The 57,671-nt window shown below is 41.0% G+C and carries 63 protein-coding genes and 2 tRNA genes (2 of these 65 running past the window's edge); 32 read left to right on the top strand and 33 right to left on the bottom strand.

Annotation, left to right across the window (positions count from 1 at the left end):
• The 5 genes from hemJ to tyrS form a co-directional block, all read left to right on the top strand.
• Positions 1-265 carry the 3' portion of a protoporphyrinogen oxidase HemJ gene (gene hemJ, locus NSE_RS01450; protein WP_041917491.1) on the top strand. Its footprint begins 167 nt before the window's first position, so only the last 265 of its 432 coding nucleotides appear in the window; its start codon lies beyond the left edge, outside the window; it ends in the stop codon at positions 263-265.
• Entirely contained in the window at positions 265-843 is a 579-nt protein-coding gene (locus NSE_RS01445) for a thiamine phosphate synthase (protein WP_041917490.1), read from the top strand. The genes hemJ and NSE_RS01445 overlap by 1 nt, the downstream gene beginning before the upstream one ends.
• Before the next feature lie 53 nt (positions 844-896).
• Positions 897-3,377 (top strand): endopeptidase La, encoded by a 2,481-nt coding sequence (gene lon / locus NSE_RS01440; RefSeq protein WP_011451742.1) that lies wholly within the window; start codon positions 897-899, stop codon positions 3,375-3,377.
• A 233-nt stretch (positions 3,378-3,610) separates the two neighbouring features.
• Positions 3,611-4,072 carry a bacterioferritin gene (gene bfr, locus NSE_RS01435; protein ID WP_011451741.1) on the top strand — a complete coding sequence of 154 codons (462 nt, stop codon included), beginning with the start codon at positions 3,611-3,613 and terminating at the stop codon, positions 4,070-4,072.
• A gap of 19 nt (positions 4,073-4,091) precedes the next feature.
• Positions 4,092-5,267: a tyrosine--tRNA ligase gene (gene tyrS / locus NSE_RS01430; protein ID WP_011451740.1), complete on the top strand. Its 1,176-nt coding sequence runs from the start codon at positions 4,092-4,094 to the stop codon at positions 5,265-5,267.
• Positions 5,268-5,618: 351 nt separating this feature from the next.
• On the opposite strand, the gene hpf is transcribed toward tyrS, so the two are convergent.
• The 3 genes from hpf to NSE_RS01415 all read right to left on the bottom strand — a co-directional run bounded on the left by hpf (position 5,619) and on the right by NSE_RS01415 (position 8,504).
• Positions 5,619-6,179 (bottom strand): ribosome hibernation-promoting factor, HPF/YfiA family, encoded by a 561-nt coding sequence (hpf, locus tag NSE_RS01425; RefSeq protein ID WP_011451738.1) that lies wholly within the window; start codon positions 6,177-6,179, stop codon positions 5,619-5,621.
• A gap of 333 nt (positions 6,180-6,512) precedes the next feature.
• Positions 6,513-7,631 (bottom strand): cell division protein FtsZ, encoded by a 1,119-nt coding sequence (gene ftsZ, locus NSE_RS01420; protein WP_011451737.1) that lies wholly within the window; start codon positions 7,629-7,631, stop codon positions 6,513-6,515.
• A gap of 6 nt (positions 7,632-7,637) precedes the next feature.
• Positions 7,638-8,504 (bottom strand): RNA polymerase factor sigma-32, encoded by an 867-nt coding sequence (locus tag NSE_RS01415; protein WP_011451736.1) that lies wholly within the window; start codon positions 8,502-8,504, stop codon positions 7,638-7,640.
• A 502-nt stretch (positions 8,505-9,006) separates the two neighbouring features.
• Between NSE_RS01415 and NSE_RS01410 the strand changes: the two genes are divergently transcribed.
• The 3 genes from NSE_RS01410 to map all read left to right on the top strand — a co-directional run bounded on the left by NSE_RS01410 (position 9,007) and on the right by map (position 11,003).
• Positions 9,007-9,504, top strand: coding sequence for a disulfide bond formation protein B (locus tag NSE_RS01410; protein ID WP_011451735.1), 498 nt, complete (start codon positions 9,007-9,009; stop codon positions 9,502-9,504).
• On the top strand, positions 9,482-10,009 hold the full coding sequence (locus tag NSE_RS01405) for a demethoxyubiquinone hydroxylase family protein (RefSeq protein ID WP_011451734.1): 528 nt from the start codon (positions 9,482-9,484) through the stop codon (positions 10,007-10,009). Before NSE_RS01410 ends, NSE_RS01405 begins: the two co-directional genes overlap by 23 nt.
• 205 nt (positions 10,010-10,214) lie before the next feature.
• Entirely contained in the window at positions 10,215-11,003 is a 789-nt protein-coding gene (gene map, locus NSE_RS01400) for a type I methionyl aminopeptidase (protein WP_011451732.1), read from the top strand.
• A 149-nt stretch (positions 11,004-11,152) separates the two neighbouring features.
• On the opposite strand, the gene rpe is transcribed toward map, so the two are convergent.
• The 9 genes from rpe to NSE_RS01355 all read right to left on the bottom strand — a co-directional run bounded on the left by rpe (position 11,153) and on the right by NSE_RS01355 (position 20,512).
• Positions 11,153-11,806 carry a ribulose-phosphate 3-epimerase gene (gene rpe / locus NSE_RS01395; RefSeq protein WP_041917489.1) on the bottom strand — a complete coding sequence of 218 codons (654 nt, stop codon included), beginning with the start codon at positions 11,804-11,806 and terminating at the stop codon, positions 11,153-11,155.
• Positions 11,807-12,104: 298 nt separating this feature from the next.
• Positions 12,105-14,528 (bottom strand): DNA mismatch repair protein MutS, encoded by a 2,424-nt coding sequence (gene mutS / locus NSE_RS01390; protein ID WP_227028970.1) that lies wholly within the window; start codon positions 14,526-14,528, stop codon positions 12,105-12,107.
• Between the two features lie 212 nt (positions 14,529-14,740).
• Entirely contained in the window at positions 14,741-14,935 is a 195-nt protein-coding gene (locus NSE_RS01385) for a hypothetical protein (protein WP_011451729.1), read from the bottom strand.
• Between the two features lie 98 nt (positions 14,936-15,033).
• Positions 15,034-16,557, bottom strand: coding sequence for a cysteine--tRNA ligase (gene cysS / locus NSE_RS01380; RefSeq protein WP_011451728.1), 1,524 nt, complete (start codon positions 16,555-16,557; stop codon positions 15,034-15,036).
• Positions 16,558-16,675: 118 nt separating this feature from the next.
• Positions 16,676-17,128 (bottom strand): hypothetical protein, encoded by a 453-nt coding sequence (locus NSE_RS01375; protein WP_011451726.1) that lies wholly within the window; start codon positions 17,126-17,128, stop codon positions 16,676-16,678.
• Positions 17,129-17,149: 21 nt separating this feature from the next.
• Positions 17,150-17,569, bottom strand: coding sequence for a ferredoxin family protein (locus NSE_RS01370; RefSeq protein ID WP_011451725.1), 420 nt, complete (start codon positions 17,567-17,569; stop codon positions 17,150-17,152).
• Positions 17,570-17,756: 187 nt separating this feature from the next.
• Positions 17,757-19,157: a hypothetical protein gene (locus tag NSE_RS01365; RefSeq protein ID WP_011451723.1), complete on the bottom strand. Its 1,401-nt coding sequence runs from the start codon at positions 19,155-19,157 to the stop codon at positions 17,757-17,759.
• A gap of 112 nt (positions 19,158-19,269) precedes the next feature.
• A complete protein-coding gene (locus NSE_RS01360) occupies positions 19,270-20,028 on the bottom strand; it encodes a transporter associated domain-containing protein (RefSeq protein WP_011451722.1) in 759 nt (252 codons plus the stop codon).
• Between the two features lie 410 nt (positions 20,029-20,438).
• Positions 20,439-20,512: transfer RNA gene (locus tag NSE_RS01355), tRNA-Arg, on the bottom strand.
• Positions 20,513-20,581: 69 nt separating this feature from the next.
• On the opposite strand from NSE_RS01355, the gene NSE_RS01350 reads away from it, so the two are divergent.
• The gene (locus NSE_RS01350) at positions 20,582-21,394 is read left to right on the top strand and encodes a pyruvate, water dikinase regulatory protein (RefSeq protein WP_011451720.1); all 813 of its coding nucleotides are present in this window, start codon (positions 20,582-20,584) and stop codon (positions 21,392-21,394) included.
• Positions 21,395-21,512: 118 nt separating this feature from the next.
• Here the strand turns inward: NSE_RS01350 and NSE_RS01345 are convergent, their stop codons facing one another.
• The 6 genes from NSE_RS01345 to NSE_RS01320 all read right to left on the bottom strand — a co-directional run bounded on the left by NSE_RS01345 (position 21,513) and on the right by NSE_RS01320 (position 25,689).
• On the bottom strand, positions 21,513-21,992 hold the full coding sequence (locus NSE_RS01345; protein ID WP_011451719.1) for a type II toxin-antitoxin system RatA family toxin: 480 nt from the start codon (positions 21,990-21,992) through the stop codon (positions 21,513-21,515).
• A 168-nt stretch (positions 21,993-22,160) separates the two neighbouring features.
• Positions 22,161-23,051 (bottom strand): lipoyl synthase, encoded by an 891-nt coding sequence (gene lipA / locus NSE_RS01340; protein ID WP_011451718.1) that lies wholly within the window; start codon positions 23,049-23,051, stop codon positions 22,161-22,163.
• The gene (rpmB, locus tag NSE_RS01335) at positions 23,026-23,334 is read right to left on the bottom strand and encodes a 50S ribosomal protein L28 (protein WP_011451717.1); all 309 of its coding nucleotides are present in this window, start codon (positions 23,332-23,334) and stop codon (positions 23,026-23,028) included. The genes lipA and rpmB overlap by 26 nt, the downstream gene beginning before the upstream one ends.
• Before the next feature lie 69 nt (positions 23,335-23,403).
• A complete protein-coding gene (locus tag NSE_RS01330) occupies positions 23,404-24,138 on the bottom strand; it encodes a pyridoxine 5'-phosphate synthase (RefSeq protein ID WP_011451716.1) in 735 nt (244 codons plus the stop codon).
• A gap of 15 nt (positions 24,139-24,153) precedes the next feature.
• On the bottom strand, positions 24,154-24,456 hold the full coding sequence (gene yajC / locus NSE_RS01325; protein WP_011451715.1) for a preprotein translocase subunit YajC: 303 nt from the start codon (positions 24,454-24,456) through the stop codon (positions 24,154-24,156).
• Positions 24,457-24,756: 300 nt separating this feature from the next.
• On the bottom strand, positions 24,757-25,689 hold the full coding sequence (locus NSE_RS01320; protein ID WP_011451714.1) for an aminomethyltransferase: 933 nt from the start codon (positions 25,687-25,689) through the stop codon (positions 24,757-24,759).
• A gap of 422 nt (positions 25,690-26,111) precedes the next feature.
• Between NSE_RS01320 and NSE_RS01315 the strand changes: the two genes are divergently transcribed.
• Positions 26,112-28,034: a ComEC/Rec2 family competence protein gene (locus NSE_RS01315; RefSeq protein ID WP_227028969.1), complete on the top strand. Its 1,923-nt coding sequence runs from the start codon at positions 26,112-26,114 to the stop codon at positions 28,032-28,034.
• 64 nt (positions 28,035-28,098) lie between these two features.
• Here the strand turns inward: NSE_RS01315 and NSE_RS04155 are convergent, their stop codons facing one another.
• Positions 28,099-28,227, bottom strand: coding sequence for a hypothetical protein (locus NSE_RS04155; RefSeq protein ID WP_011451712.1), 129 nt, complete (start codon positions 28,225-28,227; stop codon positions 28,099-28,101).
• Positions 28,228-28,481: 254 nt separating this feature from the next.
• Here NSE_RS04155 and NSE_RS01310 point away from each other — a divergent pair, with 254 nt between their 5' ends.
• From NSE_RS01310 to gshA, 9 genes are all read left to right on the top strand, one after another.
• Positions 28,482-29,156, top strand: a complete 675-nt coding sequence (locus tag NSE_RS01310; protein WP_011451711.1) for an ABC transporter ATP-binding protein — start codon at positions 28,482-28,484, stop codon at positions 29,154-29,156.
• A 66-nt stretch (positions 29,157-29,222) separates the two neighbouring features.
• On the top strand, positions 29,223-29,534 hold the full coding sequence (locus tag NSE_RS01305) for a hypothetical protein (protein ID WP_011451710.1): 312 nt from the start codon (positions 29,223-29,225) through the stop codon (positions 29,532-29,534).
• 26 nt (positions 29,535-29,560) lie between these two features.
• On the top strand, positions 29,561-31,783 hold the full coding sequence (locus NSE_RS01300) for an AAA family ATPase (protein WP_011451709.1): 2,223 nt from the start codon (positions 29,561-29,563) through the stop codon (positions 31,781-31,783).
• A 99-nt stretch (positions 31,784-31,882) separates the two neighbouring features.
• The gene (locus NSE_RS01295; protein WP_011451708.1) at positions 31,883-33,745 is read left to right on the top strand and encodes a sigma-70 family RNA polymerase sigma factor; all 1,863 of its coding nucleotides are present in this window, start codon (positions 31,883-31,885) and stop codon (positions 33,743-33,745) included.
• A 5-nt stretch (positions 33,746-33,750) separates the two neighbouring features.
• Positions 33,751-33,918, top strand: coding sequence for an HIG1 domain-containing protein (locus tag NSE_RS04165; RefSeq protein WP_157858666.1), 168 nt, complete (start codon positions 33,751-33,753; stop codon positions 33,916-33,918).
• Positions 33,919-34,292: 374 nt separating this feature from the next.
• Positions 34,293-34,562: a glutaredoxin 3 gene (grxC, locus tag NSE_RS01290; RefSeq protein ID WP_011451707.1), complete on the top strand. Its 270-nt coding sequence runs from the start codon at positions 34,293-34,295 to the stop codon at positions 34,560-34,562.
• Between the two features lie 2 nt (positions 34,563-34,564).
• Positions 34,565-35,326 carry an NAD kinase gene (locus NSE_RS01285; protein ID WP_011451706.1) on the top strand — a complete coding sequence of 254 codons (762 nt, stop codon included), beginning with the start codon at positions 34,565-34,567 and terminating at the stop codon, positions 35,324-35,326.
• Positions 35,326-35,928 carry a dephospho-CoA kinase gene (coaE, locus tag NSE_RS01280; protein WP_011451705.1) on the top strand — a complete coding sequence of 201 codons (603 nt, stop codon included), beginning with the start codon at positions 35,326-35,328 and terminating at the stop codon, positions 35,926-35,928. The genes NSE_RS01285 and coaE overlap by 1 nt, the downstream gene beginning before the upstream one ends.
• A gap of 182 nt (positions 35,929-36,110) precedes the next feature.
• Positions 36,111-37,286 (top strand): glutamate--cysteine ligase, encoded by a 1,176-nt coding sequence (gene gshA, locus NSE_RS01275; protein WP_011451704.1) that lies wholly within the window; start codon positions 36,111-36,113, stop codon positions 37,284-37,286.
• A 106-nt stretch (positions 37,287-37,392) separates the two neighbouring features.
• Here the strand turns inward: gshA and pth are convergent, their stop codons facing one another.
• From pth to NSE_RS01260, 3 genes are read right to left on the bottom strand one after another with little or no spacing between them, the layout of a single operon-like run.
• The gene (gene pth, locus NSE_RS01270; protein ID WP_011451703.1) at positions 37,393-37,977 is read right to left on the bottom strand and encodes an aminoacyl-tRNA hydrolase; all 585 of its coding nucleotides are present in this window, start codon (positions 37,975-37,977) and stop codon (positions 37,393-37,395) included.
• Entirely contained in the window at positions 37,977-38,561 is a 585-nt protein-coding gene (locus tag NSE_RS01265; RefSeq protein WP_011451702.1) for a 50S ribosomal protein L25, read from the bottom strand. The genes pth and NSE_RS01265 overlap by 1 nt, the downstream gene beginning before the upstream one ends.
• Positions 38,545-40,179 carry an ABC transporter permease gene (locus NSE_RS01260; protein ID WP_011451701.1) on the bottom strand — a complete coding sequence of 545 codons (1,635 nt, stop codon included), beginning with the start codon at positions 40,177-40,179 and terminating at the stop codon, positions 38,545-38,547. The genes NSE_RS01265 and NSE_RS01260 overlap by 17 nt, the downstream gene beginning before the upstream one ends.
• Before the next feature lie 355 nt (positions 40,180-40,534).
• Here NSE_RS01260 and NSE_RS01255 point away from each other — a divergent pair, with 355 nt between their 5' ends.
• The 13 genes from NSE_RS01255 (at position 40,535) to NSE_RS01195 (ending at position 51,426) form a co-directional block, all read left to right on the top strand.
• A complete protein-coding gene (locus tag NSE_RS01255) occupies positions 40,535-42,103 on the top strand; it encodes an aminotransferase class V-fold PLP-dependent enzyme (protein ID WP_041917487.1) in 1,569 nt (522 codons plus the stop codon).
• A 37-nt stretch (positions 42,104-42,140) separates the two neighbouring features.
• Positions 42,141-43,355: an IscS subfamily cysteine desulfurase gene (locus NSE_RS01250; protein ID WP_041917486.1), complete on the top strand. Its 1,215-nt coding sequence runs from the start codon at positions 42,141-42,143 to the stop codon at positions 43,353-43,355.
• 55 nt (positions 43,356-43,410) lie between these two features.
• A complete protein-coding gene (gene iscU, locus NSE_RS01245) occupies positions 43,411-43,839 on the top strand; it encodes a Fe-S cluster assembly scaffold IscU (RefSeq protein ID WP_011451698.1) in 429 nt (142 codons plus the stop codon).
• Between the two features lie 27 nt (positions 43,840-43,866).
• A complete protein-coding gene (locus NSE_RS01240; protein ID WP_011451697.1) occupies positions 43,867-44,232 on the top strand; it encodes a HesB/IscA family protein in 366 nt (121 codons plus the stop codon).
• A 109-nt stretch (positions 44,233-44,341) separates the two neighbouring features.
• A complete protein-coding gene (hscB, locus tag NSE_RS01235; protein WP_011451695.1) occupies positions 44,342-44,821 on the top strand; it encodes a Fe-S protein assembly co-chaperone HscB in 480 nt (159 codons plus the stop codon).
• On the top strand, positions 44,799-46,580 hold the full coding sequence (locus NSE_RS01230) for an Hsp70 family protein (protein ID WP_011451694.1): 1,782 nt from the start codon (positions 44,799-44,801) through the stop codon (positions 46,578-46,580). Before hscB ends, NSE_RS01230 begins: the two co-directional genes overlap by 23 nt.
• A 1-nt stretch (position 46,581) precedes the next feature.
• Complete coding sequence (locus NSE_RS01225) at positions 46,582-46,917, top strand: ferredoxin family 2Fe-2S iron-sulfur cluster binding protein (RefSeq protein WP_011451693.1); 336 nt, start codon at positions 46,582-46,584, stop codon at positions 46,915-46,917.
• An 18-nt stretch (positions 46,918-46,935) separates the two neighbouring features.
• On the top strand, positions 46,936-47,880 hold the full coding sequence (locus NSE_RS01220) for a hypothetical protein (protein ID WP_011451692.1): 945 nt from the start codon (positions 46,936-46,938) through the stop codon (positions 47,878-47,880).
• Positions 47,881-47,946: 66 nt separating this feature from the next.
• Positions 47,947-48,019 (top strand) — tRNA-Lys (locus tag NSE_RS01215).
• A gap of 87 nt (positions 48,020-48,106) precedes the next feature.
• A complete protein-coding gene (thrS, locus tag NSE_RS01210; protein WP_410517876.1) occupies positions 48,107-50,008 on the top strand; it encodes a threonine--tRNA ligase in 1,902 nt (633 codons plus the stop codon).
• A gap of 42 nt (positions 50,009-50,050) precedes the next feature.
• Positions 50,051-50,620: a translation initiation factor IF-3 gene (gene infC, locus NSE_RS01205; RefSeq protein ID WP_011451690.1), complete on the top strand. Its 570-nt coding sequence runs from the start codon at positions 50,051-50,053 to the stop codon at positions 50,618-50,620.
• The gene (locus tag NSE_RS01200) at positions 50,607-51,116 is read left to right on the top strand and encodes a phosphatidylglycerophosphatase A family protein (RefSeq protein WP_011451689.1); all 510 of its coding nucleotides are present in this window, start codon (positions 50,607-50,609) and stop codon (positions 51,114-51,116) included. Before infC ends, NSE_RS01200 begins: the two co-directional genes overlap by 14 nt.
• Positions 51,103-51,426, top strand: coding sequence for a MerR family transcriptional regulator (locus NSE_RS01195; RefSeq protein ID WP_041917485.1), 324 nt, complete (start codon positions 51,103-51,105; stop codon positions 51,424-51,426). Before NSE_RS01200 ends, NSE_RS01195 begins: the two co-directional genes overlap by 14 nt.
• 18 nt (positions 51,427-51,444) lie before the next feature.
• On the opposite strand, the gene rplQ is transcribed toward NSE_RS01195, so the two are convergent.
• The 11 genes in view from rplQ to rpsH are tightly spaced (at most 37 nt apart) and all read right to left on the bottom strand, a layout consistent with a single transcriptional unit that may run on beyond the window.
• Entirely contained in the window at positions 51,445-51,798 is a 354-nt protein-coding gene (gene rplQ / locus NSE_RS01190) for a 50S ribosomal protein L17 (protein ID WP_011451687.1), read from the bottom strand.
• 18 nt (positions 51,799-51,816) lie between these two features.
• Positions 51,817-52,818: a DNA-directed RNA polymerase subunit alpha gene (locus NSE_RS01185; protein ID WP_011451686.1), complete on the bottom strand. Its 1,002-nt coding sequence runs from the start codon at positions 52,816-52,818 to the stop codon at positions 51,817-51,819.
• Between the two features lie 37 nt (positions 52,819-52,855).
• Complete coding sequence (gene rpsK / locus NSE_RS01180; protein ID WP_011451685.1) at positions 52,856-53,218, bottom strand: 30S ribosomal protein S11; 363 nt, start codon at positions 53,216-53,218, stop codon at positions 52,856-52,858.
• 12 nt (positions 53,219-53,230) lie between these two features.
• Positions 53,231-53,602, bottom strand: coding sequence for a 30S ribosomal protein S13 (gene rpsM, locus NSE_RS01175; protein ID WP_011451684.1), 372 nt, complete (start codon positions 53,600-53,602; stop codon positions 53,231-53,233).
• Between the two features lie 13 nt (positions 53,603-53,615).
• Entirely contained in the window at positions 53,616-54,245 is a 630-nt protein-coding gene (locus tag NSE_RS01170) for an adenylate kinase family protein (protein ID WP_011451683.1), read from the bottom strand.
• Entirely contained in the window at positions 54,242-55,552 is a 1,311-nt protein-coding gene (secY, locus tag NSE_RS01165) for a preprotein translocase subunit SecY (RefSeq protein WP_011451682.1), read from the bottom strand. The genes NSE_RS01170 and secY overlap by 4 nt, the downstream gene beginning before the upstream one ends.
• A complete protein-coding gene (gene rplO, locus NSE_RS01160) occupies positions 55,549-55,998 on the bottom strand; it encodes a 50S ribosomal protein L15 (RefSeq protein ID WP_011451681.1) in 450 nt (149 codons plus the stop codon). Before rplO ends, secY begins: the two co-directional genes overlap by 4 nt.
• Complete coding sequence (rpsE, locus tag NSE_RS01155; RefSeq protein ID WP_011451680.1) at positions 55,995-56,513, bottom strand: 30S ribosomal protein S5; 519 nt, start codon at positions 56,511-56,513, stop codon at positions 55,995-55,997. Before rpsE ends, rplO begins: the two co-directional genes overlap by 4 nt.
• Positions 56,514-56,529: 16 nt before the next feature.
• Complete coding sequence (locus tag NSE_RS01150; RefSeq protein WP_011451679.1) at positions 56,530-56,883, bottom strand: 50S ribosomal protein L18; 354 nt, start codon at positions 56,881-56,883, stop codon at positions 56,530-56,532.
• Positions 56,884-56,902: 19 nt separating this feature from the next.
• Positions 56,903-57,433 (bottom strand): 50S ribosomal protein L6, encoded by a 531-nt coding sequence (gene rplF, locus NSE_RS01145; RefSeq protein WP_011451678.1) that lies wholly within the window; start codon positions 57,431-57,433, stop codon positions 56,903-56,905.
• A gap of 2 nt (positions 57,434-57,435) precedes the next feature.
• On the bottom strand, positions 57,436-57,671 hold the 3' portion of the coding sequence (rpsH, locus tag NSE_RS01140; protein WP_011451677.1) for a 30S ribosomal protein S8. It continues 160 nt past the right edge of the window; the window shows 236 of its 396 coding nt (coding positions 161-396); its start codon lies off the right edge, out of view; the stop codon is at positions 57,436-57,438.

Raw genomic sequence — 57,671 nt, 5'->3', positions numbered from 1 at the left:
TATTATGACACCTGCTATGGTGGTAAGTATTGTCCTTGGGTTGCTGTTAGCAATCGATACAGGTCACATTCTGAGTACATGGCTACATCTAAAGTTACTTTTCGTGGCTGCATTGGTGTCTTTACACATATTCTTTTGGCGATGTTCTGTTGCCTTTGGTAGAGGGTGTAATAGGTACTCGAGCACGTTTTTTAAGTTTGCAAACGAGGGAGTCACAATTGCCTTTATCGCAATTGTGATACTGGCCGTGACAAAACCTTTTTGATGTTCTTCAAGCGCCGCGCACACCTTTTTAGATGGTTGTTCGTGATCGATGTAGTACCTTCCCTGTCTGAAATTGTATTTGTCTTGAAACAACTGCCTCTGGGAAGTCTCGTTGTGCTGCGGTGTTACGAGCATTTACAAAGGAAAAACTTGGCACACTGGCTTTCAAGAATGTGTAGGAAGTTGCGTTTGATTTTTCTCGTTGCTGGCGACCCTTTTATTGCACTTGTAACGCGTGCCTCAGGACTACACGTGAGGGAGTCAACTTTCAGTAAGATGAGAAAGTGGCGGTACTTCAAAAAGCGGTGGTTTATAAGTTGTGCGTCGCACAGTGTAAAACAAAACCTCAAAATACAAGCAGCTGGTTTTGATGCAGCACTTTTCTCACCAGTTTTTCGTAGCAAGAAAACTAACTTTAAGGCAATGGGAGCAACAAAATTCCTTAAATACCAAGCTTTCACAAGAAAAATCGGTGTTTTTGCATTAGGAGGCACAACAAGAGCAAATATATGGAAACTGAGAGAAGCTAGGCAAAAAGTTGGTATTGCGGGAATTAATTTGTATAATGACCGTCTGTGAGCTTGAATACAAAATTCTAGCACCCATATATCACGTAAGGAAATGCATTTTTTATGTCAGAAGAAGAGCTGAATAATCGTGACACAGAGTCAAAGCAAGAACATGATGAAAACAATTCTAACTTTGAAGCAGGGTCAGCACACATGAATTTACCGGTTCTACCTCTTAGGGAGGTTATCTTTTTTCCCGGTGATTACCTTCCAATATTTATAGGAAGGAAAGGATCTATACAGGCAATGGATAAGGCACTGGCGGAAACATCTGAAAATACTGGAAGGATGCTCTTGATTGCACAGAAGAACCCAAAAAAGGAAATTCCAGAAGGTAAGGATTTGTACGAGGTGGGTGTCATAGCAAAAATTGCTGAACCAAAGATCAATCTCCAAGATGGCGGTGTCAAGCTCATGGTAATTGTTGAGTGTCGTGCACGCGCTGTGAATTTCAGAAAAAGCGAGGGAGTACTTGAAGCCGACGTCCTTCCAATAGAGGAGGAGGAAAGCGACAACGTGGACATAGAGGCATATCGAAGGGCAGTCGTTCAGAATTTCGAAAAGTGCGTTAAGTTGAGCGAGACAATTCCAGATGAAATCATTGGACTCCTCTCTCAAATAGATTCCACTAGCAGAATAGCGGACTTGGTAACTGCAAGTATAAACCTGAAGCTTAGTGTAAAACAAGAAATACTCGAAACTGTAGACCTCTTAGAAAGGATAAAAAAAGTCCATGCCCTCCTGGAGAAAGAGCTTGGAGTATTGCAGGTAAAACAGCAGATTAAGGAAAAGACAGAGAGTCAAATTAAGAAATCGCATAAGGTATACCTACTTAATGAACAACTGAAAGCAATTACCAAGGAACTATACGACAAAGAAGGTGAAGAATATGATGAACTTGTCGATCTAGAGAAAAAAATAGGAAATGGTAAGCTCTCTGCAGAAGCAAAAGAAAAAGTTTCGAAAGAACTAAAAAAGCTCAAGAACATGGTGCCCATGTCTGCTGAAGCAACTGTGGTTCGTAATTACGTAGACTGGATCATTTCCCTTCCTTGGAAAAAGAAGGGTAAGATGATTACGGATATTGCAGCATCAGAACGAATTCTAAAAGCGAGCCATTACGGCATAGAAAAGGTCAAAGAGCGCATTATTGAATACTTGGCTGTGCAAAACCGTACGAAATCGTTTAAGGGCTCCATACTGTGTTTACTTGGTCCTCCAGGCGTTGGAAAGACCTCGCTTGCTAGCGCGATAGCGGAAGCTACTGGCAGACCGTTTGTTAGGATGTCACTCGGCGGAATAAAGGATGAATCTGAAATTAAAGGTCATAGAAGGACTTACATAGGTGCAATGCCAGGAAAGATAATCCAGCATATGAAAAAGGCAAAATTATCTAATCCTGTCTTCCTTCTTGATGAAATAGATAAAATGTCTTCGGATTTCAGAAGCGATCCTGCTTTTGCACTTCTAGAAGTGCTAGATCCAGAACAGAACGCACACTTTGTAGATCACTACTTGGAAGTTGAATACGATTTGAGTGATGTCATGTTCGTTGCAACTGCAAACAGCTTAAATATGATTCCCGCATTGTTAGATCGCTTGGAAATAATACGTCTGGAGGCCTATTCAGAAGAAGAAAAATTACAGATCGCGGAGCACTATCTCATCGGGAAACTGCAAAGGGAACACGGTTTGAAAAAAAGCGAGTGGAGCATTTCCAAGGAAGCACTGAAATTACTCATACGTCGTTATACTCGTGAAAGCGGAGTACGAAATTTGAAGAGAGAGCTTGCAAACCTGATGAGGAAAGCTGTCAAGAAGTTAGGTGTGCAATCTGGTCTTAAATCTATAGAGGTTTCAGTTAAAAATCTGAAGAAGTATGCCGGCGTAGAAAAATATACTTTCGGTACTGCAGAACCGGAAAATTTAGTAGGTATGACTACGGGTCTTGCTTACACACAAACCGGAGGGGATTTAATCATGATAGAGGCAGTCTTACTCCCAGGAAAAGGCGAGATTCGTTCTACGGGAAAGCTTGGAGAAGTAATGCAAGAATCTGTCCAAGCGGCTTATAGCTTCGTCTGCTCAAATTGTAACAAGTTTGGTTTCACATCGAAGTTCTTTAAAAGCAAGGATGTGCACCTTCATGTACCCGAGGGTGCAACTTCAAAGGATGGTCCGTCTGCAGGGGTTGCGATATGCACTTCTATCGTCTCGGTGATGACTGGAATTCCAGTACGCTCAAACGTTGCAATGACTGGAGAAGTGAGTCTCAGAGGAAAAGTAATGGAAATTGGTGGTCTGAAGGAAAAACTTCTAGCGGCTGTGCGTGGTGGTATAAAAATTGTCCTGATACCAGCAAGCAATGAAAAGGATTTGGAAAACATTCCAAAATCGGTGAAAAACGCTGTGAGGATCATTCCTGTCTCCACCGTATCAGAGGCACTAACGTTCACTCTTGCCGAGCAACCAACGCCACTTGCGGTTGACGTCTGGCCAGATATCCCGTTGTCTTCGACACAACAGTCAGAACAAAGGGTATAACCTCCAGATCAGGTTTCTTTTGTGCTAGTTAAGTTCTCCGAAACTAGTCCTTGCTTGTTTTGAACGGTTGTTTCTGCACCAATTATGTATTAACAAGCAAACTGTAGATGGGAATGCGGTAGCATCTTGAGTGTAAATATATCTTTTTTATCCTACCTTCAAAGTCCTACTGGACTAGAAAGGTTTAGACTTTTCTACTACAATTGCGCGTAGTATCATCATTTAGATGCCCAATGACAACTTTTTCTTCGGTAGAAAGGCTAAATGAAGCCTTAGAGCGTGAATTGTTAGCAATAAATCAGTATTTTATTCACTCAAAGGTTCTGAAGGATATGGGCCTCCTTAATTTATCCGAGGCTTTGAGGAGTCGTTCTATTGGAGAGATGCATCATGCCGATGCGCTACTTGAGAGAATATTTTCCTGTAAAGGAAATCCGAAAGTTTGTTATAAAGAAATGGGCACATGTCCAAGAAGTGTAGAAAAAATTTTTGAAAAAGACCGCGACCTCGAACTGGAAGCCATTTCTTCATACAGGAAGTCGATCGCGCAATTCGAGCAAAACGAGGATTTCGTGAGTTCGGCACTAATGAGATCTCTTCTACAAGACGAAGAAAAACACTTGGAGTGGTTGGAGCAGCAATTATCTTTAATTCAAAGCCTGGGAATCCAGCAGTACCTGGTGAAGCACGGTTGAAGGCTGAGTTCTCTTGGTCATGCTGAAAATAATTGAGGAGAGAGGTTATTTTTTCCAGTGTACGGACAGAGAGGCATTAGAGCATCGTCTACATTCAGGTGAAAAGCTTGTCTTCTATTTAGGTTTTGATTGCACAGCATCTGCTATACATCTGGGACATCTAGTACCGCTGATGCTGATGCGCTTGGTAAAGAGCTATGGACACGAAGTAATAATACTACTCGGCGGTGGTACTACTCTCATAGGAGATCCATCTGGAAAAGACAAATCCCGCAAAATACTTTCCAGGGAAGAAATAAATAGGAATGTTGATACCATCAGCAAAATCGTGAAGCGGGTTGTAGGAGATGTGCGGTTTGTTAACAATGTTGACTGGCTAGAAGACATTAGATACATAGATTTTCTCCGAAACGTGGGACGTCACTTTTCTATAAACAGAATGCTCACCTTTGATAGTGTGAAAAGTCGTTTAGATCGTGAGTCTCATCTTAGTTTTTTAGAATTCAGTTACATGATACTTCAAGCTTACGATTTCGTTGAATTAAACCGCCTGTATAACTGCAGTGTACAAGTAGGTGGAGGAGATCAGTGGGGCAACATAGTCAATGGTGTGGAATTGGGAAGAAAATTGAGAAATACACAGTTGTTTGGTTTGACCGTACCATTGATCACAACCGCTTCAGGAAAAAAAATGGGCAAAACTGAAGAAGGAGCCGTCTGGTTAGATGCAGATCTATACTCGCCCCATGATTATTGGCAATATTTCCGGAATACTGAGGATTCGGATGTGGAAAGATTCTTACGACTTTTTACTGAGCTACCAATCGATGAGATAGAAACTCTTTCGGCGTGTGATGATGCTCAAATAAATGAGGCAAAAAAGGTGCTAGCCACCGAGGCAACTAGAATATGTCACGGCAGTGTGATTGCAGAAGAGGTCAGCACAAGTATAATCAAGGCCTTTGAAGAAGATGATCTGTCTCAGTTACCAGAAATAAGGGTTCCACATGGTGCAAACATAATCGATGTAGTCATTAGGATCGAAGCTGCTTCCTCTAGAACTCAAGCAAAAAGATTGATAGAGTCAGGTGCAGTTAAAATAGATAAGAAAAAGATACTTACCTACAACCTCGACTTGCCGGAGCAATTTGTTGTGAGTGTTGGAAAAAAACAGCGCAATATTATAGTGACATAACACACCTCCTGTGATAGATAGTGGGACCATGTCCATTGGATCCTCGCTTTATCTGCTTCTCACTGCGACGTGCGCCAGAATCTCCTCCCACTGCTGCCGGCTAGGCGGGATCACAGAAAAAGACTCCCTGGAGAACATCCCCACACGCGATGTGCTTATCACTGCCATACTTACCTTATCTACCAAACATCACAAAAGCCGAACCATAATTGTCATTAACTTTTCCCTTTAACCTAATGTCTTATAGCAGGAGGAAGAATATACACAAGAACCTATCCAAGCTACTACCGCCACAGCAAGCAATATATAAATACTATAAATACGAATCATCAATCACCTTGCTATCAAGGATTAATCTATCTCTTTAAACTCTTGGTTTGTATCTAGAAGAACAATAGTCTCTTTTGAGTTATCTTCTTTATGAATTATATTCAACTTATTCGTTTCAAGATTAATAAAAACAAAAGCGGGCAGTGCCATAAGGTCCATATGCATTATGGCTTCCTCTAGAGAAAGCTGCCTAAGATGAATTTTCTCCTCTTTAACCAGAATAGCCCTTGGCCCTTGTGTTTCATACTCATGATGATGTAGAGCAAATTTCATGCTGCACTTGGCCTCTGATTTATGCTCCTTTAACCTATCTTTATATCGACGCAACTTTAATAATATTTTTGAAAAAGCACTATCAAAAGCTAGATACGGATCATGAGACTCGCCACTTGCTTTAATTAGCGATATAGGGCTATTTACGATCACATCTACGTGAAAGAAGCGTCCTTCCTTAGAAAGTGAAACACGAGCACCCACAGCTTGTACGAGATGTTTCTTCACACTAAAAAGAATCCGATCAGTGATATACTCAGATAAGCTAGAACCTAAATCAAAACCATGCCCAGAAACTGTTACTTTCATCTCTAAAAATACTCAACTCAAAGGGTAAGATTAGCAAAAAGATTACACCGCGGAAACCAAGCAAAAGTACACTTAGAATCTCTCCGGACACAAAAAAGTAATAATTTGAACACGAAGAAAAAGTGTGTCAGTGTCTTAAATACCACGCAAAAGTTTTCTCTCGGGACCTCGACGTCTTAATAAAGACTAGAAAATTGCACGCACCACGAAGGAGAATGGAATTCCTTCAAAAAGAAAAAACGAAACAAATAAGCACGGTAAACCGAGAAAGCGATATTCGATAAGACTGTAAAAACGAAACCTACAAAACACGATTAGGGTCTACTAGAAAAATCAAGATTTCTTCTTTACCCTGCGGATAAAAGCCGGAATCTCGAGCAACTCCATTTTTTTTTGCTCGTCAGATTTCTCCTCTCTCCACCCAGAAAAACCTTCCTCATCTAGATCCCCTGTCTCGCTCAATTCACTGTGATCTGGAGAAATTCCAGTGGCAACAACAGAGACCCGCACGACATTACTCATGGACTCGGAACAAGTAGAACCAAAAATTATATTAACATTCTCACTAGCCTTCTCTCTGACACAATTTGCGGCTGCATCTACTTCAAAAAGCGTCATATCCGGACCGCCAGTAATATTAATCAAAATACCTTTTGCATCTTGCACAGAAAGATTATCCAGCAACGGATTCGCTATAGAATTCTCAGCGGCTTTAACTGCCCTATTCTCGCCCGAAGCTTCGCTTGTCCCCATAAGAGCTTTGCCCATCTTGCTCATGACTGAACGGACATCTGCAAAATCAAGGTTAATATACCCTGGATTCACCATCAAGCTACTTATCTCTCTCACATGAAAATAGAGAATTTTATCAACCTCTTTAAACGCATCCGCAAATGTTGTTTTTTCATTCGCTATCCTGAAAAGATTTTGATTATTAATCACTATATAGGTATCCACTACCCTTCTTAACGCTTCAAGCCCAACCTCAGCTACCTTAGCCCTGCGAGCGCCCTCAAAATAAAAAGGTTTCGTCACAACTGCCACGACTAGAACTTTTCGCTCCATTGCCAATCTTGCTATCACCGTTGCTGCACCAGTACCGGTACCGCCACCCATACCGGCAGTGATAAATAGCATATCAGTGTCTTCTATAGCCTCAGCAAGCTCATTAATAGATTCTTCTGCTGCCTGCCTGCCGATCTCAGGTATGGATCCAGCTCCCAACCCCTTTGTGAGATTAGCCCCCAATTGAATTTTCACATCAGCAAGAGAATGCTCAAGAGCTTGTGCATCAGTATTCGCAGCAATAAATTTAACACCACGGAGACCGGAGTTAATCATATTATTGATCGCGTTACCACCTGCCCCGCCGACTCCGATAACCGCTATTTTCGGACAAAGCAAACTCTGACGCTGATTCTGTTCCAACGGTACAGATAAACGCAAGGTCATGTTCGGTTATACTATCCCAAGTTTTCTTCCATGCTTTTCCACATACTCTGTCACTTTCTTCATTGCCCGAGCATGTATCTGCCTAACCCTCTCTTGAGAAATAGAAAATTTCTCCCCAAGCTCTTTAAGCGTCCTAGGAACTGCACTTAGGCTCCTGGCAACAAAAATCTCTTTATGGCGCGCTTCAAGTGCCTCAACTGCCTCATAAAGCAACTGACTTTTCATCTGTCTCTCCTGTGTTTCTAAAAGAACAGCCTCCTGATTTGCCTCTGGAAAAGGAACGAGATCGTGAACCTCCGAACTATCATCCTCGCCCAACTGCATATTCAGAGAAACATCCCGAGCATTTAGAATCCTTTCCATTTCCTCTACATCATTTTTTGATACTGCAAGAATTTCTGAAATCCTTTTCACCACCTGGTTCTCATCCAGACCAGCAACACTACCAGAATTCTTCAACTTGCGCAAATTAAAGAAGAGTCTCCGCTGAGCAGCAGTCGTACCAATTTTCACCATGGACCAAGACCTTATGACATACTCATTTATAGCAGCTTTTATCCACCATATTGCATAAGTAGCGATTCCATGCCCGAGTGTCGGGTTAAAATTTTTTATAGCCTTCATCAGACCAATGTTTCCCTCGGAAGCAAGATCCATAAGAGGAAAGCCATAATTTCTAAATCGTACAGTCACCTTAACTACCAGCCTCAAATAGGCCTCAACAAGCCTCTGAGCCGCCGAAATATCCCTGTGAACAAACCACCTATCTATAAGCTCGCGTTCTTCTTCCTCCTGCAGTATCGGAATTGCTAAGATCTTCCGTGCATAGGCATCAAACTCAGAATTATCAACGGGTAATAAGAGCTCTCTCATGCAAACAACAGTAAAAACTAAGAGATTATAGCATACCTACCTCATGATTACATTCTGCTTATAATGATTTTTCTATCCGCTGACAAAAAGGGAAGTACGTGTAACTCAGCTTGATCACAACACTACCAGATGATCTACATATTCCCCATAAAATCTACGGCGGTATAACTCTGAAGGTACTTTTTGTTCCATGGAAATGACTCTTTTTCCTCAAAAACACAAGAATAACGCCGCTAAAATTCGAATAGCGCTCTTTAGGTATAAACCGGGCTTGGACATGCAAACACATCCGTTTAAGTAGTGCATGTTATAAGGCAAGCCAGCAGACACGACAGAGCTTTATACCTATAACTATGGTGCAAAATCACCTACACAATGCTACCATAACGCTTGATTTTCTTAATCTCCTAGGGTGCAGCAAGAGTATATTATTCAATTCTTTATCAAATTAATAAGCACTTTAGTTTAATATTTGAAATACGTAATATAGTACACTAGAGCAATGCACAAGCATCTCCCCTCCTCAGACAGATTGGTCGCGATTTCGCTTCTTGTGCCTTCTTCGCTGGCCCTGCTCCTGGCTGTAATCTTGCAATATGGATTTCATTATTATCCCTGTACCCTTTGCATATATGAAAGATGGCCTTATTTTATTAGTATGATAATAGCCATCGGACTTCTTTTAATGGAAAACGGAAATCGCTTTCTCATCTACTTTGCTGTGGCATCACTTTTTTTAGGCACACTGATAACGCTCTACCACATAGGAATAGAGAAGCACATTTTCACCATGGCAGAAAATTGTGCTACCACATACCATGATACACTTGATATTGCTAATCTATATGAACAAATTGCCACAAATGAAATAGTACGTTGTGATAATCCACAAAAATTACTTGGAATACGTTTGACTTATTTAAATCTGTTGTATTCTCTAGGGAGTGCACTTTTGGTAATTTTTGCGTGTATTAAAAATGAAAGCCGGTCCGCTAATTGAGAGAATATTAAGAGTAAACCATGCAGGCGAATCAGCTGCTGTGTATATTTACAGAGGCCAATTGCGTGGCCTTAAGAATAATCCAGAGAAGAGAGAATTGATTTACGAGATGATGAAAACCGAACAAAAGCATCTACAGTTTTTTCATTCTCAAATTATTCAATTGAGGGCTAGGCCAACTATTCTGTTGGGAGTTTGGAAAGGCATTGCTTTTGGAGTGGGATACCTAAGTGCTAAGGCGGGCATCCAAGTTGCAATGTCTTGTACCGCTGCAATTGAAGATACAATAGATAGACACTACCAAAAACAAATAAAGTTTCTCACAAAGGTTAAACCAAACGAGCCTCAACTCTTGGAAAAAATCGTGCAATTTCACCAAGAAGAAGTTGAACATAAAGACATAGGGTTGGCAAATGAGGCAAAAAAAGCACCATTTCATTCCATCATCACAGGAGTTGTAAGTCTAGGTTGCAGAGTTGGGATTTTCATCGCAGAAAAAATTTAGGTATATTCTTTTGCAGTTGTACACCCCTCTTCGAAGTGGCGCATTCTATTGCAGCGAGATTTGTGAGGGAACTAAAATGTTTAGCATCGCAGATTAGCGGTTCACGCGGTTGTATAGTTATGTCGCATAGCAAAAAGAGGTTAATAGTTCGGTACATAATCATGAATTAACAGAACTCACAATTGGGAGAAGATCTACTAAGCTTATGGTCACAGACATAAAAATACATTCAGAGAAAGATTTTGAATCCATGAGAAAAGCTGGCCACTTAGCCGCGGAAGTACTGGATTACATTACCGATTATGTAAAACCAGGTGTTACAACTGATGAACTAAACAAGTTATGTCACGAGTTTATAGTTGCTGCAGGTGCTATTCCGGCACCATTGCATTACAAAGGCTTTCCAAAATCGATATGCACCTCAAAAAATAATGTTGTCTGTCACGGCATCCCAGATGCTGTACCCCTAAGAGATGGAGATATACTCAATATAGATGTCACAGTTATTCTGAATGGCTGGCACGGTGATACAAGTCGGATGTATTTCGTTGGAACACCTTCAATCAAAGCGGTGAGACTGTGTAAAGCCACTTATGAAGCAATGATGGCCGGCATTGCAGTGGTTAAACCAGGCGTACCATTTAATGCAATTGGTCACGCAATAAGCACACACACCTCGCAATACGAATACTCAATAGTCCACCAATATTGTGGCCATGGTATAGGACAAACATTTCACGCACCACCAAATGTTGTACATTACGCATCGGATGAAAATAGCGACCTTATTATGCTACCTGGAATGTTTTTCACCATCGAGCCAATGATAAACGCGGGTAGAGCTAATGTAATACTCGATCGGAGGGATGGATGGACCGTTAGAACTAAGGATTTGTCCTTGTCAGCACAATTTGAACACACTATTGGAGTAACCCAAACCGGATATGAAATCTTTACTCTTTCACCAGCTGGATTACATACTCCAAACTTTTAGAGCTGTGAAACAGCTACACGTTAAATGTATTTCACGTCCCACCAGCGTGCAACACTATAATAAAGCACAGTTCTCAAAATAACGTGCGCGCACTTGCGTAGAAACTACGTTCTGCCATCAAGATATGTAAAATCCAACTCAGATGAAAATCATGCAAGCACGCGTAATGATGCAATCTTAGCGCCAAGATTTTTTCTATTAGAAAAGAGATACGACCCTGTAACAAGGGTCCCGGCACCAGCGGAGACTACAAGATTTGCTGTTTCGGCATTTATTCCACCATCAACAGCAAGGGTTACATCAACACCAAGTTCCACTATGCGACGTCGCACCAAACTCACTTTAGCAAGCTGGGATGTAAGAAAAACCTGAGATGCGAAACCTGGATTCACAGTCATGATCAAAACCGCATCTATCGAGTTGTATAGATATCTTAGTGCTTCCTCAGAAGTAGCTGGGTTTAACGCAACACCTACTTTGACAGACTGACTTTTTATTGCATTAACCATCCTATCCAAGTGAAAACATGCTTCACTGTGCACAAAAATGGTGTCCGCTCCTGCATTGATATAGTCCTGAAAAGTCTGCTCAGCATTCAGGATCATTAGGTGTACTTCAATAGGAATTGATGTGATTCTCTTTATTTGCTCTATTATGACAGGTCCAAAAGTCAAATTCGGCACAAAGTGCCCATCCATCACATCAATGTGAATCGAGTCGGCCCCTGACTCTTCTAACAGTTTCACATCAGAATGTAGATTTAAAAAATCAGCTGACAGTAAGGAAGGGGAGATCTTAATCATCCGATGCAAAGGATTAAACTAGGTAGATTCTAAAATGTACGTCAGGAAAAGCACAATTTCAAAGTTAAACAGTCACATATCGACACTACTGTACAACAACTACCACTATATTTATTTGTCACGGTAATCAGAAAGGAAAGATAAACGCTTTCAATATGGATTCCAGTTGCACACGCTATGCAAACAACGCCTTCTTTAAATTAATAACCTAAAGAATACCCCACACCGACCCAGTAACCCATATTGACTCATGAGAAACTCAAAAAATTTAAGAACAAATGATACGTACCATCCCTCACTAGTGTTTCACTCTGATCCTTTCATTAGAAAGGGAATTCTCAATGCTGAGATTCTTTTCCTTCGCTATTTCGGTTGCGCGACGGATAATCGCTTCTGGAATACCAGAAAGCATTGCTGTATGTATTCCATACGAATTATCACCTCGCCCAGGAACAATTTTATACATTAGAAGAACCTCATCTCGCCAGCGCTTTACTTCAATTGAGTAACATTTCATCCGTGGGAGTTTACTTTCCAGATCACAAAGCTCGTTGTAATGAGTTGCAAAAATAGTCTTACAGTTCACTGAGTCATGCAAATATTCAAGAACAGCTTGTGCGATTGAGATACCGTCTAGAGTAGACGTACCTCTCCCAACCTCATCTAAGATTACGAGAGATCTGCATGTCGCATTATTAACTATATTTGCTGTCTCCATCATTTCCACCATAAACGTTGACTTGCCCATGGCAATATTATCAGATGCGCCAATGCGACTAAAAACCCTATCTACAACACCGATGTGAGCAGAATCAGCTGGCACAAACGAACCCATTTGAGCAAGTATAGTTATCAATGCATTTTGACGCAGGTAAGTACTTTTTCCAGCCATATTAGGCCCAGTTAAAACACACACACGCTCTGCGGAGGTAAAAGCTAGATCATTTGGCACAAATGCATTCACCTGTTCTACAAATGGGTGTCTACCCCCAGAAATGCGCAGTTCGTTACTATTATCAACCTGTGGACGCACATATTTTCTTTGAACAGCAATCTCAGCAAAGGAAGCTATAACATCCAGTTCTGCTATTGCTGCGATCATTTCTTTCAGTGGACCCTCAGATGCAAGAATTTTTCCACACAGTTCCCTGAAAAGTTCCAATTCTAACTTTCTGTAGTTCTCGTTTGCTTTTGCTATCTGTGCCTCCAAATTCTGCAACTCAAGAGTTGTATAGCGTATATTGTTCAACAAGGATTGTCTGTGGATAAAAACTTCACTATCAAGAAGCGGCGCGGACTTAGGAACCTCAACATAGTAGCCTATAAGGTTGTTCTTACCCAATTTCAAAGAGTTAATCCCAGTATTCCTTTTGTATGTGTTTAACAAATCATTTATCACCACATCAGCGTTGGTGGATAACCTATTCAACTCTAGAAGTTTGGGATGATGTGTAGGATCTAGAAACGGGCCATCCACTTTTCTATTAGAAGTTGGTAAAAACGCAGTGCGCAAAGTCTCCATCAATTCATCATCTGGAGCACATTTGTCATATATGCTTCTAATATAACCATTCTCTAGGAAAGCAGAAAAACACTCAGCGAGTAATAGCGAACTCCTCATACAGGAATGCACAGCAAGACAATCAATTGGTTCTCCACGATTCAGTGCAATGCGCGACAGTGCTCGCTCTGCATCTGGAATGTTAGCAAGTTCGGTACGCACCTTTTTTCGCAACTCTTCTTGTATAAAGAAAAATTCTACCTTGTCTTGACGGGCTTGAATTTCTTCGACCGATATCAGCGGAGAAACGATATAGCTCTTTAGAAGCCTTTTACCTCCTGCTGTACACGTCTGGTCAATTACTTGCAGTAAACTATTCTTCTCACCTGGTGTTTGCGATTCGATTAACTCCAGACCTCGAATAGTTGATGCATCAAGCGCAAGATAGTAGCCCTTCTCGTATCGTTTTGGAAATTCTAACCGTTTTAGCTCCCCCATTTGTGTTGCACGCGCATAAGCAATCAGAGCACCACAAGCAACAATTTCGCATGGAGATCTAGCATCCATAAAACCCAATTGAAGAACATTATAAAACCCTCTCAATTCATTTGCGGCATAATCAAATTGAAAAAGGTTATTGGGACGTCTCGTTATATGGATGTTGTGTTGTTCTATAACTTTTCTCAGTTCTGAATCAATTGCATCTGGAAGTAATACCTCCTTGGGCTCAATTTTCGCGAGATAGCTTTCCAAAGAAGCTGGGTTGGCACTTGTGAAGACAATCTTCTTTGTAGAAATATCCAACCATGCCAGACCAATCTCATTCTTCCCAGGAGCAACACAGAGTAAATAGTTGTTCTCCCCACTCACTAGAAGATTATCCTCAGTAAGTGTCCCAGGAGTAACCAGCCGAACTACATCTCTTCTGACTATAGCTGTGGCACCACGTTTTTTTGCTTCCTCTGCTGTTTCCAATTGCTCACAAATAGCAACCTTACGACCTAGCTTTACTAATTTGTTTATGTAAACTTCACAAGAAGAAACTGGTACCCCACACATCGGAATATCTTTCCCCTTGTACGTACCCCTTCGAGTAAGATGCAACCCTAGTAGATGCGATACCTCGCGTGCATCTTCGAAAAACATCTCGTAGAAATCACCTACTCTATAGAAAACAACCGCATCTGGGTATTGGCATCGGACTTCCAAATACCGTTTCATCGCAGGCGGGAATTCTTCTGACATAAACAAACAAGACCAGTCCAAAATGAACAATTCTCTCTCACTAAAGCGGAGATTGCCAGAAGCAAATGTGCTTAAAGATAGATTAGTGACAGCAAGTAAAGGAGAGATACAAACAAGAACGCAGCGAGAACAGCAAACCTCGTATTCAAGGAAACAGAAAAGCAAAAAGCCAGACGACAGAAGGAACCCTATCCTCTTTCTATTCTATTTTCGTGAGAATTAGAAACAGCATCACATTGCTGAACAATACACGTATCATTTGCAGAGGACTGACACAAGTCACCTAAATCAAGGCCTGCCTGTAGAACACTACTTTGCAGCGAAGCAGCGGCAGCAGCAGCATCTGAACTTAGAGAAGAAAAAAAAACCAAACTTTTCGGCATACGAACAATATATGCTTGAAAACTTACAGCAGGATTGTGTATATAGTATACTGCACTCTAAAGTAAAGTACAATACTGCTGCAAAGGCAAAGCCAGTACTAAAGAGACACCCAATCTGTGGGTGCATGCTTGTGATCTCTGATTAGAACTCCCATTTTAGCCAACGCAAAGCGAATCCTATCGGCCTCAACAAAGTCCTTTTGCCGCTTACAATCAGCGCGCTTCTGCAATTGCGAACGGATAAAATCTTCGGATACACTGGACTGTCTCACCCCTAAGTCTATACCTAAGAAGATCAATAAATTATAAAGAAGGTGTGCTAAATTATTCACTTTTTCTGCACCAACAAGACGAACCCCATCACTAAGTTTATGCAGAACGGCAATAGCGCCAGGAGTATTAAAATCATCTGCCATACACTCAAAAAATTCCCTTGTGTAAATACTACAATCATCACCTAAACCCCCGAACTTATTAAAAATCTCATTCATTTTTTTCGAGAAGTTTTTTGCTTTTCTCTTATTCCGTGCAACGATAACCTCAGATGCGCAGCTTCTTGGGTCGACTTCCTCATCCTCAGCATTATCACTACAAACTCCTATATTCAGACTACCTATATGGCTTTTACTTTTAGGCAGAACACCGCTATCCAAAAGAGCAAGCTTGAATTTTATTAAAGAGTTAATCGCTTCTCCGACCATGGCATCATTCCAGTCCAACGGCTTACTGTAGTGAGTGCTAATAAGTACAAAACGGATCACATTTGGTGTAACACCTGATTCAACTAGCGTATCAACATTAACAACATTCCCTAGGGACTTACTCATTTTTTCCCCATTTACTGTGAGAAAGCCATTATGAACCCAGTAGCGGGCAAATTGAGAACCAGGATTAGCGCACATACTTTGAGCTCTTTCATTTTCGTGATGGGGAAACTTCAAGTCTGCGCCACCACCATGTATGTCAAAATCTGCACCTAACGTTGCTAAAGTCATAGCAGAACACTCTATATGCCACCCTGGTCGCCCGTTTCCCCACGGACTTGGCCAATATACATGATCATCACTTTTCCACAATATGAAATCCCCTGGATGCTTTTTATCGACATCCTTCTCTACCCGCACACCGTAGACCAATTGCTCTTTTTTTCTCTTGGAAAGTACCCCATATTCAGCAAATGAGCCTACATCAAAATATACATTTCCCCCCACGGAGTAAGCATTCCCATTATCTATAAGCGCTTGAATCATGGAAATCATTTTACCTATGTTTTGCGTAGCTTTCGGTTCAACAGTTGGCGAAAGGCAATTAAGCAAGCCTAAATGCTCATGGAAAATATGTTCGTAATGAAGCGCAACCTTATCACACTTGACACCTCGGACAGACGCAGCTGTTATAATCTTGTCATCTACATCAGTAATGTTACGCACATAAATAACTTCAGGAAAAAGCTTAAGTAGGACCCTATATACAATGTCATACACTACAGAAGCCCTGATATTCCCTATATGCGGAACATCGTATACAGTTGGTCCACACACGTACATGCGCACCACTTCGCTGCTTAAAGGAAAAAATTCTTCCTTTAAGCCAGAAAGTGTATTATGAACCCTCAACTTCATTTCACTGATCTAGAAATGCAACTGCACATTCGCGTAAAGTCCTGGAAAGAGGAAAAGCACACAAACCATAGCAAAAAGCGACAAGGGTTGCTTAGTTTGATATCCACAACTAGAAGAATCAGTTGTACTCTTCTTCAATTTTCTTCTTAATGTCCTCAGGAGGGTCTTCGCCCCAACCAGAATATAATATTTCCCCGTAATCCTTAACATCTATGGAGCCACTCTTTGCAGCAGCAAGAAACATTTCCTTCTTAACCTTATCCACAAGAACGTAGTGCCAAGCTGGCCTATTTTTATCCTTGCCACGAACAAGGTATACACAGTCGCTACGCTTCTTTCGGACACTCTCAGCAAAACCTGCAGCATCCTTCTTGCTTTTCTGAACACCCTTTTGAGAAGCAAAACCACCACTAGGCTTTGCTCCGGAAAACTTTTCAGAGAAAGCAGCACTCCCCTGTGAGGCTTTCTGAGTAAAACGAGAGGCAAATCCACCCCCTCCATCTCCACCACTACTCACAGGCTTTTTCTTTTTCAGCCGATCAAGAAACGACTCACCACTACCAGAACTCATACGACCAAACGAAGCAACTCCCTAACCATTGTCTATACCATTTTCTTTACTTTCTGTCTGCTTTATATAGCAAATTTTATTTGGAACTTCAGCCCATTTCTCTGCTCCATCCAAAGGATCCTTTTTTGTAACTATCAAGGGCAGCTCAGCCGCTCTCTCACGATTAAAAACCAGCATAAACCTTGCATCAAGCTGCTTTTTAGTAAGCAGAGAAGCATCCGACACAGAAATAATCTCCCCTAAACTTTTTCCATCAATATACGTTTCATCACTAATTATCGCCTCTATCGGACACTCAGGAACACAAACACCACAATCTATGCAGACATCTGGATCTATCACCAAATACTCCCCAGCTTCGTGAAAGCAGTCTACAGGACAGACTTCAACGCAGTCTGTGTACTTGCATTTCACGCATTTCTCCGTGACAACATGCGGCATACAGGTGCTCAAACACATAACTCACACAGTCTAACCGACATACTCATACTTGGCAAATCCATAAAAGACCCACTGAGCACAACAAAACAATGAAGACAGAAGCACACCTCCTTCAAATTCATGTCAGCAAGACAAGTACGCAACTTGCTCAATGTAGAACAACAGGAAAGTCAACACTTTTCTCAAGCTACTTACCTTGTCCATGCACAGCATGTTCCATATTTTCCGGAGTATGCGATGGAGCATGCTGTAGACCCTGTGTCTCGTCCACACCAGATATTGGGATACCAGAAGCCGCATTCAGAAGCGCTCCTGCAAGGGAAGACTTAAAGGGGGATTGCACAGGCGCAACACCCAAATGACTCGCTAAAGCGGGGAGCGCTGCAATCGCAAACACCAAATTTTCAGCAGCTCTTCCTGCGGACTTATACCCCCTAATCTCCTCCACTACTGCACTCGGCAATGGATCCACACTGCTTCCTGGAAGATTCTGCTCACCACGTTCCAAATCTGCAATTTTTTGATCACATCCCGCCTTGAACGCATGTAGCTTGGCTCCTAGGCCCTCCGGCAAACAACCTCTCTGGCTATCTGAAAGGTCTAAAGAGCCGGTAGACCTCATTTCTATTGCAACGCTCCTAAGTTTACATAAATCCACATCCGTAAGACCACCACACACTTCTAGATCCCTATATCTCAGTAACTCTACAAGAGAATTTGCAGCATCAATAACTGCACTCTTTTCCTGAGTTGCAATCGGTTTTAGCCTCATTGCTAAGATAGCACTACGCAGATCGCTCGTAGACTGCGATCTAGTTGGAGTTACAGGTGTTTGCTTTTCCATTTCGCGGAGCTCAGGCATGCTCTTTGCCATATTCAGTCCGGCATTGCTAACCGGATTATATTGATTCTCAGGCTTAGAAGGATGGTGGTTGTGTTCGTGATCGCACTGTGTAGAACTAGTGCTTTTTCCAAAGTCTACATCCTTTCTCTTCCACAACCGCTCAGTAGCTTCTCTAACCGAGCATGAATCCTCTATTCCCGCGGCCTTTATAGCCTTTGCAACTCGCTCTTGAAACTCTGCCTTGCTTGCACAAAGTGGGATCTTAATCACAAGCTCAGCCTGGTTATTTTTACCATTCTCTCTAATTTCTACACCACCACCGAGGGCAACAAACTCAGCATGCAGAAGATACAGATGATTCCCCTTATTCTTCTCTCGCGCCTCGGCTATTCCCTCACCACTTGCAATAGCATTCAGATAACCTTCAAGGGCATGTATACTATCCTGTGGCACTAGCGCCCTTGGTACACTAAACTCAACATCCTTTGCTCCATCCAAAGTTTTTGTATGGCTGGTCCAATCTGCACCTAAGGCTGTTTTCGTAAAACGATTAGTATTAGCCTTATGCAAGACCTCCCACTCTTTAGCACCACTAATAAGATCACCAAATCTCTCTGCGATGCCCAACTTCATCTTACGTGGAGTCGCAAGAAGAACGGCCTTGCCAGTATTGAGTACAGCACCACCGATATTTCTGCTCATGCGAGCTGCAGCCAGCGCAAACCGGCCTATTTTACCTTGCATTCAACCCTCCAAGTTAATCGCACTCCATCTAACTATTATAACACCCAATGCAAGAACAACATGTCACAGGAAAAACCGTGTACCAAAACTGACAAACAAAAAACACTCCAGACTAGTTCTCAATGCGAGAAGCATCAACTAAAACTACCCCGATCTTTTTGTTATCTGCATCTAAGATTGTAAACTCCACTCCTTCAGGGGAAGATACAACGTCCCCAACCGAGGGAACTTTTCCAGCAATACTCAATATGTAACCACCTAAAGTCCTGGAACCATGACCCGCTTTTAATTCTAGACCAGATTTATCAAGAAATTCTTTCATCTCAATCCCGGTTGAGACTTCAAATTTATCGCTACCAACACGAAGAAAAGATGGCTCAGCATCAACCCCATGTTCGTCCTGAATATCTCCAAGTATTTGTTCAACAATGTCTGTCATTGTAACAACACCCACAGTCGCACCGAACTCATCGACAACCACCGCTACATGAACACGAGCAGCTTTCATTTCCATCAGCAATCCAGAGGCCTTCATCGAAGGTGGAACACATACAATTTTGCGCAACGCACTCCTTATATTGAAAGGAGCACCCATACGGTTCAACACATCCTTTACGTGAATAAACCCAACTATTTTGTCTAAATTACCATCAAAGACGGGTACCCGACTGTGGCTAATACCCTTCAGGACTTCTAGCAATCCTTCACCCATTGTACGAACGTCAAGCGCAACAATTTTAGAACGCTCAACCATTATGTCCTCTACGTATATGCTGTCTAACTTTGCAAGGAAAGAACCATCCTGAGCAGACACATCCCTCCGCTTCCATGCAACGAACTTTTTTAGAAAACTAAATATGGGACGAAACAAGGCACATAAACGATGGGATATTATAATCTAAAAAAAATGCTTTGTAAATCTGAGAAACCGAACAATTCTCTGAAGAACACACCCTGCAGAAATCACCTAGGTCTGTTCCTACATGAGGCTAAGGAAAAATTACCAACAAATGGTGAACCGTCCGTTTTGACTTTTCTGAGCAGGGCACAAGCACCTAAATCACAATACAAGATCAATGAACCCTTATACAGAGCCACCTCTGTCAGATCAGAAAAAACTTTATCTAAAGTCAGTCACAAAAGACAAACCCCGATGCGGTAAATAGACCACAACAAGATTTGTTGCCAAGTTCCCCCTGAAACCGGAAAATCATAAGCATTAAATGCTGAAAGACAGTCTAGACAAACAAAAGTGCAAGCCCAATATACACACAGGGTCTCTGCGCCCTAGAGGAATCGAACCTCTGACCCACAGCTTAGAAGGCTGTTGCTCTATCCTGCTGAGCTAAGGGCGCGTAAAATTTAGTAATTGATATCCGAAACAGCGCTAGGAGCTCGACGGAAAGTATAAATCAACAACAACAATGAAACAACTAAATGTGCACTTAATTTCGGACTATGGAGTAGACGCATTAATTGCAGTCTCAAGGGCATCTCTAGAAAGATTCGAACACTTGGTCTCTGCAGAGCACCATCTGTGGCCATCTACGACAAGCATTGAAAAATTGCAACAGGTCTTTTTACATATTGAGAGAAGTTCCTTTGTACTCTACTCGATAAGGGAACGGATAATACGAGACACATTAAAAGATTTCTGTCAAAAGAGAAAAATCCCTTGTATAGCGGTACTTTCACGGGTAATAAGGGAACTTTCTTCATATTTAGGAATCGAACCAATACACACAAGTAAGGAAGAGTACCAAACCTTCAACGAAGACTACTTCGCAAGGATTGATGCGATGAATTACGTTCTCACTCATGATGATGGCCAAAATACATGGGACCTTGATGAGGCAAACATCATAATAGTGGGACCATCACGGACCTCAAAATCCCCAACAAGTGTTTACTTGTCACATCTTGGCTATAGAGTTGCAAATATTCCGTTTGTGAATAACATACCACTGCCAGCGAAACTCACTACGCTGGAAAATATCTTAATAGTGGGACTGACCATAAACCCAGACAGACTTATAGAAATAAGAAAAGCAAGACTCTCTATATCACAAAACTATGATAACCCAGTTTATGCAGACAGAGAGCAGATCTTAGAAGAACTCACAAATGCGCGTAAAACATTCATAAAAAATAACTGGCCGGTTATAGATGTCACACACAGGTCTGTTGAGGAAATTGCTGCAGCAATAATGAAGGAGTACACAATGAGAAAGTACTAAATTCCATACTGAGCACTTGCACGTAAAATCTTACACACTATACAATTATGGTTCTTTTTGTAAGGACACATAGTGTCACAAGGTAAAACCACTTTCCTGATAGCGTGATACGGTTGCTTTACTTATCACTTTGATGTGGCTCGTATAAATTTGCTACCGTTCTGCATCTTTGCTCAAAAGCTTCTATTATTCTCTTCTGCGCTGCGCCATACATAAGCTTGACCATGGAATTTACAAGTCTCGACCTCAATGCATACTCTATGTAGAATGCCACCTTTGAAGAGCTTCCTTGTGGATGAAATTCCCACAAGGTATATAGGTGCCTAAACACACCTTCGGTTGATCTGACTTCTATGTAGCCACCCCTCTCACATGTTGGTGGCAAGAACTTTATTACAGAAATATAGCTTGAGCGTATTCCTTTAAACGAAATCACAACTTCAGCCCGTATTGTATCTTTCTCCCTAGAAATAATCCGTATCTGTTCGCACCAAGGTATAAACTCCGGATAGCGTACCACATCAAGGACAATCGCAAAGGTGCAATAAGCACTAAAAGGGAGAATCTTGCAATCACGATATGAACACCGTCCAGACATTTCTCAACACAGCAATAACGGAAAAGTCTTAACAACACTACTTTTGCAATCTAGGTCGTGTTCTAAGCAATAAAAACGTTCAAATAAGACAATTCTAAACAATGCATTGCAAAGATCACTTAAAACACGAAGTTATGCATATTGCAAAACCTTAGCTTACCATACAATTTAGACCAACTTCGCCAGAGCCCCAGCTCTAGCATTTTTTAGATGCAAAAAATCTTCGTCCGCATGATAAGAAGAACGTGTCAAAGCACTTGACGCAACCATGAGAAACCCCCGTGCGTACGCAGCTTCCTTGTAATATTGAAATTCCTCATCTGTTGCATAGCGCTGCACCTCCATATGTTTCTTGCTTGGCCGCAGATATTGACCAATAGTTAAAAAGTCGATCCCTGCCACACGCATATCGTCCATAACCTGCAAAACCTCACTTCTTTCCTCACCAAGTCCCAGCATTAGACCAGACTTCGTAAAAATCCGTGGATCCTTTCTTTTGACTTCCTCCAATAAGGAAAGACTATTAAAGTATCTTGCCTTAATCCTTATTTTAGGATGCAGACGTGGCACAGTCTCCACATTATGATTGAAAACATCCGGCGCCGCAGCTATTATGATGTCCCTTGCACCTACCTTACCAAGAAAGTCCGGAGTGAGAACTTCTATACTCGTACCAGGCGAAGTTTCTCTAATTCTCCTTACGCAGCTTGCAAAATGTTCTGCACCCCCGTCGTCAAGATCATCCCTATCAACAGAAGTTATAACAACGTGCCTCAAGCCAAGCTTACCTACTGCCGAAGCTAGTTTTTCCGGTTCATGAGGGTCGAGTAACTCAGGCTTGCCGGTCGTAACATTACAAAATCTACAAGCCCTCGTGCAGACAGAACCCAAAATCATCACGGTGACATGCTTACTGCTCCAGCACTCACTAATGTTCGGACAGGCAGCCTCTTGGCAAACAGTGTTTAACCCACATGCACTTACAAGCCTGGAAGTCTCGAGAAAAGCACGATTATCCGCAGAAACACGAATCCTAGGCTTTTCTATCGTTCGTTCCATCACCTGACACCTTCTTCATTATACGCTTCTTCAAAACTAGTGCCGACTTACTCAGTTTTGAATTTTTAGTGTTCCTAAGAAAATCATCCAAGCCACCCTTAAAATCTATGGTTCTGATGGTCTTAGCAGAAACTTTAAACCTAAATTTCTGTTTGAGCACATCACTAAAAACCGTAACCCTTTGAAGATTTGGCATAAAGCGCTTTTTTGTTTTCCTGTTCGAATGGGAAACCATATTACCATTTTGCCAACCGTGGCCTGTTAGATCACAAGAATTGCTCATCGACGCTCAGAGAAACTACTACAGCTATAGTCTTATACCATATAGATCGCCAAAATGGCAGATGTTATTTCAGCCACTAGCGATAGAAACATACTTTCTTAAGGTTCTTGAGAAGCCCTGTAAGAATGACTCAACTATAAGGGCATGCCCTATAGAAATTTCATCTGGTCTTATTTTATTTATTACAGTCGAAATATTTACCAGACTGAGATCATGACCTAAATTTACTTTCAGTCCAAGATTTCTCGCCTCTAGCGCAGCAAAATGCAGTCTCTTGATTTCCTCAGATTCACGATGAGTACAAAATGCGCGCGCATACCACTTGGCATGAAGCTCAACGGCATCACAACCAACCTCGGCAGCATACTTCACAGATGCAGGTTCTGGCTCTACGAAAAGGCTTACGCGCACATTTCTTTTTTTCTTGATCCTCTCTATAGTCGAACCAAGCAGTTCTGCTTTCTCTCCAACGGAAAACCCTCTTTCCGTGGTTCTTTCACCATCTCTAACCGGGACAATCGTAAACTGATGTATAGAACTGGCCTCCACAAGTTCTATTATTTCAGGTCTTAGATCACCCTCTACATTGCATTCCACTTCTCCACAAGCAACCTCGCTCAAGCCAAGTATTATTTGAACATCTTCAATTAAAGCATGCCTCCTATCTGCCCTGGGATGCAAAGTAATTCCGCTGCAACCGCTCATAATGCCAAGATTCGCAACATATTTGATATCGGGACTTCCAGCACTTCTTGAATTTCTAAGGAGCGCAACCTTATCCAAATTAATACTTACTCTCGTCATTATTCCAATATACCCCTATCTCTTCTCTGAAATAAAATTCTTTAAAATTTTGACTATCACCCCTTCAGCTACCTGAAGATGTACCATATCATTTTTGTCATCTATCCTTGCAACTGTCCCGCTGATTCCACTAGCCGTAATAACGGGATCTCCAACTTTTAATGCTTTAAGCATATTCTGATGCTCCCTCATCTTTTTGCTTTGCGGACGTATTACAAATACGTAGAACACAAAAAAAACAATACCCAGAGGGAGCAAACTCATTAATATAGAATCAGAACCCGTGCTAGTACTGGTAAAGATCTGCGAAAAAGACATAAAAATATCCAAACCAAACAATCAGAATATAGCACACCCCACTCACCTTTTCTGCCTAGATTAGGAAACATGAAGAATGTACCATCAATGACCGATAAGCCCTAAAAAAAAGCACACCCACACACGGTAAAATTAAAAGACCAAGCGTCAATAAGTAATAATAAATTAACCCATCATCAGCGCCCAACTTCACTGATTTAGATAAAATTTTACAAGTACTAAAACAAAAATATTATAATATTAGCGTTTTAGTTGCCATAATATCATATTTTTAAGTAAAAAAAAGTAGATTTCATTTCTTTACACCAGAATTGTGACTGGTTTGCCGGATTGATGTTTAATGATTGCACCCTGCTTTAGTACACACTTTGGTAGCACTGCTAGACCGTAATTTTGGCAACATGAACTGAGACACCCGACCATATCATCACCCAAGTATATTTTATCACCCTCTTCGATACTTGCTCCTTCCTCACTCTGAAGACAGAATAAGGCTCTCTCAATAAAATCCCTTATCCTAAACCTGGAAATTACTTCCTGCCCTACGTAGCAGCCCTTGTTAAAATCAAAAGCGTAATCCATTGCATATTCCAACGGAAAGGTATTGGGCTTCAGCTCTTTTCCAGCTTCTGAGATTTTGCTCATGATTCTTATTCGTTGATATTCTTCGTGGCAAACTTCCGATGTTGGAAATTCAGAACTTGATAAAACAACTCGAAAACCTAATTTTCTGTTCCTCGGATCCCGAACACAGAACAAACATTTCTCGATGAGCCCAAGCTGTGTTTTCGTTTCACTCGCTCCTTCAACTATTTCCAGGAACTTACATACATCACGGACTGCATCTGTTAACTTTTTTATTCTTGGACCCCTGCATGTGTCTTGATTAGCTTCTTCAGGTTGAGTAGCACATGCATCAGCACCTTTAGGAATTCCTACATATGAGAAGTAAGCCTTTTCCTGGATAACAATACTTCTCTTGAAATTATATAGATCAAGCACCCTTAAGAGGGCTTCCGTATTACAGCGGTTAGTTTCTAGTAGAAGCTCCGTTTCTGTTGAACATCTATACACAAATAGGTCACAAATAAATCTCCCCTTTGGGGTGAGTATCAATCCATAAGCACAATCTTCGAGTGTCTCAACATTGCAGGTAATGATCCCTTGTAAGAAAGCTTTCACCCTCTCACCGCCAATAGAATAAAAGTTAGTCTTATCCTGGAAAAAATGCATTCACTCACAGATAAAATGTGCTCCTGATAGTCGATTATCACCTGAAATCTACTATGAAACTACCATGACAACTATCGCTATTTCTGAATAGATACAACAAAATGGTTAATACCAATATTATTTAGAAATAAATTTTGAGTACAAAGAATCAAACAAAGCTCTTTGTATGGATCCCCTTCCTGTTAAGTATCGGGATTATACTTTTCTTTGAAGCTACTTTTTACCCAAGACCGCATCATTTGGTACTCACAATATTTGGGCTAGGGCTACAGTTATTCTTAGCTTATATAGCTAAAAAAGCCAGAACCGTAACACTGATATGTGTCATAATTTCCGCGGGATTTATTATCGCAGAAATTCGAACGCTGGTTTCCTATACAGAAATGATCAAAACGCCCCAATACATTCAAAACGCAACAGGCATGGTGCAAAGTCTTTCACACAAAAAATCTGGAATGCTAATCACGGTGAAGCACGCTGGAAGTTCTTTAAAACTCCATTCGACAAAAAGTCTAACAGATCTACACTCGGGCGATATAGTAAACTTTTCCGCGTACCTATTACCAGTACAAGGTGCGGCAACACCATCAGGCTATGACTTTGCCATGTTTCAATATTTTAGCGGTGTAAGGGCTACAGGAAGACTAGTCGGAGAAATCACGGTAGTAAAACCAACAAGTCACCAATCTATTTTTCCACGTATCAGAAAAGTCATTCATGAAAAATTCAAATACAACTTGGCGGAAATACCTTCTGAAATAGCTCTAGCACTCACAATAGGTAAAAGAGATGGAATAGATCCAAAAATAAATGAGTTATTTAGAAAATCAGGAACATCTCATTTGTTAGCAATTTCTGGATTACATATGGGATTAGTAGGATTATTTTTCTTTTCCCTTCTGAGAAGATCTTGTACGTTTTCTACACACCTAACACTCAGGTACGACATCAAAAAGCTTTCTGTTATCGCTGGAATAGCATCGAGTATTTTTTATTTACAACTCTCTGGAATGCAGACATCTGCTCAGAGAGCTTGCATAATGATATGTACTTTTTTCCTTTCAATACTGCTGGATAAAAAACCAGATACATTACGTTCTATCATCTTTGCAGCGACCGTTTTAATCGTTTTATATCCCGAGAACATATTCAAACCGGGCTTTCAAATGTCATTCTTTGCTGTACTTGGAATATGCTCATGTAACAGAAGGTCATCCCCGTACATACATACAGAATTTGCTCCTCTCTTTAAAATAGGAAAGTCAAAATTCGACATTAAGGAGTTAACAGCAGTAATACAACCTGAAATGACACTGATCCCACAATCAAAACATCAGACCAAACCTAGCAACAATACTACGCGACGATCTTTTCTCTCTTTACACAAATTCTCCACCGATTCAGTTCACAAAGGCAAAATAAAATCGTTCTGTAAGAGCATACTTAAACCGTTCACATGCCTATTGGGGATAATAAAAACCTCGATTTTTGCGACTGCTGCCACTGCCCCTTTCATTTCATATCACTTTCACTATCTTTCTGTGATTGGAGTGGCTGCAAACGCTATAGCAATACCGTTCACATCTTTCTTAGTCATACCGACACTTGCCGGAATACTGCTCCTCATGCCTTTATATGATTCCGAGCTTTTATATGCCCTCCTTTCAACTGAAATAAAAATATTACTAAGCCTCATGGAATCGTTTAGCCACTTAAACCTAGGCTACTTCAACGTGCAGGGCTTTTCCGGAACAACGTTGCTTGTAATGGTCACCGGAACCTTATCGCTTCTTATAGGTACAACATGGAAGCGATACCTGGGTATAATGCCCATTGCGATGGGAATTGCGATGATAAAATTCTCGCCACTACCAGATATCTTCATCTCAGAGAAGAATATCGCGATACGATCACAAGACAACAACCTATACTTTCTTAATGCGTCAAGAGTTCCACAAAATTTCATCGCAAAGAAATGGCTGCAGTATTCAGGATGCAAGGCAAGCAAAATATCTAACATACCTAATAGCGAAATAGAAAAACGGGAAAACTCGTACGTGTGTACAAAAAATGGCAAAACAATCACCATCACTTTTACAAAGGACGCAAAAAACAGAACACATAACAACTTTTCTGTGCACATGAATGGACCAATAGTAGATAACAAAAGAACATGTTCCTCACTAGAAATAGTAGAAAATCAAAATACGTTTATCTCTATGCAGAACAATGGAATAAAAACGACAAGGGGAAGAAATTGGCCACAAGAGATTCTCGCATCGAAACCACATTACAGCGATCAGTACAGTAGATGTCCAATAAACCCTGTACAGAGCTATAATTAGCGCATGTAAACAAGGTATATTCGAATATATGGCTTAAACCACTCTCCCCATAAAAGGCGAGAAGTTATACCACTACACCCCCTGGAATAATACTTTGATCAGGTTGATGCTTTTCTTCAGAATAGAAGCTCAAATAGGACAACACAATCAAGACCACAATAAGAAGGACAGAAAGAACCATTATTTTCGACACTTTCCAAGTAATACAACATCAGATACTCATTGAGACAATGTGGAAGATGCTAAAGGACAAAAACACAAGTACTAATTTTCATCACATGCAGCAACATAAGTACACAAGCGTGCTCAACTATTTGGTATTCCTTAGCAATCTAATTTGATGATCGAGGTGACTAAAAACGAGTTTCACCTATTCATAATATAGTCCGTAATATTGATTTTTACTCATAACAGCAACATCATTGGACACCAAGTCTCTACATTATCATGTCAGGATTAGCGCTGGAGTTTTGTAACGTTTCAAAATTCTTTAGGGACAAAACAGAGCAAGAAATAGCAATACTGCGTAACACAAATCTGCAAATTCATACAGGAGAAATTATCGCATTGATCGGTGCCTCTGGTGTTGGAAAAACTACTACTCTGCAAATTGCAGGATTACTCAATAAGCAGGACTCCGGGAAGGTGAAAATCTGTGGGAAAGAGGCTTCTCACTTGGACACAACACTCCGTAGAAAAGAAATAGGCTTTATATATCAGTTCCATCATTTGCTTAGCGAACTTAATGTACTAAAGAACGTTATGCTACCACTTCTTATATCTGGAACACCAAAAACAATTGCAGAAAAAAGAGCGAAGGAATTGCTTGAGTTTCTAAAATTAGAGAAAGTTGCATACCAACCGGTCGACACGCTTTCGGGTGGACAGAAGCAACGCGTAGCAGTCGCAAGAGCAGTGATAAAGAAGCCGGCGTTGATAATAGCAGATGAACCGACTGGTAACCTTGATCCAAATACTGCAAAAGACGTGTTTGATTTGGTTTGTAGTTTTGCCAAGGAAAATGGCAGTGCGGTATTTCTTGCAACTCATGATCCGTCTTTTTTGCAAAAAGCAAGCAGAGTACTTGAAATCGTGAACCATTCTTTGATCAGTTCTATATAGGATTTTCTTTACCTATTTTGCGTAGAATCTCAGTAAGTTAATGCAGGGTATTCGGGCTTTGAGCTTATGATAAACAAAAGAAAACAGGGTTGGTGCTTTGATGAGTCTGAAGTTGTCGAGATAAAGCCATCCTTGTACAGAGTCTTTGTTAAAAAAGCTGCCCCGAGCGTCGATCTGAAACAAATTAGAAGTTTGGGCACTGATACCTTAAAATTAAGACAAAATGATGTGGAAGCACTGTGTGAGTCTTTGATACAGCGAGGTGAGTGGTTTCTCGGGACGTATCACTCTGACCTTGCAGAGACAATTATACAGGACTTAGGTCCGTCCGTTCGGTCGCACGGACTGGAACTGGGTATTTCACCCCTTAAAGAATAGTTCCTTGTTTTGTCTCTTTTCACGCAATGATCTCGCCTAGTTTAGAGAATACGCTTCAGAACGCGCTCGTTTTGGCACGGAGTTTTTCGCATTCTTACGTCACACTGGAACATCTTCTTCTTGCCCTCACGGATGACGAAGAAGTTTCGAGAATCGCCTTCAACTCAAGCATGAATTTTGCCAAACTAAGGGATTCGCTTATTCATTTTCTTAGCACAGCAAAGTTTTTCGCACGCCTTTCCAATGAATGTGTCGATATAAGCAAAATCAAACCAACACTTGGATTAAGACGCGTCATACAGAGAAGCAAAATTCATGCAAACATAGCGGAATTTGGACAAATCACAGGTCTACATGTTTTGATCGAACTGTTCTGTGAACAAGATTCCTATGCATTCTCGTTTCTCACAGAAAGCAATATAACACTTACAGAGCTCATGTCTCACGTGATGAAGTCCCGTAAAGGGTCCCCAACTGGAGGTACATCTACTGCAAATACGGATGCACTCAGAAGTGCAGAACTTGATAATTTAAAGGAATACTGCACGGACATGAATGAGCTAGCTATTCAAGGAAGGATAGACAAACTCATTGATAGAAAAAAGGAAATTGAGAGAACAATAGAGATTCTTTTACGGAGAACCAAAAACAATCCTATTTACGTCGGTGAACCTGGGGTTGGAAAGACCGCCATAGTAGAAGGCTTGGTACATGCGATAGTCAGTGGTAACGTCCCACAGAAGCTGAGAAATACACGTGTGTATGCACTCAAGATAGGCTCTTTACTCGCAGGTACACGCTATAGGGGTGATTTTGAAGAGCGTATTAGAACAGTCATGAACGAAATATCCAGTAGTAAGAATACAATACTTTTTATAGATGAAATCCACACAATCGTCGGTGCTGGCTCAACAAGTAATGGCTCTATTGATGCAGGAAATCTTCTAAAGCCATTTCTGACAAAGGGTCCTCTCAGGTGTATTGGCGCTACGACCTATAGAGAATACTCCACACACTTTGAAAAAGATGCAGCACTTGATAGGAGATTTCAGCGGATAGAAATAGAGGAACCATCTATAAGTGACACTCTAAATATAATTGACGGGACAAAGTCATATTACGAGGATTTTCACAGGGTGCATTATACGAAGGCATCCCTTAATGAGATAGTAAATCTAGCCCACAGATACATACCAAACAGAGCCTTCCCCGATAAAGCTATAGATTTAATGGATGATTTGGGTGCATCATACAATGCGGAGTTATTCGATATCAAAAAAAGGCGCGATAGAAAAATAGATATTAAGTATGTCAGGGAAACGCTTGCAAAGCGTTTTAATATTCCGCTTGCACAGTTAAATTATACCGTGGAGGAAGTATTAACTTCCCTTGAGAGAAACCTTAAGGCAGAAATTTTCGATCAAGACAATATCATAGAGCAGGTCATCTATTCGCTGAGACCTGGGCTACTTGGATTAAAAGGTGAAAAACCTTTGGCTTCGTACCTATTTGGGGGTTCTACGGGTGTCGGCAAAACAGAGCTTGCTAAACAAATTGCCAAAAACTTGTGCATGCGGTTTGTGAGAATTGATATGTCCGAATATATGGAAGGCCACGCTGTCTCAAGATTGATAGGTGCACCTCCAGGATACGTGGGACATGATAAGGGAAGCTTTATAGCTGAGATACTTTTTAAACAAGGCAGTTCACTTATCCTGTTTGATGAAATAGAAAAGGCACATGCTGATTTTCAAAACATTCTCCTTCAGATTCTTGATTATGGCTGCATAACGGATAGCACTGGGAAAAAGAGTAGGTTCAAAAACTGCATAATGGCCTGCACGACAAACGTTGGAAGTACTTTTATTGAGAATAATTCTCTTGGTTTTACTCAAGATGGCAAGAAAACCGATAAGAAAGCTCAATTTGCAAGTTTTTTCAACAAAGAACTACTTGATAGATTCGATCTTGCAATAGTCTTCAATACACTTGACAAAAATAGCGTGGAAAAAATAATAAATAAGTCTGCAACTGAAATTCGTGCTCTCCTTGAAGAAAAAGGAATTAAGCTTAAGCTTACAGATGAAGTAGTAAAGTTACTAGTTGCAAGGCACTCATCTGGTAAAATAAGTGCCAGAACTATAGAAAGGACCATCAGGAATGATATAATGCAGGCGGTTTCGGATAGGATGTTGCGTTCTAAAGCTAGCGAAATAGAGTTGACCATCAAGGACGGCTGTTTGGTGTAGGTATTCTTCTTGATTTTTGCAATTTTTTAGTCTTCACCAATATTTCCGTCCTACTTGCACTTTCTTATTTGCGTGGGGAACGTTTTGTGTTTATAGCATATGACAAAAGGTTACAGTTCTAAGTTTCATCAAGTTGTTAAAGCACTGATCACTAAAGGAGTAAAAAGAGGTTTCGTCACGTATGGTGAGTTGAGTGACTCATTTTCAGATGAGGATTTTGAAAATTTAAATTGCATAGAAGAAGCAATAAGCAAACTGGAGGAATCCGGAATAGGTATCCTAGAAAAGGATGAGGAAGACGAGCTCAGTGAAGAAGTCAAGGAAGAAGATGAAGAAGAGGACGAAGCCGCTGACATATTAGGTCACACGGACGATCCAGTAAGGCTATATCTTCGTGAAATGAGCTACGTCAAGCTCCTTTCTAGAGATGATGAAGTAGAAATAGCAAAGGCCATTGTAGCAGAAAAATTTGAGTCGCTTTCCGCGGTTTTACTCTTCCCTTCAGTACTGAAGAGTATAGTAAATCTCGGAACAAAACTGAGAGAATGCACAATCTCGTTGCGTGAAGTAATAGAATCAGACTCAGGATTAAAGAGTGAACTTACTGAGGAAACAGGCAAAGGAGACGACCTCTTTGAAGGCATGGATGGCAAACCAGAAGAAGGAAACCAGATGTCTGACGAGGAGCTTATGGAGAAGGTCTTAGATATCTTTGGTGAGCTCGAAACAATAATCACATCCGCGCTCGATAAAGCGAAAGAAGGACAGATGGTAAAAATTGTAGATGGCGAGGTGATACTCGACCCAGAATATCGAGAACTGCACACTCTTGCAGTAAACCACTTAAACCAAGTGAAGCTCAACCCAAAGCTTCTTGCTGAGTTTTTCGAGAACACTCGAAAAAAGAACGAGCTTATTCTCGAAAAGAAAAAGGTACTCCTCACATTCTTAGAAGAACATGGCTTAGATAGAACGGTCCTCATCAAAGGTAAAGTACACATCCTGGATGCTGTGGTCCTATCAGAACTTCTGAAGGAACACAATATTTGCGACACACATTTCTCTCTTGAAGAATTTCTCTCTCCAATTAGAGAGCTGGAAAAAAATGAAGGAATGGACTATAGAAGTATCAGCTTTCTAACCAGAAAGGTTGCTACTCACCTAGATAATGCGAATGCAGCAAAACATAGAATGGTAGAAGCTAATTTGAGGTTAGTGATCTCAATTGCTAAGAAGTACACTAATAGAGGTATGCCATTCCCCGATCTGATTCAAGAAGGAAATATCGGTCTGATGAAAGCAGTAGATAAATTTGATCATAGAAGGGGGCATAAATTCTCTACATACGCAACTTGGTGGTGCAGACAGGCTATAACCCGCGCTATAGCAGATTGTGGAAGCATAGTGAGAAAACCTGTACACATACACGAGACTGCAAATAAGGTAATGCGGACTAGAAGGAGACTGTACAACCTCAATGGTAGAGAGCCTACTGTCGAGGAGATTGCAAATCTACTTAAAATTTCTCCGGATAAGGTTAAGAAGTCGCTCAAAGTGAATCAAGATCCGATAAGTCTGGAATCACCAGTGGGCGATGACAGTAATAGTGGTTCTTTTGGCGACTTTATAGAGGATAAGAATGCGGTAAGCCAAGTGGACGTAGTCCTCTCAAAAAACTTGAGGAAAGTTCTGGATGAAGCGCTCGCAATGCTCTCCCCAAGGGAAGAAAAAATCCTGAGGTATAGGTTTGGACTATGCAACAGTGTACACAGTCCCGAAGATGAACACTATTTGAAGTCTCTAAAAATTGACCTAAACAGAGGAACAAATCTCACTCTCGAACAAGTCGGGATACTGTACAATGTAACAAGGGAAAGAATCAGACAAATTGAGTCTAAGTCGTTAAGAAAAATGAGAAGTCCAAGCCGATCTATAAAATTACGGACTTTCCTTAAATACTAAGAGTTGTGTACCTATTACTGGCTTTACTTTTAGCTACTTTTCTTGTTCTGATTATCGGAGTTTTATCCATGCTTTCGGGCAACAAAAAATCGGGAAATACCCTAATGCTCCTTAGGGTGATTTTGCAATTTTTCACGATTGTTTTGCTAGTCGCGATATTCATCTTGAAATAGTGTGTTGCACTGCTTGTGTATGATGCATTAACAGATAATCTCCATGTGCACTCAAATTAAACAAGACTCCCTTTGTACCTGTTAGCATTTTAGAATAGATACTTTTCAGTATACTCTTGGCATCACTCCATTGATGAGAGTGCATACCTTTGCATCAGTAATGATCCATAATATTTTTATGATGCGCGATACCAGGACTTTTGTGATGTCACTCTATTGATATACAGCGTAACACTTGTTCAGTAATAATATGAAACTTTTAAGTTCCTAAAACAACGCGTCAGTATGGGTGTATAAAGTAGCAAACCTAGAAAAGCTTGATATTCGTGTCATGTGAGCTTATAAATGCCAAAGTACATCATCCCCGTCGCGCTATGAATCACAAGGTCGTAATATATGTGAAAGAATTTTGTCCTTACTGTAGCAGGGCGAAGGAGTTGCTCGACAGAAAAGGTGTCTTGTACACGGTAGTGGACATTACCAATGATCCGGATCTAGCCGTAGTTATGATGGAAAGATCAGGTGGGAGGAAGACTGTTCCCCAAGTTTTCATTAATGACGTGTGTGTAGGTGGCTTTGATGATCTCAACAGCCTAAACGAGAGTGGCAAGCTCAATGAGCTCTTATTTTTGAACAATCAGTAAAGGTGTTTTATTCTTCTTCTGGCTCAGAAAAGGCAACATCTGTTGCCGCGTTTATTAGTTCGCGTTACGGAATAAAGTGCATTGACGCTCCAGAGGCAGTAGACCCATCGATGATTCTCGCTTTAGGCGGAGATGGATTCATGCTTGATACTCTGCATAGCACAATAGAAACCCAGATACCTGTTTATGGGATAAATTGCGGGAATGTTGGCTTTTTACTGAACAAATTTCATCCAAACCACTTACTCGAAGATATAGAAAGCGCAGGCACCCATATCCTACCCATTCTAAATGCTGAGCTTTTCGATGGAAAGGGCAGTAGGATGGTAAATGCGATAAATGATTGTTATTTCCTTAGAAGCCACACAAAAGCAGCAAAGCTCGGGATAACGGTGGACGGAGAAATCCTTACCGAGAGTTTTGTCGGGGACGGGCTGATCATCTCAACTCCCACAGGAAGTACAGCTTATAATTCAGCTATAGGTGGAGCAGTGTTATCACTCAGCTCAAATTGCATAATCCTAACAGGAATTAATGCATTTACACCAAAAGGATTTAAGAGTCTTGTCCTACCAAGAGATAGTATAATAGAAATCAAAATCCACCACCATGATAGAAGGCCTGTGATTGCTGCAGCGGACGCACAAGTCTTTTTAGGAGTAGAAAGAGCAAGAATATCCATAGATAAAAAGAAGACTGTTTCCGTGTTGTTTGCAGCCAGCGAGAGTCTCCATAAAAAAATTATGATGGCCCAATTCCGTTGATGAAAGCGATCGGTGTCACGGGAAGGATGGCTTCGGGCAAAACGTATTTTTCCTCTATTTTATCCCGTTCACTGCGCTGTAAAGTATTTGATGCAGATAAAGTCGTCCATTCCCTTTACAGAGAAAATGTCACATTGATAAGAGCAATAAATGATATTCTTGGATGTAGAAATGCTCAAAGAGAAATAAATCGGAGACAGCTTCTTTCTTGCATTATTGAGCGACCCAATCTACTAGAGAAGATTGAAAAGATTGTTCATCCAATAGTTAAAGAAAAAACGGATGCGTTCATTAAGCTATGTAGAAGGAGAAGGATGAGTACAATTATCTTGGACATTCCACTCTTGTTCAGGATCGGCGCAGAAAAACTTTGCGATAGCATCTTCTTTCTCCAAACAAGTGACAGCGCTAGATCGAACCGCCTAAAACGGCGGTGTCATTACTCAGCAAAACTAGATGCACTAGGTAAGGTGAAATTCCAACAACGGAACAAATATAGTAGAAAAGTTATTGTAATTTCATCTGGTCTAGCAAAATGTGAACTCTACAAGTACACTCAATTCGTGCAGACGAAAGGGAGAGCAACCTCGTTAGAACAATAATGCTCTTGAGTTTTCGTACGGAAGTTCAGAGAACCTGTTTTCGAGCCAAAATAACAGCGGGAGAACTTTTTCTGAGCAAGTGTGTTGTTTTACACGCGTGAAAATCCATGTTAGAATCACCCCTTCCCCTTTTACGCAAACGCTTCCTAACGTAGTAAGTCTCTAAAGGAGCGCTCTTCTCAATGGATAGACATTTCTCAAAGATTTCTACGAATATAGGAGAAATCCGTCGGTGGTGCCACAGCAGAATTAGTGGAAAGTTGTTGTACCTCTCGGCAGACATAAGGAACGCTAGATTTAAACTTGCCCCGGTAGATGTAAACATCTTTCCAGCTGGATTCCACTTACTCAATAAGGAAAACCAGACACTCGCAACAAGGTTGATTAGTGAACGCTATACAGGAAAGACAATTTTACTAATCATAGAGACACATACCAGAAATACTCACTATTTAAGCAACGTTCACACACTGAAAAAATTATTTGAAGATGCAAAAAATACCGTTATTCTAGGAAATCCTAGCGACCAGAAAATAGAAAATATAAATACAGAAACTTTTCATATAAAGGATAAAAGAATCATCACGGAAAGTGGCACGACTCCGGATTTAATAGTACTAAACAACGACATGATCTCACTCGACCCTTCTGTCCTCCTAGAAGTAACCCAACCGTGCCTCCCTTCCCCATTACTAGGTTGGTGGAAAAGGACAAAAACTCAGTATTTCCCATACTATGAAAAAACGGTAGAGGAATTCTCCAATACTTTTGAGTTAGATCCGTGGTTATTCTATGCTTATTCAGAAGCTTGTGACAATATTAACTTTGACACTCAAGAAAGTCTCGCAAGGCTTGCAGATGTTGTAGATGGAATAATTCAAAAGATCCAGAAAAACTACAAGCAGTATGGAATATCGTCAAAACCGTTTGTTTTTATCAAAGCAAACAGCGGTAGTTATGGTATGGGGATCCTCACTGCAAGCAGTGGAAAAGAAATTCTCTCTATGAACAGAAAAGAGCGTAAAAAATTAGGAACCACTAAAGGTAATACTGCAATTACAAGTGTTATAGTCCAGGAAGGCATAGAAACGGAAGAATATTATCTAAACTACCCTGCAGAGACCCTTATGTACTCGGTTCTAGGGAAAAAAATTGCATTCGCAACACGCTATAATACGAAACATGATGCGCGACAAAACCTAAACAGCTCTGGAATGCATTTTTCTGGCCACACGCCTATGAAAGCAAGTCAAGTGCAACTAGAAATTGTAAGTGATCTTATCATTATCGCAGCAGAAAAGGAGGCCCAATCCATAGACGATAAAAACGTCGCCGCACTACCGCATCAAGCTGGTTAATTTCATCTGAAATTGCTCGATGTGGAAAAAGAATAACGGACCGCTATTAGTACCCATACCGACCTGTTACGGAAGACCATATAACACTACTTCTCGGGATTATCATTTACTGACTGCAGCACTTGTATTCATTGAGGAACTTTTCTTTGCGCGTAGCAATATCACTTAAAAGAAGAGGAAGATTCGTACCAATAAATCCAAATAACTTATTCAGACGCTCCAACTCCAACGCAGTAAAACGTGACAAAACATGTTCAGCCGGGTCACCAACACCTCTTCCAACACCGAAGCGAAACCTCCAATAATCTCTACCCAAGTTAAAATCAAGAGATTTCAGTCCATTATGACCTCCAGAGCCTCCACCCCTTTTTATCTTCACTTTGGCAAAATCAAGATCTATATCATCATGAAAGACAATTACATTCTCCAGCTCAACTTTATAAAAGTTGACCAGCTGTACGAGCGGCCTACCTGAATTATTCATAAAGGCTACTGGCTTGAATAAGTACAAAAGAAAGGAAGAGACCCGTCCCGAAGACAAGAGCCCTGAAAATTTCGGAAGAAACTCCGGAAAAGAAAAGGTATACCTAACGTAATCAATAAGCATGAACCCAAGGTTATGCCGCGTCTGCGCATACCGCAGTCCCGGGTTACCCAAGCCACACAGAACAAACGTGCGAAACTCGGACATTACGCGGTAGCAGCCACAGTACCAGCCTTAACTTTCTTACCTACAACCGTCGCAACAACCGAATTTGCATCTCTCGCAAGTGGCACAACTCCATCAGGAAAAACTAGATCAGAGAACTTGATTGAGTCACCTACCTTAGCGTTTTCTATATCTACAGGAATACTCTTAGGAAGATTCGCTGCCGTACACCTGACAAGAACTGTCCGCTTGACTATATTGAGCATTGCACCAAGCCTTATTGCCTCGGACTTTCCAGAGTTTACAAAATTGAGCGGAACTTGAAACTTCGAAGCATGTTCACCAGCGAAAACAAAATCCAAGTGCAGCACAACAGAAGAAACTGGGTGGAGCTCATATGCTTTAGGGACTACCTTATATACCTTTCCCTCGCAAGATAACTCAACAACTCCACTACCCGATAAGACTGCAAAATGCTTACTTACATCTCTAACGGAAATGGCAACGTTTATATTTTCTCGCTCTTTACCATAGATAACAGCCGGCACAAACCCAGACCTGCGCAAAACATTCGCGCTATTTCTCCCGAAACTAGTTCTAGGAATACACTCAATCGAAACAACCATTCTTACCTAAGCAAACATCGCAGAAACACCCGATTCTAGATCGTTTTTTAAGATTATGCAAATCTCCAGCGTACGTACCGCGCGTAAGAAGCCACGTTATTGCAATACATATAGCCGTCATTATGAGTGCTGGCATAGCAGCATCTTCATATCTTTCATCCATGACAAGCTCGTATACACGAGTGGACATTGTCTCGAAATTGAAGGGTCTAACAAGTAAAGTCAATGGCAGTTCTTTAAACGTATCAAGAAAAATAAACATGGCAGCACTCACCAAACACCCGACCAACATTGGCGAATAAACGCACACTGTGTCGATGAAACCACTTTTTCCTACAAGCCTCATCGTCCAAGGAATCTCATTGGGTATTTTTTCCATGCCAGATTTTATGCTGTTAGAACCTAGGGCAAGAAACCGAAAGACGTATGCATAAACCAACGCTGTAAAGGTCCCAATAGTAAAAAGGTGTAATCCTGGTAGTGGTATATATGATAGAAATGACGAACCGCTAGCAAAAAAGTTTATTATGCCCATTCCTACAACTAGTCCAGGAACCGAGTATCCCAAATTAGACAGCTGAAAGGCTGTTGCCCCTATCTTTTTCTTTTTCTCCATATATACGAAAAAAGACGCAACTAGAATCGTAAAGAAAGAAACTATCAAGGCAATCTGGATACTCTCAAAAGCGAGAGATAGAAGTCTATAATCTGGAACGGCACCAACACTTAAAATCATGAGCGAAACTATTGGAAAAATTAAACCAAAAAGCGGAAGTAAGAAAAGTAAAAGCGGAACGACAACGGCTTTATAGCCCTTAATGTGCCAACAAAAGCCTGCACGTGGGTCCCCCATGACATTAGAATAAACAGCACCCTGTCTTAGAAGTTTCTCAAGGAAAATTATTCCTACGACAAACAGTAGCAAAAATAGAACCAACCTCGATGCACCTATGACATCATTCAGTAGGAACCACTTCCTGTATATACCAGTTACAAATGTCTGCAGACCAAAAAATTGCATTATTCCAAAGTCCGAAACCACTTCCATCAATACGAGTGTGATTCCACCAACAATGGCTGGTCTCGCTATTGGAATCACAACCTCTAACATAGTGGAAAGAAAAGATTTTCCGCAGCTTCTTGCTATTGCTATTGCCCCGCCAATGGAAGAAATCCTAGCTAAACACAATATGTAAACATATGGGTAAAAGGCAACACTCATAACAAAAATCGCTCCGTATAAAGAGTTGATTCTCAGTAAGTGCTGCACACCAAGAACATCCCTAAAGAAACTTGAAAACTCAGAAGAAAATCCAAAGAACTGCACATAGGAAAGCGCCATTATGTAGCCTGGGACAGCGATCGGGAAAAATAACAGCATTCTTAGCAGCTCCCGACCTGGAAAGCGCAAAAACGTCACGGCACAAGCAGAACCAACTCCAAAAACAAAAGTTAAAAAGCCCACCCCAGAAAGTAGTACAAGAGTATTGAGTAGGTACTCACCAAATAACCGACAAGAAGCACAGCCAAACCCGTATGCACTGAATGATGGTAGAATCAGTGAAAGTGTAGGAGCAAAAAATAGGAGAATCAGTCCATTAAGCAGTACCTTTTGCATTATAAGCTCCGCCAAGTATACAAAGAGACAATAAAAAGTGCACACACCTCATTCAGTGTGAGGTAAGTTTCAACTTTTAGCAAAATCATTCGCGTTTATTTCAAGCAAACTTTAGCAAATAAAGCAGCCTCTAGAAAGAACAGAGGACATGCGAAGAGCAATTACAAGCAGAAACATATCTATTCAGTGATACCTCACACCACCGATACGACTCACCGTTTTTTCCACAAAAAAATCACATTATAAATTATAAATGTCATACCTACCAACAGGTATTTGATAGTGCACTATATAACCGAAGCATGTTAGAATCATGATTATTCCATAACCCTTGTCTAGAGGAGAATACCTCACCATGCTCACAGCCAAAACAAGGTATGCGATTGCAGCATCTATTGATATCGCATTGCACTCAAAAGGTAGAAAATACGTAAAAACCTCAGAGATTGCATCAAGACAAAAGATATCTGAGAAATTCCTTGAGTTAATTTTACCACCCCTGAAAAAACAAGGAATTTTAGAGTCTCTACTGGGTCCTGGAGGCGGCTATAGACTTGCTAAAGAGCCCGACACAATCTTTTTGATGCAAATCCTCAAAGCCGTGGCTGATACTCCTAAAATAACTCGTTGTGGTGGTGATGGGCAGCAAAGCTGTACGGGAGAAGCAAAAAAATGCTGCACCCATAATCTATGGGTTGTTCTAGAGAAAAGGTTCAATAATTTTTTTGAGTCTGTGACGCTTCAGGACATCATATCAGACGATGTTCTAAGACAAGAAAAGAACATGCACAATGGATCAATATTGGAATCCCATCAAGAAGACATCATATACATGGATAATAATGCCACAGCCACTCCTTTCCGGTATGCAGTAGAGAAAGCATGTATCCTCTTAAAATTGCCATATAATGCATCCTCAATTCACAGACGGGGACAAGCAGCCAGAGAAGTTATTGAAGAAGCCCGTAGACTGATAAAGAAAAATCTCATCCTCGAAGAAAACTATGAACTTGTATTCACTGCTTCTGGAACAGAAGCAAATAATATGCTTTTCCATAATGCAAGCGATTACCACCATATAGTTTGCAGTACAGACCACAGTTCGACGCTTAAAGTTGCCAATAACCCTATTAAAGTCGATGTTGATGAAAATGGTATTATCAAACTTGAAAGTCTAAAAAGAGCCCTATTGGAAAACCATGGTCAAAAATTAGTGTCGCTGTGTCTAGCAAATAGCGAAACTGGAGTTATACAACCCCTAGACCTCATAATGGAAATTGCAAAAAAGCATGGGGCATTGGTACATACGGACGCTACACAAGCCATTTCCAGAATTTATTGTAGACTTAATGAGACACAACCAGATTTCATTACCTTTTCTGCACACAAAATGGGAGGCATTATTGGTGCCGGGTGCCTTGTTTACAGGAAATATCTTTCGAAAGAACTGAAACCACTCATCCTAGGAGGAGGACAAGAAAGAAACCTCAGAAGCGGAACAGAAAATCTCGCTGCGATAGCTGCATTTGGAAATGCATCAACGTTTATTAATACCTCTATAAAAAATATGAAAAATATAAGATCTTTGAGAGATTACATGGAGGATGAGATATCAAAACGCATGAAGTCGGCTGTCATAGTGGGCCAGAAAGCTCAAAGACTTCCGAACACAAGTTGCATCATCATCCCAGAAATTGACGGGACAACTCAATTAATGCATTTCGATATGCATGGAATATGCGTCAGCAATGGATCAGCATGTTCATCCGGACAGCCGGAAGCATCTCATGTGCTGCTCGCAATGGGCTTTGACAATAATATGGCTAAGTCAGCAATTAGAATAAGCTTAGGGATTTCAAATACAAAAGAAGAAGTGAAAAAGCTTGTATCAACATGGGAGATATTGTACAACATTAGGGCGTAAAACGATTATTACATAGTTTTAATTAGGAAAATGAAAAATGAAGTTGCCAGTATTCCTTGATAATCAATCCACAACAAAACCTGATCCAGAAGTCATTGAGGCAATGGTCAGTCTCTTTGATCGTCCTTGCAATCCACATTCGAGAACACATTCATATGGATGGCATGCCGAAGCTGCTGTGGAAAATGCACGTGAAAAAATTGCACACCTTATTGGTGCTTCTTCTAAAGACATCGTTTTTACATCTGGTGCAACAGAATCAAATAATTTAGCTATCAAGGGGGTGGCTAATTTTTATCGTTCAAATGAAAAAAATCACATAATTACCCTCTCTACAGAGCATAAATGCGTCCTGGACAGTTGCAGAAACTTAGAAACAAGTGGAATCGAAGTAACTTACCTTCCAGTTGAGAAAAACGGCATCGTAAATTTGGACGTACTCAAAAAAGCCATAAAACCATCAACTATGATGGTGTCTATAATGGCTGCAAATAACGAAATAGGTGTCTTGCAACCGCTCAAAGAGATCGGGCAAATATGTAGGGAAGCGGAGATAATCTTTCACACAGATGCAGCGCAAGCCTTTGGTAAAATCCAGCTCGATGTGGAAGAAATGCAGATCTCCCTTATGAGCATTTCTGGTCATAAGATATACGGCCCAATGGGCATTGGAGCACTTTATATTCGCAGAAAAAACCCTAGGATAAGGGTGACACCGCTGTTCAGTGGAGGTGGTCAAGAGAGAGGTATTCGCTCCGGTACACTTCCTACTCCTTTGATTGTTGGTTTCGGAAAAGCAGCAGAAATTGCAGCAAGGGTCATGGAGGAAGAAAACAAGAGAGTGAAGTTTTTAGCAAATAAACTGTATGAAATAATCAAGGCAGGAATACCAGATATCGTTCTGAACGGAGATCTCTCAAGAAGGCTACCTGGCAACCTTAATATCAGTTTCCCTTATGTTGAGGGGGAATCAATAATCATGGCGATCCCAGAGATATCTGTTAGCTCCGGATCTGCGTGCACATCAGCATCATTAGAGCCATCCTACGTTCTGAAAGCACTTGGAGTTGCAGAAGACCTCGCCCACTCATCAATACGCTTTTCGGTTGGTAGGTACAACACAGAGGAAGAAATAATCATGGCTGGTGAGTTGCTTGTGAAACAAGTCATTCGCCTGCGTGAGATGAGCCCTCTATGGGAAATGGCCCAAGAAGGGATAGATCTTAACTCAATAAAATGGGATACGAGCTAGGCAAACGGTTTACAAAATAGGTAATATTGATATTTAGTTTAGGAGGAGGACGTTTATGGCTTATAGTGATTCCGTATTAAATCATTACAACAATCCAAGAAATGTTGGTACAATTGACAAGAACAAAAAAAATGTAGGAACCGGCTTAGTGGGTGCTCCAGCCTGCGGGGATGTAATGAGATTACAGATCGAAGTTGATAATAACGGTTGCATTGTAGACGCAAAGTTCAAAACCTTTGGTTGTGGTTCAGCGATAGCATCAAGCTCCTTAGCAACAGAGTACCTGATCGGGAAAAGCATCGAGGAAGCCGAAAAAATCAAGAATACTGAGATCGCATCTACTTTGTGTCTCCCACCGATAAAAATGCACTGCTCAATGCTGGCAGAGGATGCAATCAAAGCTGCTATCAAAGATTTTAGAGAGAAACAGGTGACTTCTAGCACTGAGGAGGCAGGTAACGAAAATACAGAGAACAAAAGCTAAAGCAAGGCTCCTCATATCTAGATTCAGATGAACTTAAATGGACCACCCATCGCAGTGAGCGCTTTGGCATTTCAGAAGTTTGTTGAACTGATCGATGAAAGAAAAAGAAAGGGCAAGCCAACCCTTGGTATAAGGATAAAATTACTTTCCAAAGGATGCGGTGGAAATGAATACGGTATGGAGTACGTTGAAGAAGCAGAACAATGTGATGAAATGCTAGAGCTAGCACAACCTCCTATGGGAAAGGTGTCATTGTTTGTTGATCCAAAAACGATGCTTAGGATTATTGGAACCAAAATAGACTATGAAGAAACAAAATTCAAAAGTGGGTTCGTTTTTAAAAATCCCAGAGAGAAAGGAAGATGTGGATGTGGTAAAAGTTTTTACTATTGAGTGAGTACAATACTAAATTGAATGAGACAGGTGCGGCACTAAAATCCACTCTAAGCAGAGTAGGCAAGGACTTTCCTTATTTGAAACGCAATTAGATCAATCGTATGAGATGCAAAAGAAAAATTATTTCAGGGTCCTAGAATTGGAAGAGAGGTTCACTTTTGACCCAGCAGATTCACTGGAGAAATCTTATCTCGCTCTGCAAAAAGAATTGAGAAGCACGTCTAATTCAGTTAAGGAAGATTCGGCTATCTACGAGAAGGTTCAATTGCTCAACAAAGCGTATCATCTTTTAAAAGACCCAGTTAATAGAGCACAACACTTACTAGAATTATCTGGTTACACTAACCTCTCCGACAAAAGCTGTCCTGGACTACTCATGCAAATCGTCGCACTAGAAGAAAAAGTGGAAAATGGCAGAACTGTAGAAGTCCTACCATTAGTAGAAAACATGTACCTCGATGCTCTACAACAAATGGAAGAAGCTTTCAATTGCAAAGATTATGACTCAGCAAGCTCGCATTGTATGGGACTCAAATATTTAGAAAAATTAAAACAAAGGATCTATGCAAGTGATAACAATCAATGAGCCAAGACAAAAACTTGATCGTGAAGTCATCATAGGTATAGACTTTGGAACGACCAATTCTCTTGTTTGTATATTCGACGGTAGCAAATGCGTTGTTATTCCTCAAGAGGGTGGCGACGTCCTTCTTCCATCTGTTATTGGTGTGAAAGACAAGGACATCATTATTGGAAAGGAAGCAAAGAAATGTAGGGGTCACATTCTATCGATAAAGAGGATAATCGCAAAAAAAGCAGGTATACCAGGAAGCATACGAAACAATCCGCAGGAGATGTGCACTCTCTCAATAGGATATGCGTCCAGAATTTTTGCATCTCTAAAAAGAACAGCTGAAAAATATCTTGGACACTGTGTGAACATGGCTGTGGTCACAGTTCCGGCATATTTTGATAACGCTTCCCGCACGGCAATTAAGGATGCGGCAACGATTGCCGGGCTAAATGTAGTGCGTCTGTTAAGTGAACCAACTGCAGCAGCACTTTTCTACGGAATTGACGAGAAAAAAGAAGAAGGCAGATATATCGTCTACGACTTAGGTGGTGGAACTTTTGATGTTTCAATTTTGGAATTTCACAAAGGCATTTTTAAGGTTTCCTGTACCGATGGTGATGATTACCTTGGTGGTGATAACTTTGATCAGGCACTGTTAGAACATCTCCTGAAAAAATATGCACTTGAACCCACGGATGAGGAAAAAGCTGCCCTGCTAGTGGTTTGCATAAAGATCAAGGAGGAGTTGAGTCACCAAAATAGGGTAACAAACTACCTTGACTATCGGGGACAAAACCTATGTTTTGAAATCACATTGGATGAATTTGAAAAAATAATAGAAAAGGATGTAGAGAAAACAATCAACATAGTGAAACGCGCTCTCAGAAAAAGCAGTCTCTCCGTAGGAGATATTGATGGACTCCTTCTTGTTGGTGGATCAACGATGGTACCAATGATAAGAAGCAGAGTTTCCACGTTTTTCGGGGAAGAAAAAGTCGTAACAGGAGTCAATCCAGAGACAATTGTTGCTTGCGGCGCAGCATTGATGGGAAGCTTTCTTAATGGTAAGAATCCTAAGAGGGTACTTTTATTAGACGTCCTACCGCTCTCATTAGGCATAGAGACTCTTGATGGTACGATGGAAAAAATCATCATGAAAGATACCCCAGTTCCAGTCAAACAGTCACAAGTACTAACCAACGCAGTTGATGGTCAAACTTCTTTTAAGATACATGTCTTACAAGGAGAAAGAGAATTCGCTCGTGATAATAGGTACTTAGCAGAGTTCACACTTAACAACCTACCCCCGCTCCCAATGGGTAAAGCGAGAATAGAGATTACCTTTAGCGTAGATGAAGACGGTATATTGAAGGTAAGTGCGACCGAATTGCTCACAAGAAAGACACAAGCAATTGAAATAAACCCGCACTATGGCCTAAAAAGAGAAACTGTGCAGAAGATGGTAGAAGATTCCCTAACTAGCCTCGCAGAAGACATAAAGAGAAGGTCAGTAACAGATGCACAGAGACATGCCGAGCGTGTTTTACAGGTTCTAAGGAAAGCATTAGCCGAGCACGAACCCTTACTCGTCAGCAACGAAAAAGAAACAATTGATGAACATATGCAACTTATAGCAAGAAGCATACAAAAATGTGATAGCATCGAAATTAGAAAAGCAACTGAGGGACTAGAACGAGTTGCAGAACCGTTCCTGAAGCGAAGACTAGACTTTCTTTTTAAGAAAATGGAAATAGACCTGAATAAAACCTGATATGTCGAAGGAGCTAAAAATAACTTTCATTGAACCAGATGGAAAAGAGCGTCATTGCACTGCTCACGAAGGAGAAACCATTCTCACGGTGGCACATAAAAACGGTATTGACTTAGAAGGTGCATGTGAAGGTTCTCTTGCGTGTTCTACTTGTCACGTGATAGTTGAATCACAATGGTTTGACAAGCTGCCTCCTATCTCTGCCGATGAAGATGACATGCTAGACCTTGCATTTGGACTTTCTGCTACGTCAAGGTTAGGTTGCCAAGTTGTGATGCGTGAGTCCATAGATGGGATCAAAGTAAGGCTCCCAAGCGCAACAAGAAACATAAAGTAAGAGTTTATTTACCGAAACATGGATAAGGCGCGCTTTTTTCTCTACTGCTGCTTATTTGTTGTACTTTTGGCTTTTTGTGTCACGGGATATTGGTTCTATAAGACACAGTCTCTCAAGAATAATATTGTTTCCACACTAGGCAGTTTCTCACTTTTTGAATATTCAGGCTACCAACTTGAAGGATTTTTCGAGTACAGATCCAGAGTTTCCTTCACAAAGCCGATTCTCAAAATAGATAACCTGAACAAACCGCTGCTTGTGCGGTTCGATAAGCTTATCTTCACCAGTGCCCCTTGGAAGAATGAGATAAAAGTAAATAATCCAACTGCAACAGTTGTTATTTCTGCGGTCGATGGACAGTTTCACTGTAAGAACATCGATGAAGCATCTATATCAAGTATGCCAGCTGGGCAAAATGGTCTTGCCATTTCAATTAGGAAAGACAACCTAGAGTGTTATCTACAGAACAAAAACACTGAAAGTGATACGATGCTCTTCGACATTGCTTTTAGGATGAGCTATTCACAGAAAAACTCACTAGAAAGTACCATTGACCTCACCCTCAGCCTCGGTGAAGGTACAAAAAAAATCGAAACCGACATAACACTAGTAAATTTATCTGAGAGACCTCCTACTTATACGTTAGATGTGAAAAAGCTTGATATATCAACACCGGAACACAGGTGTAACATAAGTGGAAAAATGGCACTTTCACCAGGTTACGTATCCATTGCCAAAGGTAAAATATGCCTAGCAGTACAGGGTGCAAGTTATTTACTGTCATCGATTGAGAAAAGCCTGGACAGCGGCCTCACAGCACAAAAAGTACATGGATTTCTTGTGAAGGTGCGTCACTTTGTAGATAAGAGCCATGATACACTACACATATGCATGCAAGACAAAAATGAAGAGTTGGTAATTGGTACCGAACAAAATATGATTCCCCTATTAAAAATGTTCTGAAATTGCCCTCTTTTCCCACATTATAATTGATTCTTTCATCCTTTCATTGTAAAATCTCGGTCAGTTGATCTCGTAGCTCAGTAGGCAGAGCATTTGACTTTTAATCAAAGGGTCGTGCGTTCGAATCGCACCGAGATCACGGGTTTTTAGAGTTTCTTAGGAGCATTTTTTTGGATCCTGTGTTCGCGGTGCTACTTTTGGTTGAGAGTCACATTTGGGACGTGTCGTGTTAACCGTAACTCTTTTGTCATCTTCTTTCAGCCTATCCTCTGGTAAGACCGTTGGATCTGTAATATCTGATTTTGATGCTGAGATTTTTTCTAAGACAATTGCAGCTTCGGTAAATGGGGTTAGTGTTGATCTCTCTTACCGTCTCGACTGTGATGCAAATATAGAACCCATTCTCCTCGAAAGCGAAGCGGGAATTGAGATACTAAGACATGATTGTGCTCATGTCATGGCACAAGCAGTACAGGAACTATACCCAGAAACGAAATTAGGAATAGGACCAGTCATTGATGATGGTTTTTATTATGACTTTTCTACTCCCATCGCTTTCTCCGACAGTGATTTCGAAAAAATAGAAGAGAAGATTAGAGAAATCATTCAGAGGAACTACCGGATAATACGTGAAGAATGGAGCAGAGACGATGCAGTTTCGTTTTTCCAAAAAAAGGGCGAAAAGTATAAGGTTGAACTTATCAGTAGGATTCCGCCTGAAGAAAAGATTTCTATATACAAGCAGGGTGATTTTATTGACTTGTGCCGTGGTCCGCATGCCCCTTCGACAGGTTGGTTGAAACATTTTAAATTACTGAAGGTATCGACTGCTTACTGGCTTGGTGACGCAAAAAGCGACTCTTTGCAGCGTATATATGGCACCGCATGGGCAACAAAAGACGGATTGGAAGCTTATCTTTCCTTCCTACATGAAGCAAAAAAGAGGGATCATCGTGCTATTGGCAAGACAATGGAACTTTTTCATCTACAAGAAGAAGCTCAAGGACAGGTCTTTTGGCACGAGAATGGCTTCATCCTTTACAGAGTATTGGAGAATTACATCCGTAACAAGCTCAAGACACACGGTTATCGCGAGGTAAAAACTCCACTCGTATACAACAAATGCCTGTGGGAAAGATCAGGACATTGGTCTAAGTTCAAAGAGAATATGTTCGTTATAAGATCGGATGATGGTGAATTTTCACTAAAACCGATGAACTGTCCTGCACATATTGAGGTCTACAAGCAGTCTCTAAAAAGTTATAGAGATTTGCCACTGCGGCTAGCAGAATTTGGTATGTGTCACAGAAATGAAGCTTCTGGAGCACTGCATGGTCTAATGAGGGTCAGAGGTTTTGTTCAGGATGATGCACATATTTTCTGTACACCTCAGCAAATCTGTGACGAGACTATTGCGTTTTGCGGATTACTAAAAGAGGTCTACAGGGATCTTGGATTCACAGAAGTAGAGGTGCGCTTTTCAGATCGCCCAGAAGTACGTCTTGGAAATGACGAAACCTGGGATAAGGCAGAGATTGCTCTGAAATCTGCGATGGATAAAGCAGGGTTGATTTATACACTCAACCCCGGAGAAGGAGCGTTCTATGGACCAAAAATAGAGTTTGTACTGGTAGATGCACTAAAAAGAAAATGGCAATGTGGAACTTTGCAGGTAGATTTTGTGTTGCCTGAACGTCTGGATGCAACCTATATAGACCATGAAGGGAAAAAGCAGCACCCTGTAATGCTGCACAGAGCTATTTTAGGTACGTTTGAACGTTTCTTGGGTATCCTGATTGAACATTATGATGGCAAATTTCCATTGTGGCTCGCTCCCACACAGGTAGCAGTCCTCACCATTACGGAAAAGGTTGAAGAATATGCAAAGTCGCTACTGAACCATCTATCCAAAACAGGTATACGTGCTGTCTCTGACTTTAGCAATCAAAGAATTGATTACAAAATCAGATATCATACTACAAGAAGGGTCCCAATTTTGTGGATCATCGGTAGGATTGAGGAAAAAAGCAATAGCGTCACGGTACGAAGAATGGGTTCAAGTGAATCTGAAGTGAAGACAGTTGATACAGCCCTTGGGGATATATTGAGGGAGTTCAATGTTAGATAAATAAGTAGTACTAATATAAGAAGAATTTGAGGTTCAATAAATTTGAAGAATAAAGAAAAAAGTTTTACTAACCGTACTCCAAGTAGGTCTAATACAGACAAAAGAATTGTCTGGAGTTACGCAAACGCGAACAACGAAGTAAGAGTGATAGACGTGAACGATAAGTTCATGGGAGTGATGAAGATCGCGGAAGCGTTGCAGCTGGCAAAAAGCAGGAATTTAGACTTGGTGGAGGTATCCTCAGCTGTATTTCCACCGATATGTAAAATATTGGACTACGGAAAATATAAGTACGAGGCAAAGAAGGAGTCCAACCTAAAACGGAGAAAACAAAAATCCTCTACGATAAAAGAGGTTCAGTTACGCCAATCCATAGGAGCAGGCGATCTGAGTACAAAACTCAAAAAAATTAGGGAGTTTTTGCAGGAGGAAGACAAAGTAAAAGTTGTAGTGAGACTCCGTGGTAGGGAAATGACTAACAAAAACCTTGCTATTAACTTACTGAACAAGGTCGTAGAGGAAGTCGGATCTGAGGTTGGTAAATTGGAAAAAGAGATTGTACAGAATAACAATAATTTTTTTATCATCCTTGCTCCCAATGCAAAGTCGTAAGGAAAGAAAGCAGGACGTATTTACAAAATGTGCGACATGCTTTGGTATCGGTTACCTTTCTCCGTTACCTGGTACACTGGGTAGCATACTTGCATTTGTTTTTCTCCCGTTGATTATATTTTTCCCTCTCTCCATTGCGTATGTTATCCTGATCTCATCATTTTTGTTTCTGATTGGCATCTGGAGCTGTGATAAATATGAAACAACCTACTCCTTGAAGGATCCAAAGGAAGTCATAATAGATGAGCTGGTCGCACAACTAATTTTGTTTATATGTATCAGTTATGTCTTTAGGAGTAGCTTTGAGCTTTCCATCATGTTGCTTCTGTGCGTCACATCGTTTGTACTGTTCAGATTTTTCGATATCGTAAAACCCTGGCCCATAAGTTTCGTGCAAAAAAATATACATGGTGGTTTTGGAGTGATGCTTGACGATCTACTCGCAGCATTTGCTACCTTCATAATGATTTCAATTATTGCATATGTTTTGTTTTGAGAAGGGAAAGCTATACTATTCGATACGTGAAGTTGCAGAAATTATAGGACTAAAAGAGTATGTGTTGAGATACTGGGAAACTCAGTTCCCTGAGACACTTAAACCAAAAAGACAATCTGGGAAAAGACTTTACACACAAAGCGATATAAAGGCAATACAGAAAATACAAGAGCTACTTCACAAAAGAGGAATGACCATAAGAGGTGCGCGCTCAGCACTGGAAGGAGATCCCAATCAAACAGAGCTCGAAATGGCAACGGAACATCTCAGGTCGCTCAGGGATTTTCTCACAAAATTTGCAAAAGACTAGGAAGGTGCAAGTGAATTTTTATACAAATTCTATGATAGCCATTGGAGCAGCATCACCGACTCTGTATCCGGTCTTAACAATCCTACAGTAACCGCCTGGACGATCTGTATAACGCCGTGCAACCTCATTGATAAGTTTTGTAACCGCAGCCTCGTTCTTGATACGAGAAAGCAAAAGCCTCCTAACAGATAACGAGTCTGGTACTCTAGCTTTAGTAATTAACTTTTCAATAAACGGCCTCAGAGCCCTGGCCTTAGCCAAAGTAGTCTGCAACCGCCCGTGCTCTATTATTGAGACGGAAAGATTGCAGATAAGTGACATCCTATGTGAGGAATTCCTTGATAATCTATGCTTCTTTACCCTGTGCTTCATAATAAATTCCCATAAAGTTCAACCATGACTATCGAGATTCATACCAAGACTCAATCCCTTGCTAAACAGCTCTTTTTTTACTTCTTCTAAAGAGCGCCTACCGAAGTTTGGTGCTTTCAACAAATCAGCCTCTGTTCTAGAAACCAAATCCCTTATGTAAACTATATTCTCTCCATTGAGACATTTCCTTGCTCTTGCAGACAAATATAAACGATCGATGCGCGCAGACAAAAGATCACTGGCATCATTCCTGTCAGAAGTGGAAACACCACAGGGAACTCCATGAACTCGATGTTCGGGGTCCGCAATATTAAGAAAACACCTTGCCTGAGTCGACAATATCTTACTTGCCTCAAGAACAGCAGTCTTTGGATCCATGGCACCATTTGTTTCAACATAAAGAATCAACTTGTCGTGCCCAGCAAAGCTGCCAGCACTAGTAGGCTTGACTGTAAAATTAACAGCACGAACAGGATTATAAATTGCGTCTATTGGGACAGCACCTTCAAGGTCATATTCATCTTTCCTGACAGAGACAGACGACACATATCCGAAACCGCTACTCACCTTCATTTCCATCTCTAATGAAACCCCCTCAGCAACATTACATATCAGCAAATCCCCATTAACAACTTCGAAGTCGTGACTAGGAGAAATCATATTAGAGAACACAGCACCTCCATCCGTAACTGAAAGATGCAAATTTCCGCATGTAGCACCAGAAATGCTCTTTAAAACCACTTTTTTTAAGTTGAGCGCAAGGTCAGCAAAATCCTCACGCACTCCAGGTATACAAGAAAACTCGTGAGTTAAACCCTTAATCCCAACAGCACTTATCGCAAAACCACTAAGGGATGAAAGGAGAACCCTACGCATCGCATTCCCAATTGTCAGCCCAAAGCCCACACGCAAGGGCTCAACAATGAACTCGGCACAGTACCCTTCTCGGATTTGGTTAAAAACAACAGAAGGAGAAGAAAAAACATCGACTAAAGAACCCTTATCTAAGACAGCACTCATAATAAACTACACAACGTCAAAAATCATATATAAAAGACTAGACCCTACGCCTTCTTCTCAACCTTACTCCATTATGTGGAACAGGCGTCATGTCCTGAAGGGAGATGATTACGATGCCCGAATTGCGAATCGCACGCAGCGCAGCTTCCCTAATTGGATTGGAACCACTCAAATGAACATTAAGGATCTTTAACCCAATGCGCTTCAGCTTGGTCATTAAGGTCGTTGCAACAGACTGCGCAGCATACGCAGTGGACTTCTTATTACCCTTAAAGCCAACCGAGCCAGAACTGGCCCAACCTTGCACATTTCCCTGATGATCGGTGACACTGATATAGACATTATTAAACGTCACAATAACGTGCGCATTACCCGAAACGATACTCTTCTTTTCTCTCATGTATATCGAACACTAAACTCTCTTTTTAGCTGCAATAGGAACCCTGACTTTACCTTTTCTAGTGCGAGCATTTGTCCTAGTCCTCTGTCCCCTAACAGGCAGATTTTTTCTATGTCTTACCCCCCTATAGCACTTGATATCCACTAAGTGCTTAATCGAAAAGGCAACAGACTTTCTTAACTCCCCTTCAAACGGAATGTCGTTCTTGATATATGCCATAATGGAATTTAGCTGCTCCTGTTCCAAGTCCGGCAATTTAGCAGATCCATCTATAGCAAGGCTAGAACAAATCTTCCTCGCGGTAGGTAGGCCTATCCCATATAAATACGTCAAAGCAACGACAACCGCCTTATTATCCGGCAAGTTTACCCCTAAAAACCTCATACGCTCAAATATATCATATAAACATCAAAAGTTGCGTTCTAAGATCAGCTGCAACCTCATCTACTGAACGGCCTGCATCTATGCTCAACACCTTTATAGATCTAGACCTGAACAAGTTTACAATATCCCGCTCAACAGCACCATATAGCATCAACCTCTTTTTTATTATCTCAACTTTGAGATCATCACTACGTCTTTCACATTCAACGCTACCACAGGAAACACACCTACCCAAAACAACATCATGGAGAGCACCACACGCACTACAAACAAGCCTATCCAAAAGCCTCGCAAAAATTTCCCTTTCAGAAACTTCAAATTTTACAAGACACGAAATCTCGAACTCTAGTTCAGAAGACATTTCAAATAGCGCATGACACTGAACCACACTTCGTGGAAAACCATCAAGAATAAAATTATCCCCGACTTTTATCAGCTCTCTCAATTTCTCTCTTACAACACCTATTACCAACTCATCTGGAAGGAGTTTTCCAGCTTTAAGATCCTCAGACTGCCTCATAGTAAGAGCGGCTACCCTCAAAAGCTTACCACAGTCAACCACGGAGGCCGAAACATAAGAACAAATCCGTGAGGACTGCGTACCCTTACCAGAGCCAGGTGGACCAAACATTACTAAATTCATCGCTTATTAAAAACCATTCCTCCCTTTTTCAAAAAAGAAGAATAATGAGAACTGAAAAGAAGCACCTGAATCTGAGAGAGCAGATCTGTTATAACATTTACAATTATCAGTAAACTCGTACCGCTGATGATAGCATCAAAACCAAAATAGTTACGAAAAATCTCAGGCACCACACAGATACAGACAAGATACGCAGCACCAACAACCGTGATACGCCTAAGAACATAATCAAGATGCCTCTTAGTCGAAATGCCAGGCCTTCTACCCGCAACAATTGCCTCACCCTTCTTTAAAGAGTCAGAAATCTCAGTTGTGTTAAAAACAAAATCACTATAGAAAAAACAGAAAAATACCAATAAACAAGAATGTAACAGAAAATACAGTGGTTGACCAACTGAAAAATACCTAATAATGAATTCCCCAAGATGGCTCTCCGCTGAGAAATTCGCCAGTGTCAGAGGAAATAAAATAAGCGCATTAGCAAAGATTGGAGGTATAACACCTGAAACGTTAATCTTCACAGGTATATTAGAAGCAGCGTCTCCATGCGTACTACCCCAAGTCCTGCGACGTGGATAATGAACAGGAATATTCTTGGAAGCACGTTCCACAAGAACAACCAAAAAAACAACAAAAACAAGCAAAGACAAACTTACAAAAATGCCAAGAATGCCTGAACCTGGAGACCCAATACCCGAAAAGAGATTGCCAAAAATAGCGGGCATCTCTGCAACTATTCCGGCAAAAATTATCAACGACATACCATTGCCTATACCCCTAGAATTGATCTGCTGACCAAGCCAAATCAAAGAGAATGTTCCACAAACCAAGGTTAAAACCGATGTATATTTCAACAAAGAATAAAATTCTTCATTACCACCAACAAAGGCTTTCGTCCTTTCGAGACCAGCAACAATAATGAAACCCTGAAAGAAAGCAAGAAAAAGCGCAACCAATTTTGAATAAAATGACAACCTGGACTCGTTCATAAACTCGGCACTCACTTTTCCTTCACTCTTGAGCATCGAGAAAAATATCTGCACTACAATCGACGAGACTATGTATGGCATCACGTTGAGCGCAAATAGCGTCATTCTCCCAAGAGCACCTCCAGAAAAAGTGTTAAACATCCCTATTATGCCAGATGAAAGATTGGCACTAAAGATCTCCGATACATGCGCGGGATTGACACTTGGAAGAGTTATAAAGGTACCAATCCTGTAAACCAAAAGAGCCACCAACAAGAAGCACAGCCGGTGGAACAGATCTTTAGATGAAAACAGTAATCCAAAGTTCGATTGATTCATTCGGATAATCCAAAAGCACGTCTAGCTGAAACAGAAATTTTGTCGTACTCACAGGAAGAAATCTTAAGATCAACAAGTGAGACATCAACAGAAGCCAAAACCTTAACCAAAGAATTCTTCTTAATCAGGCCACACTTGAGCATCAACTCCTTTGAAATATGGATTTCCCCCGAAGAAAAAAACCCAGACCTTATAAGAGAAGCAATGTCCCCAGTACTAACAAGAGAATAAACCTTTTTCGCCAATGGCCTTTGTCCACGCTTAGGTAACGCGCGAAGGAAGGACTGCTGTCCTCCCTCCATACGAGAAAGAGTGACTCCAGTCCTAGAGCCTTGGCCATTGAGGCCCCTACCACAGGTCTTACCCTTCCCACTACCTATACCCCTGCCGCGTCGCTTTGAGCGACGAGTCACCAAAGAGAGCAAAATATCATTAACTTTAATCATTGGGTAACAGCTTTACTAATAAATTTTGACTTCTTTCTATTTCTCTTGCCAGCGACATACTCAGGGGAACACACCAGCGAAAACGCTTTAATAGCATTCCGTATTACTATGCCAGAAGTAGAGGAACCATAGGACTTGGCAATAATATCCGACACACCCAGCATTTCACAGAACTTTCGCATGGCACCACCAGCAACTATTCCGGTACCTTCAGGAGCAGGTTTTATAAACAGTTTGCTAGCACCAAGCTTCGAGAAACAATCATGATGGATAGTCCTGCCTTCCCTAAGCGGAAAACGGATCATAGCACCTTTTGCCTTTCTCACAGCCTTACTGCGTGCATCAAGCACCTCATCATGCTTCGCAGTAGCATAACCAACACAACCCTTCTTATCTCCCACCAATGCGGCAACTCTAAACGAAAATTGACGACCACCTTTCGTAACTTTACTTACTCTTGCTATGTCAACAACGCTCTCGAAAAGATCTAAATTTCTATGATCGACGTTTTTCATTTTCTGACAAAAGACCTCAAAACTCTAAACACGCCCTTACCTTTTCCGCAAAAAGCGCCACTAATCCATGGTAGGCAGAAGCACCACTATCAAATACAACCTTAGATCCTTTCAAAGATTCTGGTATCCTGGACACGAAATATTCAGCCAACTCCGCCACAACAGATGAATTAAGGACCCCTCCCTTTCTTACAAAATCCTTGCTCAGGGTGGAAACATGATACACCGTGCTTGCACTTGTATCATCTATAATTTGCGCGTGAAAATTGCGGTTCTTTCTTGAGACAACAAGACGCAAAGGTAGCTTCCCCCTTTTCCGATAGTGAACCCTGAAGGCACGCTTATCACGCCTATTTAACCTTAAATACATTGACAATACGAAACAATCACTACTTTTTCTTCGCCTCTTTCCTAGGCATTACAACATCACTCGGAAAAATTCCCTTTCCCTTGTAAGGATCGTACCTCCTAAGAGAACATAGGTCGGAAACAACTAAACCTAACACATGCTTATCCGAACTTTCAACAAGAAGCTCAGTTGGTTTAACAGCCGTAATAGAAACTGCATCAAATATAAAATACTTAATATTATGCGTATACCCCAAATAAAGGATGAGATATCTGCCACGCACCTCGGCTTTATAACCAACACCGTTAAGTACAAGCCTCCGCTGGAACTTTTTTCTCAAACCGCAAGCAATGTTATTAAGCAAGCTCCTATGCAAGCCAAGTAACATGGACATCGAATCATCCTCTGCACTTAGCTGAATGCGCCCTGCACTAACCTCGCAAAAAATACCACCAGGCAAGGAGTGGCTCACGCTCACTTCTCCAGAAGAAAATCTCACCACACCAGTAGACCGCTCAAAAGAACAGTCCAGACCTGAAATATCAATACTGCTCTCTCCAACCCTGGACATCTCTAATACACCCCAAATAACAACTCACCACCGCAATTACTGCTTACAGCCTTATAGGAGGGCAGAATGCCCTTAGAAGTAGAAAGAACTGAGATACCCAATCCTCCGTAGAACTTTGGTATCTCACATGCACGCGAATAAATCCTCTTTCCTGGACGCGAAAAGAGCTTCAGCTTACTTATAACAGGCTGCCCGCAATAGTATTTCAACCTTATTATTATCCTCTTTACAGAGGGCC

Source organism: Neorickettsia sennetsu str. Miyayama (assembly GCF_000013165.1).
GTDB classification, from domain to species: Bacteria; Pseudomonadota; Alphaproteobacteria; order Rickettsiales; family Anaplasmataceae; genus Neorickettsia; species Neorickettsia sennetsu.
Note: the sequence above shows the minus strand (reverse complement) of the source record. Positions and strands in the feature narration are given on the sequence as shown.

Bases quoted from the DNA above. Each gene is read 5' to 3' on its own strand.
- lipA (WP_011451718.1), bottom strand. From the start codon at position 23,051: ATGGAACGAACGATAGAAAAGCCTAGGATTCGTGTTTCTGCGGATAAT.
- map (WP_011451732.1), top strand. From the start codon at position 10,215: ATGGTCACAGACATAAAAATACATTCAGAGAAAGATTTTGAATCCATG.
- NSE_RS01350 (WP_011451720.1), top strand. From the start codon at position 20,582: ATGAAACAACTAAATGTGCACTTAATTTCGGACTATGGAGTAGACGCA.
- ftsZ (WP_011451737.1), bottom strand. From the start codon at position 7,631: ATGACCTTGCGTTTATCTGTACCGTTGGAACAGAATCAGCGTCAGAGT.
- NSE_RS01200 (WP_011451689.1), top strand. From the start codon at position 50,607: ATGCAAAGTCGTAAGGAAAGAAAGCAGGACGTATTTACAAAATGTGCG.
- NSE_RS01225 (WP_011451693.1), top strand. From the start codon at position 46,582: ATGTCGAAGGAGCTAAAAATAACTTTCATTGAACCAGATGGAAAAGAG.
- rpmB (WP_011451717.1), bottom strand. From the start codon at position 23,334: ATGAGCAATTCTTGTGATCTAACAGGCCACGGTTGGCAAAATGGTAAT.
- NSE_RS01265 (WP_011451702.1), bottom strand. From the start codon at position 38,561: ATGGTTGTTTCGATTGAGTGTATTCCTAGAACTAGTTTCGGGAGAAAT.
- rplF (WP_011451678.1), bottom strand. From the start codon at position 57,433: ATGTCCAGGGTTGGAGAGAGCAGTATTGATATTTCAGGTCTGGACTGT.
- NSE_RS01375 (WP_011451726.1), bottom strand. From the start codon at position 17,128: ATGAGTTCTGGTAGTGGTGAGTCGTTTCTTGATCGGCTGAAAAAGAAA.
- iscU (WP_011451698.1), top strand. From the start codon at position 43,411: ATGGCTTATAGTGATTCCGTATTAAATCATTACAACAATCCAAGAAAT.
- mutS (WP_227028970.1), bottom strand. From the start codon at position 14,528: ATGAAACGGTATTTGGAAGTCCGATGCCAATACCCAGATGCGGTTGTT.
- NSE_RS01170 (WP_011451683.1), bottom strand. From the start codon at position 54,245: ATGAATTTAGTAATGTTTGGTCCACCTGGCTCTGGTAAGGGTACGCAG.
- NSE_RS01150 (WP_011451679.1), bottom strand. From the start codon at position 56,883: ATGTATTTAAGGTTAAATAGGCGTGATAAGCGTGCCTTCAGGGTTCAC.
- rpsE (WP_011451680.1), bottom strand. From the start codon at position 56,513: ATGAAAAACGTCGATCATAGAAATTTAGATCTTTTCGAGAGCGTTGTT.
- rpsM (WP_011451684.1), bottom strand. From the start codon at position 53,602: ATGAGGTTTTTAGGGGTAAACTTGCCGGATAATAAGGCGGTTGTCGTT.
- NSE_RS01365 (WP_011451723.1), bottom strand. From the start codon at position 19,157: ATGCAAGGTAAAATAGGCCGGTTTGCGCTGGCTGCAGCTCGCATGAGC.
- NSE_RS01255 (WP_041917487.1), top strand. From the start codon at position 40,535: ATGCTCACAGCCAAAACAAGGTATGCGATTGCAGCATCTATTGATATC.
- NSE_RS01230 (WP_011451694.1), top strand. From the start codon at position 44,799: ATGCAAGTGATAACAATCAATGAGCCAAGACAAAAACTTGATCGTGAA.
- hpf (WP_011451738.1), bottom strand. From the start codon at position 6,179: ATGAAAGTAACAGTTTCTGGGCATGGTTTTGATTTAGGTTCTAGCTTA.
- coaE (WP_011451705.1), top strand. From the start codon at position 35,326: ATGAAAGCGATCGGTGTCACGGGAAGGATGGCTTCGGGCAAAACGTAT.
- NSE_RS01295 (WP_011451708.1), top strand. From the start codon at position 31,883: ATGACAAAAGGTTACAGTTCTAAGTTTCATCAAGTTGTTAAAGCACTG.
- secY (WP_011451682.1), bottom strand. From the start codon at position 55,552: ATGAATCAATCGAACTTTGGATTACTGTTTTCATCTAAAGATCTGTTC.
- rpe (WP_041917489.1), bottom strand. From the start codon at position 11,806: ATGATTAAGATCTCCCCTTCCTTACTGTCAGCTGATTTTTTAAATCTA.
- rplO (WP_011451681.1), bottom strand. From the start codon at position 55,998: ATGATTAAAGTTAATGATATTTTGCTCTCTTTGGTGACTCGTCGCTCA.
- grxC (WP_011451707.1), top strand. From the start codon at position 34,293: ATGAATCACAAGGTCGTAATATATGTGAAAGAATTTTGTCCTTACTGT.
- NSE_RS01445 (WP_041917490.1), top strand. From the start codon at position 265: ATGTTCTTCAAGCGCCGCGCACACCTTTTTAGATGGTTGTTCGTGATC.
- NSE_RS01260 (WP_011451701.1), bottom strand. From the start codon at position 40,179: ATGCAAAAGGTACTGCTTAATGGACTGATTCTCCTATTTTTTGCTCCT.
- NSE_RS01185 (WP_011451686.1), bottom strand. From the start codon at position 52,818: ATGAGTGCTGTCTTAGATAAGGGTTCTTTAGTCGATGTTTTTTCTTCT.
- pth (WP_011451703.1), bottom strand. From the start codon at position 37,977: ATGTCCGAGTTTCGCACGTTTGTTCTGTGTGGCTTGGGTAACCCGGGA.
- gshA (WP_011451704.1), top strand. From the start codon at position 36,111: ATGGATAGACATTTCTCAAAGATTTCTACGAATATAGGAGAAATCCGT.
- NSE_RS01320 (WP_011451714.1), bottom strand. From the start codon at position 25,689: ATGCATTTTTTCCAGGATAAGACTAACTTTTATTCTATTGGCGGTGAG.
- NSE_RS01315 (WP_227028969.1), top strand. From the start codon at position 26,112: ATGGTGCAAAGTCTTTCACACAAAAAATCTGGAATGCTAATCACGGTG.
- hscB (WP_011451695.1), top strand. From the start codon at position 44,342: ATGCAAAAGAAAAATTATTTCAGGGTCCTAGAATTGGAAGAGAGGTTC.
- NSE_RS01405 (WP_011451734.1), top strand. From the start codon at position 9,482: ATGAAAGCCGGTCCGCTAATTGAGAGAATATTAAGAGTAAACCATGCA.
- NSE_RS01310 (WP_011451711.1), top strand. From the start codon at position 28,482: ATGTCAGGATTAGCGCTGGAGTTTTGTAACGTTTCAAAATTCTTTAGG.
- tyrS (WP_011451740.1), top strand. From the start codon at position 4,092: ATGCTGAAAATAATTGAGGAGAGAGGTTATTTTTTCCAGTGTACGGAC.
- NSE_RS01220 (WP_011451692.1), top strand. From the start codon at position 46,936: ATGGATAAGGCGCGCTTTTTTCTCTACTGCTGCTTATTTGTTGTACTT.
- NSE_RS01305 (WP_011451710.1), top strand. From the start codon at position 29,223: ATGATAAACAAAAGAAAACAGGGTTGGTGCTTTGATGAGTCTGAAGTT.
- NSE_RS01415 (WP_011451736.1), bottom strand. From the start codon at position 8,504: ATGAGAGAGCTCTTATTACCCGTTGATAATTCTGAGTTTGATGCCTAT.
- NSE_RS01300 (WP_011451709.1), top strand. From the start codon at position 29,561: ATGATCTCGCCTAGTTTAGAGAATACGCTTCAGAACGCGCTCGTTTTG.
- NSE_RS01385 (WP_011451729.1), bottom strand. From the start codon at position 14,935: ATGCCGAAAAGTTTGGTTTTTTTTTCTTCTCTAAGTTCAGATGCTGCT.
- NSE_RS01250 (WP_041917486.1), top strand. From the start codon at position 42,141: ATGAAGTTGCCAGTATTCCTTGATAATCAATCCACAACAAAACCTGAT.
- NSE_RS01410 (WP_011451735.1), top strand. From the start codon at position 9,007: ATGCACAAGCATCTCCCCTCCTCAGACAGATTGGTCGCGATTTCGCTT.
- NSE_RS01195 (WP_041917485.1), top strand. From the start codon at position 51,103: ATGTTTTGTTTTGAGAAGGGAAAGCTATACTATTCGATACGTGAAGTT.
- cysS (WP_011451728.1), bottom strand. From the start codon at position 16,557: ATGAAGTTGAGGGTTCATAATACACTTTCTGGCTTAAAGGAAGAATTT.
- NSE_RS01330 (WP_011451716.1), bottom strand. From the start codon at position 24,138: ATGACGAGAGTAAGTATTAATTTGGATAAGGTTGCGCTCCTTAGAAAT.
- bfr (WP_011451741.1), top strand. From the start codon at position 3,611: ATGACAACTTTTTCTTCGGTAGAAAGGCTAAATGAAGCCTTAGAGCGT.
- rplQ (WP_011451687.1), bottom strand. From the start codon at position 51,798: ATGAAGCACAGGGTAAAGAAGCATAGATTATCAAGGAATTCCTCACAT.
- NSE_RS01345 (WP_011451719.1), bottom strand. From the start codon at position 21,992: ATGTCTGGACGGTGTTCATATCGTGATTGCAAGATTCTCCCTTTTAGT.
- rpsK (WP_011451685.1), bottom strand. From the start codon at position 53,218: ATGAGAGAAAAGAAGAGTATCGTTTCGGGTAATGCGCACGTTATTGTG.
- lon (WP_011451742.1), top strand. From the start codon at position 897: ATGTCAGAAGAAGAGCTGAATAATCGTGACACAGAGTCAAAGCAAGAA.
- yajC (WP_011451715.1), bottom strand. From the start codon at position 24,456: ATGTCTTTTTCGCAGATCTTTACCAGTACTAGCACGGGTTCTGATTCT.
- NSE_RS01370 (WP_011451725.1), bottom strand. From the start codon at position 17,569: ATGCCGCATGTTGTCACGGAGAAATGCGTGAAATGCAAGTACACAGAC.
- NSE_RS01240 (WP_011451697.1), top strand. From the start codon at position 43,867: ATGAACTTAAATGGACCACCCATCGCAGTGAGCGCTTTGGCATTTCAG.